The 57117-nt window shown below is 43.0% G+C and carries 53 protein-coding genes and 10 pseudogenes (2 of these 63 running past the window's edge); 27 read left to right on the top strand and 36 right to left on the bottom strand.

The genetic code is table 11. The features are described 5' to 3' along the window. The 3 genes from ONZ52_RS04420 to ONZ52_RS04430 form a co-directional block, all read right to left on the bottom strand. Positions 1-102: the 5' portion of a M23 family metallopeptidase gene (locus tag ONZ52_RS04420; protein WP_265217516.1), read on the bottom strand. 228 nt of this gene lie to the left of the window's left edge; 102 of the gene's 330 nt are visible here — the first part of the coding sequence; it begins with the start codon at positions 100-102; the stop codon falls past the left edge of the window. Continuing rightward, on the bottom strand, positions 32-724 hold the full coding sequence (locus ONZ52_RS04425) for a M23 family metallopeptidase (RefSeq protein WP_265217517.1): 693 nt from the start codon (positions 722-724) through the stop codon (positions 32-34). Before ONZ52_RS04425 ends, ONZ52_RS04420 begins: the two co-directional genes overlap by 71 nt. A gap of 96 nt (positions 725-820) precedes the next feature. Beyond that, positions 821-2035, bottom strand: a complete 1215-nt coding sequence (locus ONZ52_RS04430) for a DEAD/DEAH box helicase (RefSeq protein WP_265217775.1) — start codon at positions 2033-2035, stop codon at positions 821-823. A gap of 208 nt (positions 2036-2243) precedes the next feature. Between ONZ52_RS04430 and ONZ52_RS04435 the strand changes: the two genes are divergently transcribed. The 4 genes and pseudogenes from ONZ52_RS04435 to ONZ52_RS25575 all read left to right on the top strand — a co-directional run. Further along, entirely contained in the window at positions 2244-2939 is a 696-nt protein-coding gene (locus tag ONZ52_RS04435; RefSeq protein WP_265217518.1) for a VC0807 family protein, read from the top strand. 10 nt (positions 2940-2949) lie between these two features. After that, positions 2950-3660: a pseudouridine synthase gene (locus ONZ52_RS04440; RefSeq protein WP_265217519.1), complete on the top strand. Its 711-nt coding sequence runs from the start codon at positions 2950-2952 to the stop codon at positions 3658-3660. A 13-nt stretch (positions 3661-3673) separates the two neighbouring features. Further along, positions 3674-4468: an NAD-dependent epimerase/dehydratase family protein gene (locus tag ONZ52_RS04445; protein WP_265217520.1), complete on the top strand. Its 795-nt coding sequence runs from the start codon at positions 3674-3676 to the stop codon at positions 4466-4468. 156 nt (positions 4469-4624) lie between these two features. After that, positions 4625-4717, top strand: a pseudogene (locus ONZ52_RS25575) (ASCH domain-containing protein); the annotation flags it as partial. 9 nt (positions 4718-4726) lie between these two features. Here ONZ52_RS25575 and ONZ52_RS04450 read toward each other — a convergent pair. After that, complete coding sequence (locus ONZ52_RS04450) at positions 4727-5488, bottom strand: EAL domain-containing protein (protein WP_265217521.1); 762 nt, start codon at positions 5486-5488, stop codon at positions 4727-4729. A 182-nt stretch (positions 5489-5670) separates the two neighbouring features. Here ONZ52_RS04450 and ONZ52_RS04455 point away from each other — a divergent pair, with 182 nt between their 5' ends. Then, positions 5671-7251, top strand: a complete 1581-nt coding sequence (locus tag ONZ52_RS04455; RefSeq protein WP_265217522.1) for an L-lactate permease — start codon at positions 5671-5673, stop codon at positions 7249-7251. Positions 7252-7283: 32 nt separating this feature from the next. Next, a complete protein-coding gene (locus ONZ52_RS04460) occupies positions 7284-7631 on the top strand; it encodes a DsrE family protein (protein ID WP_265217523.1) in 348 nt (115 codons plus the stop codon). Positions 7632-7722: 91 nt separating this feature from the next. Here the strand turns inward: ONZ52_RS04460 and ONZ52_RS04465 are convergent. From ONZ52_RS04465 to ONZ52_RS04485, 5 genes and pseudogenes are all read right to left on the bottom strand, one after another. Further along, positions 7723-9236, bottom strand: a pseudogene (locus tag ONZ52_RS04465) (alanine/glycine:cation symporter family protein). Positions 9237-9503: 267 nt separating this feature from the next. Further along, the gene (locus ONZ52_RS04470; protein ID WP_265217524.1) at positions 9504-11468 is read right to left on the bottom strand and encodes a tripartite tricarboxylate transporter permease; all 1965 of its coding nucleotides are present in this window, start codon (positions 11466-11468) and stop codon (positions 9504-9506) included. A gap of 23 nt (positions 11469-11491) precedes the next feature. Next, a complete protein-coding gene (locus ONZ52_RS04475) occupies positions 11492-12373 on the bottom strand; it encodes a type 2 periplasmic-binding domain-containing protein (RefSeq protein ID WP_265217525.1) in 882 nt (293 codons plus the stop codon). A 10-nt stretch (positions 12374-12383) separates the two neighbouring features. Beyond that, positions 12384-12575: a hypothetical protein gene (locus tag ONZ52_RS04480; RefSeq protein ID WP_265217526.1), complete on the bottom strand. Its 192-nt coding sequence runs from the start codon at positions 12573-12575 to the stop codon at positions 12384-12386. A gap of 60 nt (positions 12576-12635) precedes the next feature. Next, positions 12636-13697: a 4-oxalomesaconate tautomerase gene (locus ONZ52_RS04485; RefSeq protein WP_265217528.1), complete on the bottom strand. Its 1062-nt coding sequence runs from the start codon at positions 13695-13697 to the stop codon at positions 12636-12638. Positions 13698-13815: 118 nt separating this feature from the next. Between ONZ52_RS04485 and ONZ52_RS04490 the strand changes: the two genes are divergently transcribed. Together ONZ52_RS04490 and ONZ52_RS04495 are read left to right on the top strand one after the other, a co-directional pair. Further along, positions 13816-14712 (top strand): LysR family transcriptional regulator, encoded by an 897-nt coding sequence (locus ONZ52_RS04490; protein WP_111606069.1) that lies wholly within the window; start codon positions 13816-13818, stop codon positions 14710-14712. A gap of 122 nt (positions 14713-14834) precedes the next feature. After that, positions 14835-15509, top strand: coding sequence for a class I SAM-dependent methyltransferase (locus tag ONZ52_RS04495; RefSeq protein ID WP_265217529.1), 675 nt, complete (start codon positions 14835-14837; stop codon positions 15507-15509). Here ONZ52_RS04495 and ONZ52_RS04500 read toward each other — a convergent pair. The 13 genes and pseudogenes from ONZ52_RS04500 to ONZ52_RS04565 all read right to left on the bottom strand — a co-directional run bounded on the left by ONZ52_RS04500 (position 15506) and on the right by ONZ52_RS04565 (position 28508). Then, entirely contained in the window at positions 15506-16723 is a 1218-nt protein-coding gene (locus ONZ52_RS04500; protein WP_265217530.1) for an LTA synthase family protein, read from the bottom strand. The genes ONZ52_RS04495 and ONZ52_RS04500 overlap by 4 nt on opposite strands. Continuing rightward, positions 16689-17363 carry an LTA synthase family protein gene (locus ONZ52_RS04505; RefSeq protein WP_265217531.1) on the bottom strand — a complete coding sequence of 225 codons (675 nt, stop codon included), beginning with the start codon at positions 17361-17363 and terminating at the stop codon, positions 16689-16691. Before ONZ52_RS04505 ends, ONZ52_RS04500 begins: the two co-directional genes overlap by 35 nt. Positions 17364-17548: 185 nt before the next feature. Then, positions 17549-18625, bottom strand: coding sequence for a phosphoethanolamine transferase (locus ONZ52_RS04510; RefSeq protein ID WP_265217533.1), 1077 nt, complete (start codon positions 18623-18625; stop codon positions 17549-17551). 6 nt (positions 18626-18631) lie between these two features. Then, a pseudogene (locus ONZ52_RS04520) lies at positions 18632-19202 on the bottom strand (phosphoethanolamine transferase domain-containing protein); the annotation flags it as partial. Between the two features lie 291 nt (positions 19203-19493). After that, on the bottom strand, positions 19494-19664 hold the full coding sequence (locus ONZ52_RS04525; protein ID WP_265217534.1) for a hypothetical protein: 171 nt from the start codon (positions 19662-19664) through the stop codon (positions 19494-19496). A 425-nt stretch (positions 19665-20089) separates the two neighbouring features. After that, positions 20090-21487: a PepSY-associated TM helix domain-containing protein gene (locus ONZ52_RS04530; protein WP_265217535.1), complete on the bottom strand. Its 1398-nt coding sequence runs from the start codon at positions 21485-21487 to the stop codon at positions 20090-20092. Positions 21488-21718: 231 nt separating this feature from the next. After that, positions 21719-22093: a DUF2946 domain-containing protein gene (locus tag ONZ52_RS04535; protein WP_265217536.1), complete on the bottom strand. Its 375-nt coding sequence runs from the start codon at positions 22091-22093 to the stop codon at positions 21719-21721. 78 nt (positions 22094-22171) lie between these two features. Beyond that, a complete protein-coding gene (locus ONZ52_RS04540; RefSeq protein WP_265217537.1) occupies positions 22172-22540 on the bottom strand; it encodes a DUF2750 domain-containing protein in 369 nt (122 codons plus the stop codon). A 100-nt stretch (positions 22541-22640) separates the two neighbouring features. Then, a complete protein-coding gene (locus ONZ52_RS04545) occupies positions 22641-23648 on the bottom strand; it encodes an adenosine deaminase (protein ID WP_265217538.1) in 1008 nt (335 codons plus the stop codon). Between the two features lie 159 nt (positions 23649-23807). Beyond that, positions 23808-24875: a BMP family ABC transporter substrate-binding protein gene (locus ONZ52_RS04550; protein ID WP_265217539.1), complete on the bottom strand. Its 1068-nt coding sequence runs from the start codon at positions 24873-24875 to the stop codon at positions 23808-23810. 67 nt (positions 24876-24942) lie between these two features. Then, positions 24943-25875: an ABC transporter permease gene (locus tag ONZ52_RS04555; protein WP_265217540.1), complete on the bottom strand. Its 933-nt coding sequence runs from the start codon at positions 25873-25875 to the stop codon at positions 24943-24945. Between the two features lie 9 nt (positions 25876-25884). Beyond that, a pseudogene (locus ONZ52_RS04560) lies at positions 25885-26951 on the bottom strand (ABC transporter permease). After that, positions 26948-28508, bottom strand: a pseudogene (locus ONZ52_RS04565) (ABC transporter ATP-binding protein). The pseudogenes ONZ52_RS04560 and ONZ52_RS04565 overlap by 4 nt, the downstream one beginning before the upstream one ends. Positions 28509-28979: 471 nt before the next feature. Here ONZ52_RS04565 and ONZ52_RS04570 point away from each other — a divergent pair. The 5 genes from ONZ52_RS04570 to rlmM (ONZ52_RS04590) all read left to right on the top strand — a co-directional run bounded on the left by ONZ52_RS04570 (position 28980) and on the right by rlmM (ONZ52_RS04590) (position 31915). After that, a complete protein-coding gene (locus tag ONZ52_RS04570) occupies positions 28980-29144 on the top strand; it encodes a hypothetical protein (protein ID WP_265217541.1) in 165 nt (54 codons plus the stop codon). Between the two features lie 56 nt (positions 29145-29200). Continuing rightward, the gene (locus ONZ52_RS04575; protein ID WP_265217542.1) at positions 29201-30040 is read left to right on the top strand and encodes a GGDEF domain-containing protein; all 840 of its coding nucleotides are present in this window, start codon (positions 29201-29203) and stop codon (positions 30038-30040) included. A gap of 104 nt (positions 30041-30144) precedes the next feature. Then, complete coding sequence (locus ONZ52_RS24590; RefSeq protein WP_321160255.1) at positions 30145-30564, top strand: pseudouridine synthase; 420 nt, start codon at positions 30145-30147, stop codon at positions 30562-30564. Positions 30565-30861: 297 nt separating this feature from the next. Continuing rightward, entirely contained in the window at positions 30862-31467 is a 606-nt protein-coding gene (gene rlmM, locus ONZ52_RS04585; protein ID WP_265217543.1) for a 23S rRNA (cytidine(2498)-2'-O)-methyltransferase RlmM, read from the top strand. Beyond that, complete coding sequence (gene rlmM / locus ONZ52_RS04590) at positions 31355-31915, top strand: 23S rRNA (cytidine(2498)-2'-O)-methyltransferase RlmM (RefSeq protein WP_265217777.1); 561 nt, start codon at positions 31355-31357, stop codon at positions 31913-31915. Before rlmM (ONZ52_RS04585) ends, rlmM (ONZ52_RS04590) begins: the two co-directional genes overlap by 113 nt. Before the next feature lie 77 nt (positions 31916-31992). On the opposite strand, the gene ONZ52_RS04595 is transcribed toward rlmM (ONZ52_RS04590), so the two are convergent. Together ONZ52_RS04595 and ONZ52_RS04600 are read right to left on the bottom strand one after the other, a co-directional pair. Beyond that, positions 31993-33660: a L,D-transpeptidase family protein gene (locus ONZ52_RS04595; protein WP_265217544.1), complete on the bottom strand. Its 1668-nt coding sequence runs from the start codon at positions 33658-33660 to the stop codon at positions 31993-31995. Then, a complete protein-coding gene (locus ONZ52_RS04600; RefSeq protein ID WP_265217545.1) occupies positions 33657-33944 on the bottom strand; it encodes a YkgJ family cysteine cluster protein in 288 nt (95 codons plus the stop codon). Before ONZ52_RS04600 ends, ONZ52_RS04595 begins: the two co-directional genes overlap by 4 nt. A 181-nt stretch (positions 33945-34125) precedes the next feature. Here ONZ52_RS04600 and ONZ52_RS04605 point away from each other — a divergent pair, with 181 nt between their 5' ends. Next, the gene (locus ONZ52_RS04605; protein WP_265217546.1) at positions 34126-35364 is read left to right on the top strand and encodes a diguanylate cyclase; all 1239 of its coding nucleotides are present in this window, start codon (positions 34126-34128) and stop codon (positions 35362-35364) included. Positions 35365-35455: 91 nt separating this feature from the next. Here the strand turns inward: ONZ52_RS04605 and gatB are convergent. From gatB to gatC, 3 genes and pseudogenes are all read right to left on the bottom strand, one after another. Beyond that, a pseudogene (gene gatB, locus ONZ52_RS04610) lies at positions 35456-36900 on the bottom strand (Asp-tRNA(Asn)/Glu-tRNA(Gln) amidotransferase subunit GatB). A 2-nt stretch (positions 36901-36902) separates the two neighbouring features. Continuing rightward, a pseudogene (gatA, locus tag ONZ52_RS04615) lies at positions 36903-38365 on the bottom strand (Asp-tRNA(Asn)/Glu-tRNA(Gln) amidotransferase subunit GatA). A gap of 11 nt (positions 38366-38376) precedes the next feature. Beyond that, positions 38377-38664 (bottom strand): Asp-tRNA(Asn)/Glu-tRNA(Gln) amidotransferase subunit GatC, encoded by a 288-nt coding sequence (gene gatC / locus ONZ52_RS04620; protein WP_111606051.1) that lies wholly within the window; start codon positions 38662-38664, stop codon positions 38377-38379. 236 nt (positions 38665-38900) lie between these two features. On the opposite strand from gatC, the pseudogene ONZ52_RS04625 reads away from it, so the two are divergent. The 10 genes and pseudogenes from ONZ52_RS04625 (at position 38901) to ONZ52_RS04670 (ending at position 48024) form a co-directional block, all read left to right on the top strand. Further along, positions 38901-39945 (top strand): annotated as a pseudogene (locus ONZ52_RS04625) (rod shape-determining protein). A 67-nt stretch (positions 39946-40012) separates the two neighbouring features. Further along, positions 40013-40798, top strand: a complete 786-nt coding sequence (mreC, locus tag ONZ52_RS04630; RefSeq protein WP_265217547.1) for a rod shape-determining protein MreC — start codon at positions 40013-40015, stop codon at positions 40796-40798. After that, complete coding sequence (gene mreD, locus ONZ52_RS04635; RefSeq protein WP_265217548.1) at positions 40795-41241, top strand: rod shape-determining protein MreD; 447 nt, start codon at positions 40795-40797, stop codon at positions 41239-41241. Before mreC ends, mreD begins: the two co-directional genes overlap by 4 nt. 48 nt (positions 41242-41289) lie before the next feature. Next, the gene (locus ONZ52_RS04640) at positions 41290-41898 is read left to right on the top strand and encodes a Maf family protein (protein WP_265217549.1); all 609 of its coding nucleotides are present in this window, start codon (positions 41290-41292) and stop codon (positions 41896-41898) included. After that, complete coding sequence (gene rng, locus ONZ52_RS04645; protein WP_265217551.1) at positions 41891-43345, top strand: ribonuclease G; 1455 nt, start codon at positions 41891-41893, stop codon at positions 43343-43345. The genes ONZ52_RS04640 and rng overlap by 8 nt, the downstream gene beginning before the upstream one ends. Before the next feature lie 17 nt (positions 43346-43362). Beyond that, a complete protein-coding gene (locus ONZ52_RS04650; protein WP_265217552.1) occupies positions 43363-45234 on the top strand; it encodes a YhdP family phospholipid transporter in 1872 nt (623 codons plus the stop codon). A gap of 37 nt (positions 45235-45271) precedes the next feature. After that, a complete protein-coding gene (locus tag ONZ52_RS04655; protein ID WP_265217553.1) occupies positions 45272-45604 on the top strand; it encodes a YhdP family protein in 333 nt (110 codons plus the stop codon). After that, positions 45553-46224, top strand: a complete 672-nt coding sequence (locus ONZ52_RS04660) for a YhdP family protein (RefSeq protein WP_265217554.1) — start codon at positions 45553-45555, stop codon at positions 46222-46224. Before ONZ52_RS04655 ends, ONZ52_RS04660 begins: the two co-directional genes overlap by 52 nt. A 16-nt stretch (positions 46225-46240) precedes the next feature. Then, the gene (locus tag ONZ52_RS04665) at positions 46241-47188 is read left to right on the top strand and encodes a YhdP family protein (protein WP_265217555.1); all 948 of its coding nucleotides are present in this window, start codon (positions 46241-46243) and stop codon (positions 47186-47188) included. Continuing rightward, positions 47188-48024 (top strand): carbon-nitrogen hydrolase family protein, encoded by an 837-nt coding sequence (locus ONZ52_RS04670; RefSeq protein ID WP_265217556.1) that lies wholly within the window; start codon positions 47188-47190, stop codon positions 48022-48024. The genes ONZ52_RS04665 and ONZ52_RS04670 overlap by 1 nt, the downstream gene beginning before the upstream one ends. 91 nt (positions 48025-48115) lie before the next feature. Here the strand turns inward: ONZ52_RS04670 and yjgA are convergent, their stop codons facing one another. From yjgA to ONZ52_RS04715, 9 genes and pseudogenes are all read right to left on the bottom strand, one after another. Beyond that, positions 48116-48652, bottom strand: coding sequence for a ribosome biogenesis factor YjgA (gene yjgA / locus ONZ52_RS04675; RefSeq protein WP_265217557.1), 537 nt, complete (start codon positions 48650-48652; stop codon positions 48116-48118). A gap of 6 nt (positions 48653-48658) precedes the next feature. Next, positions 48659-50011 carry a magnesium transporter gene (gene mgtE, locus ONZ52_RS04680; RefSeq protein WP_265217558.1) on the bottom strand — a complete coding sequence of 451 codons (1353 nt, stop codon included), beginning with the start codon at positions 50009-50011 and terminating at the stop codon, positions 48659-48661. Positions 50012-50020: 9 nt separating this feature from the next. Further along, a complete protein-coding gene (locus ONZ52_RS04685; protein ID WP_265217559.1) occupies positions 50021-50290 on the bottom strand; it encodes an HPr family phosphocarrier protein in 270 nt (89 codons plus the stop codon). A gap of 9 nt (positions 50291-50299) precedes the next feature. Beyond that, positions 50300-50749, bottom strand: a complete 450-nt coding sequence (gene ptsN, locus ONZ52_RS04690) for a PTS IIA-like nitrogen regulatory protein PtsN (protein WP_265217560.1) — start codon at positions 50747-50749, stop codon at positions 50300-50302. 17 nt (positions 50750-50766) lie between these two features. Next, positions 50767-52240 (bottom strand): annotated as a pseudogene (locus tag ONZ52_RS04695) (RNA polymerase factor sigma-54). A gap of 75 nt (positions 52241-52315) precedes the next feature. Next, a complete protein-coding gene (gene lptB, locus ONZ52_RS04700) occupies positions 52316-53041 on the bottom strand; it encodes an LPS export ABC transporter ATP-binding protein (RefSeq protein WP_265217561.1) in 726 nt (241 codons plus the stop codon). Then, positions 53042-53551, bottom strand: coding sequence for a lipopolysaccharide transport periplasmic protein LptA (gene lptA / locus ONZ52_RS04705; RefSeq protein ID WP_265217562.1), 510 nt, complete (start codon positions 53549-53551; stop codon positions 53042-53044). It abuts the gene before it with no gap. Beyond that, positions 53535-54020, bottom strand: a complete 486-nt coding sequence (gene lptC / locus ONZ52_RS04710) for an LPS export ABC transporter periplasmic protein LptC (RefSeq protein ID WP_265217563.1) — start codon at positions 54018-54020, stop codon at positions 53535-53537. Before lptC ends, lptA begins: the two co-directional genes overlap by 17 nt. Positions 54021-54111: 91 nt before the next feature. Further along, complete coding sequence (locus ONZ52_RS04715; protein WP_265217565.1) at positions 54112-55092, bottom strand: calcium/sodium antiporter; 981 nt, start codon at positions 55090-55092, stop codon at positions 54112-54114. 256 nt (positions 55093-55348) lie between these two features. Between ONZ52_RS04715 and ONZ52_RS04720 the strand changes: the two genes are divergently transcribed. The 3 genes and pseudogenes from ONZ52_RS04720 to mlaD form a co-directional block, all read left to right on the top strand. After that, entirely contained in the window at positions 55349-56089 is a 741-nt protein-coding gene (locus ONZ52_RS04720) for an ABC transporter ATP-binding protein (protein WP_265217566.1), read from the top strand. Then, positions 56086-56864 (top strand): annotated as a pseudogene (gene mlaE, locus ONZ52_RS04725) (lipid asymmetry maintenance ABC transporter permease subunit MlaE); the annotation flags it as partial. The gene ONZ52_RS04720 and the pseudogene mlaE, both read left to right, overlap by 4 nt. Before the next feature lie 3 nt (positions 56865-56867). Next, positions 56868-57117: the 5' portion of an outer membrane lipid asymmetry maintenance protein MlaD gene (gene mlaD, locus ONZ52_RS04730; protein WP_111606032.1), read on the top strand. It continues 215 nt past the right edge of the window; 250 of the gene's 465 nt are visible here — the first part of the coding sequence; the start codon lies at positions 56868-56870; its stop codon lies beyond the right edge, outside the window.

Here is a 57117-nt window from a genome sequence, read left to right on the forward strand (position 1 = left end):
GTTCCCTGAATAGGCGATTAAATCACCTTTTTTAACAAAATCGCCTCGGCTGACGACGAATTTGCTTAAATGAGAATATGAGACTCGAAAATCCGTAGGCATGAAGTATGCGAATATAATTGCCAGAGCCTTTGCTGCTTGGTCGGACGGATTCAATTGCCCCATCTGCTGGCGCATAAATAGGGGTGCCGACATTGACCGCAAAATCTTGCCCACGATGAAACGCGGCAATGCCTGTGACAGGGTGTTTTCGTTCACCATAACCCGAAGACGTTCTGGCATGTTTGACCGGCGGACCACTTGGAATATGGGTTAACATGGCGACCCGTATTGATGAGTTAATAGTGGCAACATTTAGGCGCGATTCAAACCGTTCCTCGACTAGGTTTTCCATGCCGAGAAGTTTTTCCAGATCATCCAGTCGATCTGAGACGAGTTGCATACGCTCTTCACGTTCAGATAAATCTTGTTCTAAATTTATTTTTAGTGCGGTTAATGATTTAATTTCTTTGCTTAAAGACAAAGATTTATCTTCTAATTCGCGGAGCTTTAATTTAGAAAACTCCGCATCATTCACTAGATAATAAATAATGGCAGCGGTTATGAGTATGCAAAGAAAAATTACTCCACTGATAAATTTAACAGTATGGCGAGTTCTTTTTCCCAAACTAAAGTGCTTACTTCCATGGATTGAAGAAATCGATATTGTTATATGATCTTTCATGCCTTAGTTTTTACCACTGCCATAATGTATTTCTTAGATATACAGCATTTTATCTATCTTTGTAAACTTTTGTATCTAAAAGATATTGATTTTGTGTTAGCGGTTGTGTTTACGCACATAATTTAAGATTGAGACAGGTACAGTTTTTCTCACTGGGAAGCCCGCAATCTCTTTGCGGTCAATGACATGTTTCAATCTACTTTCAATTGCACAGAGGTTTTTGAAATCCCCCATGGCGACAAAAGAGATGGCTTCCCCTTTGGACTCGGCTCGCCCTGTTCGGCCTATGCGATGAATGTATTCTTCTGGTTTAAAAGGCAAATCGTAATTCACGACGCGGCTTAGTTCGCCAATGTCGAGTCCTCGAGCAGCCACACCTGTGGCGACTAAGTATTTAAGTTCACCGGATTTGAATTGCGCTAAAATCTTTTCGCGCATGGCTTGGCTTCTGTCGCCATGTATGGAATCGGCTTTAATGCCACGCTTTGCGAGTTGATCGACAAGTTTGGCTGCACCGTGTTTTTTCTCAATAAAGATCAGCGCTTGGTCCCAGTCGTGTTCCTTGATTAAATGGCTTAGTAGGGCTGATTTTGTGTCTTTATCGACTGTGATGAGCCATTGTTTGATATTGGCTGCTGCTCGGATATTCGGAGAAATGGCTATTTCTGCGGCGAGATCGGTCATTTTGCTATCGGAGAAATCGTAAGCTAGGGCGCGCACATCGTCGGTCATTGTCGCTGAAAACAACAAGTTTTGACGATTTTCAGGTAGTCGCTCGATGATTTTATTTATGTCACCTACAAAACCCATGTCGACCATTCTGTCTGCTTCGTCTAGAACCAGCACTTCCAGCTCGTCAAAATGGACCGCACGTTGGTGAGCTAGATCCAAAAGCCTACCTGGTGTTGCCACTAAAATATCGATGCCTTCAATTAAGCGCTGCTTTTGCGGTTCAGTATCTACGCCGCCATAAGCCACCATGGAGCTAACCTTGAGATGCTTACTGTAGTCCTTGACGCTAGATGCCACCTGTATGGCTAATTCGCGCGTTGGAACCAGAATTAGAACGCGAACACGTTTACCACGTAAGGTAGGTTTTTCATGGTTTTGTTTGAGGTTGCCTAACCGTTCTAATATGGGCAATACAAAAGCGGCCGTTTTACCTGTGCCAGTTTGCGCGGTGGCAATGAGATCCTTCCCAGAAAGAATGACGGGAATGGCTTGTTTTTGGATCGGTGTTGGGGTGGTATACCCCATTTCTTTAGTGGCTTGTACTAGGGGGACGGATAATCCCAGTTTTGCAAATGGCATAGGCGCTCGGACAGATTGTCGTAAGGGGTTGGGTTTGTCAAAAGACAAATGTGCTGCAGTATAGCGTAAAAAACGCCGCGGCGTTGTTTGAATAGGCGAATAATCACTGAACAAAAGGTTTATCTTTGAGGTCTGAGCATCGATCAGGTTTTTTTCTGTATAATGGCCTGATCATTCGTCTTTATATTTAACTTGGAATCGTAAATCTATGAACCGTTCTCCTGAGCATAAACCGCGTCCTATGGTGGACCTTATTGTTAGTGTTATTTTGCCGTCTTTTATTTTGATGAAGTTAAGCGGTGAAGATAAGTTGGGGGTGAGTGGTGGTCTTATGCTTGCTCTTGCTTTTCCACTTGGTTGGGGGGTGTTTGAGCTGGTCAAATACAGGAAATTCAATTTTATTGCTTTGTTAGGGTTGGTTAGTGTGTTGTTGACCGGCAGTATCGGCTTGTTTGAACTGGATAATAAGTGGCTGGCGATTAAAGAAGCGTCTATTCCTGCCATTATTGGTATTGCGGTATTAGTGTCGACTTTTACACCTTATCCTTTGGTGCGAGCTTTGTTATTTAACGCCGCCATAATGGATGTAGAGGCGATCCAAAATAAGTTAGAAGAAAATAACAGTGTTCAGGTCTTTGAGAGAAAGTTGATGAAGGCCACTTATTTTGTGGCAGGGTCTTTTGCTTTCTCTGCGATTATGAATTATGTGCTTGCTAAGTGGATTGTTACCAGCCCAGCGGGAACCGAAGCGTTCAATGAGGAGCTGGGGCAAATGACATTATACAGTTATCCTATGATTGCGATTCCTTCTATGGTGATGATGATGGCGATATTTTATTACCTGTGGCGCAGTATCCATAAAGCCACAGGGTTGAAGCTTGAAGATTTGATGGTTAAGAAATAAGAATTTTAGTATGCGCCTTGATAAGTTTATTTGTAAAAGTACCGAGCTACGCAAGGACGCTGCCACCCAATACATTCATGCTGGGAAAGTGAGCGTTAACGGTGAGGTGGTGACGAATGAGTCGGTTCAAGTGCATGAAAACAATACCGTGTTGTTGAATGGCGACAGGCTGAAGGCTCGCGATTTTCGCTATATTCTTCTGCATAAACCGATTAACACGGTTTGCTCTAATATTGATGAAGCTTATCCATCGTTGTTTAATTATCTACAGGTGGAGCGAGTTTCTGAATTACACATTGCAGGGCGTCTAGATGCGGACACAACAGGCTTGGTGTTGATTACGGACGATGGTCGCTGGTCTTTTGATATTACGCGCCCCTGCAATGGCTGCCGAAAGGTCTACCGTGTTGGTTTATCTAAAGCGTTAAGCCATGAGCAAGCGGAAGAGGTGGCTGAGAGATTTTTAGAAGGCATCAAATTGCAAGGGGAGACGCAGTTAACATTGCCTGCTATGTTAGAGGTGATTGCGCCAAACGAAGTGCGACTGACCATTACAGAAGGCAAATTTCATCAGGTAAAGCGTATGTTTGCGGCTGTACAGAATCGAGTGGCGTGGCTGCATAGAGAGCAAATAGGTGATGTTTGCCTTGATGTAGAGAGTGAGCAGTGGCGTTATTTAACCCAAAAGGAAGTGGCGTCTTTCCACAAATATCCCAATTGATTGAGGTAGGTATATGACATCAAAACGCATATTGTTCACTGGTGGTTCAGGTAAAGCGGGTAAGCATGTTGTTGCTTATTTGCTTGCGCAAGGACATCGAGTGTTGAATGTTGATTTAGTGCCTTTGGATTATCCAGGAGTGGACAACTTAGTGGCTGATATTACGGACTCCGGCCAAATGTTCAACGCGATGACAGCCTATGCAGGATTTGATGAGTTAGAGCTTGGGACCGGAGTGCCAGTGTTTGATGCGGTAGTGCATTTTGCCGCCGTGCCAAGAATCTTAATCAACCCTGATAATGAAACGTTTCGAGTCAATACCATCGGGACTTACAATGTGATTGAAGCCGCGGTCAAGCTGGGTATTAAAAAAGTGGTGATTGCATCATCAGAAACCACTTACGGTATTTGTTTTTCTGATGGCCAAACCGATCCACATTCTTTGCCATTAGAAGAAGATTACGATGTTGATCCAATGGACAGCTATGGCCTGTCTAAAGTCGTAAACGAGAAAACAGCACGAAGTTTTCAACGTCGATCAGGCATTGATATTTATGCGCTTCGTATCGGCAATGTGATTGAACCTCATGAATACGCTGAGCTGTTTCCGAATTATTTTGAACACCCTGAAGTACGTCGTCGCAATGCATTTTGTTATATTGATGCTCGAGATCTGGGTCAAATTGTCGATTTATGTTTGCAAAAAGACGGCTTGGGTTTTCAGATTTTTAACGCCGGAAACGATCATAATGGCGCGATTATTCCTACCCAAGAATTAGCGGAGCGCTTTTTCCGGGTGTGCCTATGACCCGAGAAATGGGGGAGCATGAGGCATTGTTTTCAAACCGTAAAATTCGTGAAGTGCTTGGTTTCAAAGAGCAGCATAATTGGCGACAGTATGTAAAATGTTATTGATTTGAAGGTATTTCTCTAGAGGAAGTGTTTTCGGTGAGAAGCGCACTGGGCGTTTTTTTCCGTGGAGTGCAAAGCTTTAGGTATTGAACCAACAGAGGATATGCTGTTGGTGTTAGAACGATTCGAAGTGGTTTTTCAATAAAGAGTTGGCTTAATCCCAATTGATTTCCGCGAGGGATTCGAAACTGGGTTTAGCGAAGTAATAGCCTTGGAAATGGTGGATGCCCATGTCTCTGAGTGTGTGATATTCCGCCTTTGTTTCGACACCTTCGGCGACAATCATCATGTCGAGATCCTGAAATAAATTCACCAAGTTACGCACAATGATCTGGCGTTTCTTGTCTTGGTCTATATTTTTGATCAGTGCCATGTCGATTTTTGTGATGTCAGTTTTTAGATCAGCTAGCTGGTTTAATCCGTTGAATCCTGAGCCAAAATCATCGGTCGCGGTCAAAAAGCCCTGTTGTTGGTAATGTTGAATAATAGATTCTAAGTGCGTGCTATCGGTTATTTTTTCATTTTCGGTAAATTCGAAAATAATCTTTTCTTTAGGGAATTTGTACTCTTCAGCAGCGTTTAGTGTCGTTCTTATACATAGTTCAGGCTTGTAAACGGCGTTCGGTAAAAAGTTAATGCTTAAAAAGCTCTTTTCATGCACGCCTAATTCTGCCGCTAGTTTGATGGCTTTCACACGACAGCTTTGGTCAAATCGATAACGGTTAGTGTCGTTAACGTTTTTGAAAACGTGGAATGCGCCTTCTTGATTTAAACCACGAACAAGTGCCTCTTGTGCAAAAACCGTTTTGGTTTGGCTATTGATAATTGGCTGAAATGCCATAGTGAAGTCGAAACCTAAGTCGCAAGCTGTAGAACATTCTGTGCAGCCAAGTTTTCGAAAGTCTTTTTGCTTCATGTCACCTGTTCTCTTTTCTTTATGCAGTAATATAAAAGAAAATTAGGCACTGACTTTGGAGTGGCTGATTTTCTGTGGCAATAGATTATGCCAGTCTTAAACAATAGGGCTTTTGACGCTATTTTTCCAGTCTTGTAAAGCGTATTGATTGATATTACACATTTTTAATAGGTTGCATGAAGATGGGTATCTTTATATCGGGGTTGCCGATTGTGTTATTGATTTGGGCAATGACAAAACGTCATGCGGTGCCTTCTCATGTAGCTTTACCAGCAACCGCACTAATGGTTGTATTGATTCAATGGCTATTTTTTCAGGCCGATGTGGTTTTATTGGCGGCAACCGTTTTGGCTGGTTTATTGTCTGTATTGACACCTATTTCTATTGTAGCTGGCGCTATTTTATTAAATCGGGTGTTGCATTTTTCTGGCGCGGAAGCAGTATTGAGTCAATGGTTAAAAAGTATCAGTGCTAATAAAGTCGCTCAATTGATGATCATTGGTTGGGCGTTTGCCTTTATGATTGAAGGAGCATCGGGTTTTGGTACACCGGCGGCGATTGCCGCCCCTATTTTAGTTGGTCTGGGGTTTCCTGCGATTCCTGTGGCCATTTTTACGCTTGCAATGAATTCTGTACCAGTGTCTTTTGGAGCCGTTGGCACACCTATTTGGTTTGGTTTATCTGGTTTGTCTTTGTCTGATGTGCAGCTGATGGACATCGCGATGCAAACAGCGTTGCTGAATAGTGCGGCGGCTTTGGTTATCCCTTTTATTGCTTTGAGATTTCTTCTTGGATGGTCAGAAATTAGACGCAATGCAGGGTTTATTTTACTGAGCGTGCTTTCATGTGTTGTGCCTTATGTTTTTTTTGCTCAATGGAATTATGAATTCCCCGCTCTTATTGGTGGCGCGATAGGATTGGCGCTAAGCGTTTGGTTGGCAAAGAGCGGTATCGGCTTGTCTTTAGCGATAGAAAGAGAACCAGACGATACTAAATTGGCGGCGCGAAAGATTGTTAAAGTATTTGTACCATTTGCTCTGTTGATTGCCATTTTAATTGTTACTCGTGTCCCACAGTGGGGAATAAAGGACTTACTGAATGCAATGTCGCCTTTATGGGCTTGGCAATTTGGTGCAACAAAGTTTGAAATAAGTCAGGCGTTAGTATTGAGCTTCAATAATATTTTTGGCACAGAGGTGAGTTGGCAGTATAAAAGTCTTTATGTGCCTGCCTTGATCCCATTCTTGCTTGTGGTGTTGGTGTGTATTCCTTTGTTTGGTATGTCACGGGCGCTTGTTTTAACATCCGTACGAGACACAGGGCAGCGTTTGTTCTTGCCTACGCTGTCTCTAATGGGCGCTTTGGTCATGGTGAATGTGATGATGCAGGGTGGCAGTCAGGCGCCAATGTTGTTATTAGCCCAAGCTTTTGCTCGGTTATTGGGCGATAGCTGGGGCTACACAGCGGCGTTACTTGGGGCGTTAGGCTCTTTCTTTTCTGGATCGGCAACGGTATCCAACTTAACCTTTGGTGGTATTCAATTAGGTATTGCAGAAGAAGTGGGCCTGCCCATTACGTTAGTGCTTGCGTTGCAGTCGGCCGGTGCCGCTATGGGAAACATGATATGTATTAATAATATTATTGCGGTATCGACGATCCTAGGTGTGAATAACAAAGAGGGTTTTATTATTAAACGCACGATAATCCCTATGTTGGCTTATGCTCTGGTAGCGGCATTGTTTTCTATGATAAGGCTTTATTGACCGTGTATTTTGGAAAGTATTAAGGAGGATTAATGCAATCAGTAAACGTAGTATTTCATATTGATGAAGTGGACAAATGGTCTTTGTTGTTGGCGAACGTGCGTAATCTTGTGAAGGCAGTAGATCCTGTTTCATCGAATATTACGGTGGTGTCAAACTCGAAAGCGGTATTGGTTTTTGGTGATAGTGCTTCATTAAATTATGCGGACTTAATACAAGAATTGGTCGCTAATGGGGTTGAGTTTGTTGTGTGTCAGAATTCACTGAATGGGGCCGGCATCACTGATGATTTGTTGCCTGAGTATGTAACGGTGGTGCCTGTTGGGGTTTTGTCGTTGATCGAGAAGCAGGCGGATGGTTTTGCTTATATTAAGCCTTAGAAGCGTTTATCTGTAAAATAGATTTAATAGCACAAAAAAGGGTCACTTATGTGTGACCCTTTTTATCGTACCCTGAGTTATAGGACGAGCGTTATTTGTTTGCCGCTTTTTCAGCTTGTTGCTTGTCGTAACGTTTTTCCCAGAATTCAGCGCCTTTGATACCCAGTGCTTTCGGGTTAAAAGTATACTCTGTTACACCCGCTGCTTTTTGGTCTTCATAATCACGCAAGGCTTTCATTGTAGGTTTTGCCATAAAGAAAATGGTTAGGATACCAATGATGTTTAGCCACGCCATTAGGCCTACACCAACGTCACCTAGGTTCCAGATGTAACCTGCAGTATTAACCGTACCGTATGCTACCATGAACATGATAAGCAGTTTTACGAAAGTCAATGAAACGTTGATATTCAATGCGCGACGTAAGTATGCGACGTTTGTCTCGGCAATATAGTAATACGCTAAAATCGTCGTAAAAGCGAAGAAGAACAATGCGATACCTACAAACACAGGGCCTGAGCTACCAAATACGCTTGCTAGTGCCATCTGAGTGAAAGCAGGAGATGCTATAATAGTTGAAGGGTCAACGTTTTGTACAATGAATTGACCATCAGGTAATGTTCCTTGCACGTTGTATTGCTGCGTGATCAAAATCATTAGAGCCGTTGCGGTACAAATGAACAGAGTATCAACGTAGACTGAGAAGGCTTGAACAAGACCTTGTTGTGCTGGGTGTTGTACTTCTGCAGCAGCGGCAGCGTGAGGACCGGTACCTTGACCTGCTTCGTTAGAGTAAACTCCACGTTTTACCCCCCAACCGATAGCCGCACCAAAACCTGCTTGTGCAGTGAAAGCGTCAGAGAAAATCAAGCCAAAGATGCCTGGTACTTTGTCTAGATTTAGGAAAACAACGATCAGTGCCATTACGATGTAACCAAGCGCCATGAATGGCACAATGATTTGAGTGAAGTTAGCAATGCGTTTGATGCCACCAAAAATAATGAAGGCTAATACAATCAAGATAACGGCTAAGGCAACTAATTTAGTGGAACCTACTTCACCAAACGAGCTGGAAACAATCACGCCTTCACCGAATATTTGTGTTACTGCATTACCGACTGAGTTGGCTTGAATGCCAGGTAGGAAAATACCGCAGGCAATAATAGAAGATAACGCGAAAAGCACGCCTAACCAGCGCCAGCCTAGGCAACGCTCAAAGTAGTATGCTGGACCACCACGGTATTGACCGTTTTCACTGACTTTATAAAGCTGACCTAATGTTGATTCCGCATAAGCCGTGCTTGCGCCTAAGAAAGCAACGACCCACATCCAGAAAACAGCACCAGGACCACCAAAACCAATAGCGGCCGCAACCCCTGCAATGTTACCAGTACCGACACGTCCGGATAACGATACTGCAAGCGCTTGAAAAGAAGAGATGCCCTTGTCTGAATCGTTGGAATTGAATAAAAGTGAACACATTTCTTTAAAATGACGAACTTGAGCAAAGCGCGTCAGTATTGAATAAAATAAGCCAGCCCCTAGGCATAGGTAAATTAGGCAGGCCTCCAAATGACTCCGTTCAAGAAATCAATGAATGCTTGCATAGATAGTCCTCGATAAGATTAGCTCTGAGAGCTTTTTTAGTTGTTGTATTGATTACTAAGGTGCTGCGTTTGTGGGGATAGTCGCTGATATTATGCGTAATCTTACACTTACTATTTGTAACATTACGCATAAAAAGTGCACCTAAGTGGGGCAAATTTAGCATGAAAAAGAAATGAGATCTATTTGTAAAAGGTCAGGAAGTTATATATTTCATAAAAAAAAGCCCGATGCAAAGAACGATGCATCGGGACTCAAGGCGGGAGTGCCTAAATAAAGGTTTTAATGGTGCTTAAGAGATACGGGTCAAATAGGCCTTCAGGGAAGTCTACGTTCATCACTCTCCCCATCGTCACTAAGAAGACGACCAGACCAAGTGCAATGGCTGTTGATTTAACATATGACGCTTTTGCTAGGAATTTCAAAAATAAGAGTGAAAACACAAAGGTAGTTGAAATAAAGCCAAATAGATAATAACCATAGGCAATCGCAAAAAAGCCTACAATATATACCATATTCATGGTGAGATCTGATGAAACCTTAGTGTGTTTCTCTCTCAAGTATTTGCTAACAACCATTGTGATAGAAAACAAGACGATCGTGATGGCTATAATGGGGAACGCTTTTGTTAGCGTTGAGGCATCCCAAATATTCACTAGTGCATAGGTTGCACAGCCTCCCATCACCGTAATGATTCCTAAATCTGTCCAAGAAACAGTGTTGGCCATACTGTTTTGCTCTTTTTCTTGTATGAGCTGCTCTGGCTTCATCTTTTGTTTTCTTTTCTTCAGAATCGGAGGTAGCACAAAACCGACAATAATGAGTGCGGCTATGGTAATAACACCGGGACGCAAGAACCATTCGTAGCCATAGAATTGGATGCTCTGGAAAAAGTAGTTTTCAGCCCCTGAAGACAAGACAAAGCCGATCAAAAAAGCGGGTCTAGGCCAATTTGCCCCTTTCATCATGACACCGAGAGCAGCCACAATACCCAAGAAAATAAAGTCACCCAGACTGCGTGTCGCTTGATAAGCGGCGAAGAGTATCAAGGTTAAAATAATGGGGGTCAGTATTGAAAACTTGATATAAGTTAGTAGTGATATTGGACGTGTAAAGCAGATGCAGAATAGGGCACCAAGAATGTTGGCCAAAGCTAGTGACCAAATAATGGTGTATGTCAAATCAAGGTGAGTTGATATCATTGACACACCGGGCTGGATACCCAGCAATAGCATGCCACCAAGAAATACAGCAGCTGCACCAGAACCCGGTACACCAAATAGAATAGTTGGGATCATGCTGCCAGAAGCACAAGCATTGTTTGCTGACTCAGGAGCGATGACACCGCGAATATCACCTTTTCCGAATTGAGACGAGTCTTTGCTAGAATTTATGGCAAAGCTATAGGTCATCCAATCCACGACAGAACCGCCCAGTCCAGGAATCGCGCCAATCAAGCTACCAAAAATGGAAGACTTACCAACGAGTGGAAGATTCGCAAACACATCTTTAAAACCTTGTCTTAAGCCGTGACCAAGTTTATTTGGCGAAGAGGCGATAGCGCTATTTTTGACTAGTAAGCTGATTATCTCGGGTAAAGCAAAAATACCTAAACCGACAACGACTAAGGGAATACCATCGTAAAGATAGTCAATATCTAGGGTAAAACGAAACTCTCCTGTTGCCGGTGCTCCACCAATGGCACCGATTAACAGACCAAAGCCACAAGCTGCCAAGCCTTTGTAAACATTGCCACCTGAAAGCGCTGCCACCACACTCAATCCTAACAGCGTAAGCATAAATAGCTCTGCGGAGGAAAAAGCCAACACAACGGGGCGCGCGACGAGTATAAACACACTTAATACAATAGCACCCACTACGCCTCCTATCATTGAAGATAGGAAGGCGGCGGAAAGTGCACGTGCTGCTTGTCCTTTTTTGGCTAGAGGAAAGCCATCCATGACAGTCGCTTGTGACGAACTTGAACCTGGAATTCCCATTAACACGGAGGTAAATGTATCTCCGGTGGGAATGACAGCAACAAGTCCCATCAGCATCCCAAGACCAACAGAAGGTTCCATCCCATACAAAAAAGGTAAGAGTAAAGACATGCCGGCGATGCCACCAAGTCCGGGAATAATGCCGACAACTAATCCTACTAATACTCCAGCAATTAGGTAAGTAAGATGGGTAACCGACAATATTTGATCCAAGGCGCTGAGGAACTCAATCATTAACAATAACTCCTGCTACAAAATTACAGCGTGTAATCAAATTTTGATTTTAACCAAGAGGAAATCCAAGTGTATAACTCAGGAGAAACAGTAATGGCTTCGCTTAGGTATTGGGCCGCGTCAATACCCACAATGTTTTCATAAGGCCCTACTTGGATTTCAGAGTCTTTGATGAAGGCTGGGTCTTTTAGCATGGTTCTAATGGATGTTTGGTAAGTATTGATAACATCACTAGGCGTATCCGCTGGGATGAAAATCACTTTTTGGAAGGCAAAACCTGCCGCTAAGAATTTTTTGTAAGCGGTATATTCAATCCCTTCAGGCTGCTTGCCAAACTTTTTAGCATAGACTTCCTCAAATGTTGGAAGATCTGCGAAGGCTGGGTCTCGTACGATCTTACCTTGATTATTCAGAATGCCTAATGAAAACAAAGGTACGGCTTTTTGATTGTTAACTAGATCAAGGGCAGAACTTAAATAAGCAGAAGAGGTTTGGAAATCAATTTTGGCCTCACCACGCTCGAAAGCAAGACGACCTTCCCCACGACTTTTCATACCAAAAACGGGTTTGATATCAAGCCCTAGCATTTCGAAAGCCAGAAAGACAGGTAGCTCTAAGCCAGTTGGGCTTTGAGAGCCAAATGGCAACGTTACGCCATCTAATTTCTTAATATCGTCAGCTGAAGACACGCCAAGATCTGGTTGGACATAAACAACGCCACCGGTAGGGCTAGCCAATAGAGGAATCCATTTATCGAAGTTATAGCGTACACGCTTATCGCCTAACATGAATGGATACAATGTTGATGCTGATGTTCCCAGGATATCTTCACCATTGCTCTTTGCACGTTGGAAGAATAAGTTGGTCCCTGTAATTGAGCCACCACCCGGTTGGTTTTTAATCACAACTGTTGGGTTACCCGGTAAATTTTTTGTTAGATGCGGCGCAACAAAGCGAGCTCCACACATCCGTACCGCCGCCCACGCCAAATGGAATCGTCCAGTTTATTGTGGAAGGGAGTTCTGTTTCCTGCGCTTTTGCAGGGATAGACAGCAAACAGCCAAGAGATAGGATGGAAACACCTAAGAGCTTAGAAAGTTTTTTCATGATTTTTTCCTTTCTTGTTTTTATGAATATTCAATACGTTTATTATTGTTGTATTGATAGTTAATTAAGATAAACCGTACCTGACAGTATTTTTCTGGCAGTACGAATTACCGATACGCTATTCAATGCGGATAAATTGTCTTCCTTGCGTTGAGCATTAAGCTCAATTTTTCCTGAAGGATGTTCAAGGGTAAAATAAGATTCGGAGTCTTTATTACCGATGAGTTTGGCCGCTACGGTGCCGGGAAGGCAGCAGGCGGTCACGATGGCAATACTTCCTGTTACGGCCAATGATTTATGGCACTTGTGAGGAACAAAATAGCGGGCATTAATAGTGCCTCCATGGTTCGCAGGAGACAGCAAAATTGGCTTAGGAATAACCGAGTTTGCAACGTCGCCCAATCCCATGAGTTCGCCCGCTTTTAAACGGATGGACTCTAAGCGGCTCATAAATTCAGTATCGTTATCTAGCTCGCTTGGTGTCTCATTTCCCGTTTTTCCGAGGTCGCTTGCCTTAATTAAAACCACGGGTGTTGCCGCATCAATGCAGGTTACCTCTGTTGAGTTAATAACATCTACGGCATTTCCAGTCGGTAATAATTTACCGGTTTTAGCGCCTTCTACATTAAGAAAAGTCAATTGAATTGGCGCGCCAGGTGAATTGGTGCCACTGATAATAGTGTTGCCCGTGTATTCTACTTTGCCTTGCGGGGTTTGTACCGTCGAATGGATAATTTTACCCGTATTAAGGTTATGAATGCGGACGGTGGTTGTGCCTTGGCTTGCTGGAAACAATCCAGTTTCTATGGCGTAGGGAGCAACACCTGCCAACATGTTTCCGCAATTGGGTGAAAAATCAACGGTTTTGTCTAGCACGCCAACTTGGGCAAATAGGTAATCAACATCTGCATCGGGGTGGGTAGAGGCGCCAACCATCGCAACTTTACTGGTGAGGCTATTGCCACCACCAATGCCATCGAGTTGGAGTTCATGGCCTGATCCCATGATTTTTAGCAAAACGTCTGCGCAGGCACTACGATCCTGAGGAAGGTCAGAAATTTGCAAGTATGGACCTCTAGAAGTGCCGCCACGCATTATGATGCAAGATATGGTTTGTGACATTCTTATTAAACCTTTGTTGTTGTAAGAGCATGCGGTTAAAGTCTCACAACCGGTATTCGTGCATCAAATGCAAAGATAGTGCATAATTGATGTGTAAAACGAATCAGTGGGGTGAATGATGCATCAAATAGAATTCAAAGATTTGGTTATTTTTATACGCATTGCAGAAACGGGAAACTTTCATGATGCGGCAGAATTGACCTTTTTATCGCAGCCTGCTTTAAGCCGCCGTATGCAAAAATTAGAGACAATTCTTGGCGCTCAATTATTTGAAAGAACCACTCGGAAAACTTGGCTAACCTCCGTAGGACGTGAGTTTTTGCCAAAAGCTCGACGTATGGTGGAAGATTTTGAGCTATCTGTTTTGGGGATAAAAGACATGGCTTCACAGCAAAAAGGCAAGGTTACTATTGCCTGTATTCCCACCGCCGCCTTTTACTTTTTGCCAAGTGTTATCAATGTTTTTAATGAGCGTTATCCTGGTATTCGTATTCAAATTTTAGATGAGAGTGCGAATCATGGTTTAGAGTCTGTTATTCGCGGAGATGCAGATTTTGGTATCAACATGGCTATTGCTCAACACCCAGAAGTGTCTTTTACCCCACTTTTGGACGATCCCTTTGTGGTGTGTCTGCGCAAAGATCATCCATTATGCGAGTTGGAAGAAGTGTCTTGGATAGACATGGAACCTTACAAATTAATCAGTGTTGGGCGTGCCAGTGGTAACCGAATTTTGTTAGATAAATCTTTAGCAAGGGACCAAGTGCAGTTAAACAGTTTTTATGAAGTGCAACACCTTTCGACATCACTCGGTTTGGTCGAAATGGGATTGGGGATATCGATTGTTCCTAAGCTCGCCATGCCACTGAGCAGTGCCTCCGTGTTGACTTCTAGGCCGCTTAAAGGGCAAAAAATCGACCGCTCGATTGGCCTTGTCAAACGCAGTTCAACATCGGTATCACCTGCCGCAGATTTGTTTATTAACATTCTGTTGGAGCATTGGTCTGTTGATTAATGCGGGCAAATAAGGGATGTAAGCGGTTAATCAAACTAAGCGTAGGCAATCATGCATCAGCAAGCTAGTATGATGCCTCAGCTTAATAGCGTTTGCTATTTTCGAGCACTGCTAGGACGTTTATGTCTCACTTTCGTGTCCGTTATCAAACGTTTGAATTTGATAAGACCGATATTCATGTACGCACGTTGCGTGATAATCAAGAATTTTCAGATGATGACGATGTCGCCTTGAATTTGGGTATTTCATCCGCTGTGTGGCCTTTATTTGGTGTGATTTGGCCTTCTGGTGAGGTCTTGGCGCACCTTATGTTTGAATATCAGGTGGAAGGGTTAAAAATATTGGAAGTGGGCTGCGGTATTGGTCTGGCAAGCTTGGTGTTAAACCATCGTTTGGCTAACATTACCGCCACGGACTATCACCCAGAAGCAGGTGGCTTTCTTAATACGAACGCTTTGTTAAATGGCGATAGAGTGATTCCTTTCATTAGGGCGAGTTGGCAAGACACGAGTATTTATCTAGGAAAATACGACTGTATTATCGGCAGCGACATATTGTATGAGCGTTTTCACGTCGATCTTTTGGCGGCTTTTATTGAAAAGCACGCCGCAGACAGTTGTTCTGTATTGCTGGTGGACCCAGGTCGTGGTCATCATGCACCGTTCAGTAAGAAAATGGTTGCCATGGGCTATTCCCATCATCAGCGAAAGCCGATTACAACGGGTTATTTGTCAACGCCTTTTAAAGGACAAGTTCTGACCTATCAAAAAGGGTTGCAGAAATCTAAAGCGGTTTAATGATTCCTGCGCATGTCGTATTTTTTCTCATTGTAAAGCCAAGTGCCCAGTAATGGATGCGCGATAGCTTGGTTGATTAAGTCTTCGCTGATACTGTTGCTTGGGGTAAGGGTTGAGTTTACATAAGTAAAGGTAGCGGGTGATTTTTTGGGCTGTAAAATAACGACTTTACCGTCTTTTAAAAACGCTTGGTTTTCATTGAATTGCATTATCGCTCGCCCGATATAATCATCACCGACTTTTGTTAAGTCTTGCCCAATCATTGGGTGTTCGGAATCAACACCAATTAATGATAAAAGTGTGGGTGCCAAGTCTATTTGGCTGGTCAATCGGCTATCACTTTTAGGTGTTATCCCATCGCCTAGGATTAAAGCGGGTATGTGAAAGCTTGGAATAGGCACTAAGTCTGATCTAGTTGTGCGAGCATCATGGTCTGCAACCACTAAAAATACGGTATCTTTCCAATAACCTTCTTGTTTCGCCAGTCTAAAAAAGTGGCCTATAGCGTGATCGGCGTATTTTACCGCGTTCTCTCGGGTCGCTTTTGGTGAGTTGTAGAGCCTCAATTTTGTTGTCAGGAAATTCGTACGGATCATGGTTTGATGAGCTGAAAACCAGGCTAAAAAAGGCTTCCCCATTTTGGATTTTTCAACAAAGTCTTGATTGGCCTTCGTGAAAAGATCTTCATCGCTCACACCCCATGAACCAACAAATTCAGGGCTAACAAAGTCTTTTTCTTCGATGATGGAGTTGAAGCCGTTACCCAAGAAAAAGGTTTTCATGTTGTCAAAATGCGCCCCACCACCATAGATGAAGTTTGTGTCATAACCTTGCTTGCCGAGCAGTTTGGCAATAGTGAAAAAGTTGGTTTGTGAATTGGGGAGTTTGACCGTGCTACGTGCTGGAGTAGGAACAAAGCCTGTGATCACTGCTTCTATACCGCGTACAGAGCGAGTTCCTGTGGCGTATAAATTGTTGAATGACCATGCTTCAGGTACTAATTTATCGTACTCAGGCGTTAAAGGAAGTCCACCTAAACTGCCAACAAATTGTGCCCCTAAGCTTTCCTCAAGAATAATGACAAGATTTTTCGGGCGATCAAAATGTAGCGTTGCTTGTTGTGTGTGCAAAGTTGGTAATTCTGCTGAGGTAAACTGGCTTTTCTCAATCCCCATTGCTTTATGTATTTCGGCGGTCACTCTGTCTTGATCCATCTTCGGATAGAGCCTCAAATGAGCTTACTTCATCGGCCATTTGACTCACCGCATACATAAGTGAATAAGTCGAATTCAGCGTTAAGCTGTTTACTAGAGGGTCATTAGTAAATGCCGTATAGCTTGGATTGATTGGTCTGTGTTGCAAGCTAGACCGAGCGCCAAGAAAGGCAAGACAGAAAATGATAACGACTAATATTGGACGCTCGAACCATTTAGGTTGTGGGGTGTTGGTTATGCTTTGTTTACGGAAAAACTGGTAGGCCACAATGACAGTGATAGTGGAAATTACTGATGTCAAAAGTAAAGTGAGCTTATGGCCTTCGATAAGCATAGAAAATACTTCTTTCGGATAGAGTAAGTATTCTACAAAAAGTCGATTTGGTCTTAAGCTGTATTCTTCAATAAAAGGAGGTGTAGAGGCTTCCATAAAAATCAGCAAAACAAAGGTGCATGTTAGCCAGATTCGAGTGAGGAAATCCCAAATACGATTGATATAGGGAATGCCTGAAATAAGTAAACTGATGACTGCAGGTATGCCGATTATGTATGAGATGGAAGCGATATCAATGCGTAAGCCGAAACCAAGCAACGTGATCCAATCGGCAGCACTGTCGATTCGTTCATATTTCCAGGTCATTAGCAACAAACGACTAAGTGATAAACAGAGAAGGGCGAGAGCTAAAAAACATAAATACGGTTTGAGAGGAGACAGAACACGTAACCTCATTTTTTTTCTTTTGGCATATCTTATCTCTATAAATTGTTATATATGCACTAATTTATAGTATATAAAGTAAAAAAAGGTAAAAATGATGTATGCTTTTATTCTTTATACCTGATTGTTCGGCATTTTTTGTAAAGGTCCAACTCTGGCTTATAGGCTGATGTTGTCACATCCATTATGCCAAGTAGGGAGTGAAAGATGTAATCTTGCGATATGCTACTGTTCTGAGCTTCATTTTTTAGGCAAGCTTGGTCTATATTTTTGGTTTTTACGAAGTCGTCAGACATCCATAGCATGAGCGGAACTCTGCGCTGGTAAATTGGGGCAAATGAGTAGGGAAGGCCGTGCAAAAATACGCCATTTTCGCCTAGTGACTCACCGTGATCTGAAAGATATAAAAGCCCAGTATTATACTGGTCACTAACGCCTTTAAGTTTCTCAATAAGTTTGCTGATGACAAAATCGGTATAATGAATGGTATTATCATAAGAATTTATAATGCTTTCTGAAGAGCAATTTTCAACATCATTTCTTTGACAATCTGGAGCGAACTTTTTTTGATTGTCTGGATAGCGTTTAAAGTAGTTTGGTCCATGGCTTCCCATCAAATGTATGAAGATAACTCTGTTGCCTTTCATGCTTTTAATGTCGGAGTCTAAGTTTTCCAATAGAGCCATATCGTAGCAGCTGTTGCCATTGCAGAATTCATTTATTTCTTCACGGTTTAACGTTGTTTTAGTTATATTGTCAGCGACACCTTTATCGCCGCTATCATTTTCTTTCCAGAGTAATGAAACACCTGCTCTTTTAAGAATATCGATAGCATTATCTTGATGCTTAGCAATAGATTCCTTGTATTCCTCTCTTGATAGAGCGGAAAAAATACAAGGTACAGATACGGCAGTTGCTGTACCACAAGAGGCGACATCTTTAAATGAGATAACATTTTGTTTGCTTGTGTACTCATTGGTTGGTCTTGGGTAGCCGTTCAACTGATAGTTTTGTGAGCGTGCTGTTTCGCCCAGAACAAAGAAAAATAGCGTTGGTTTTTTGGATGAGTTGCTAGAGATTTGCTTTGCATCTTCACCGATTTTTTTGTAAATAACAGGGCTGGAAAAGTAGGTGTTTCTTATGTATTTGTAAGAACTTGAAAGGTAGTAGGTTGGAACTATCATTTCTTTTAATTCACTGTTTTTCCTACCAATATAGCTTAAATCTTTAAAGTAAAAAAAGATGATAGATAAAATGATAAAGACAGATACTAAGATGGAAAGAAATTTTTTTCACGCTAATTTCAGGACTAATTTTTACTATTACTATCATTAAAGAAGGGATAATGCCTGTGATAACCACCCAAAATACGGAATAAAAACTTATATAAGATGTAGCTTCACCAGTATCGGTTTCAAATGCATTTTGAATCATTCCGTAATCGACGGAGATACCATAATTATATATTACATAACTTACGATACTTGATGTTAATAATAAGACAATAAAAATTGGCTTGGTGATATAAGGCCAACTAATGAGACTGAATAAGATGTATGTGATAAAAAAAATGAAAATTGGCATGCATAAAAAGAGACCAATATCCATAGAGTTTGATCGTTCTAAAGCATCATAAAGATGTATATAGAATGGGATGTTTATAACTAATGCATAGTATAGAGCAGTTAATATCGTTAATTTAAAATACGTGATTTCAATCTTGATTGATAATGATTCTAATTTAAATTCCATTTTTTCCATTTCGCTTTTACTAGTTCAACAATCACCTCAATCTTAGTTTCTAATTTAATTATAGCAAATTTTATTTTGTGAATTTAAAAATATTTAAGGTGTGTTTTTGTTATTTTTGTTAATTTTTTTATATTTTTTTCATATATTGAGTGCGTTTTTATGGGTGAATGGGATATCATCTAGTTCCAGACGAATAGAAGGGTTGTTTCTCTACTATCTTATTCCGAAATGTCTAAAATAGGATAGTAGAAGGGAAGGGCAAAAGAGTGTTTTTATACAGTGAAGAGTGAAAATTTGCGCTTAGTCTTTTTTCTCTAGGGTGATTTCTAATGTTTTACTGCTACCCGCGAACCACTTTTGCACGTACAGCGTCCCCATGATTGGGGCTTTTCCTTCTTCAGGTACTTCTTGATAGCGTACGCTGTTTTTAGTTTCTTTCTCATACTCGAATTTTACGGTGGTTTTAGACATATTAGTATCCTATGTTAATGAATGTATGTTGACGTTTGAAATATCAGACCTTCCCTGACCTTAAGCAAAAGAGATTTTGTTTCGCCCATGGTCTATTTGGCATTTACGGTCAAATTGATAATGTATTTATGAAGTTTATCTAATGTATCATTTTAAAAATGAGAGAGAAATCTTAAGTTTGGAAAGTATTTTCTAGGTCATGTTGCCATCGTTGGTGATTGTGACTAAGGCTTGCTCCACCTTTTATAAGCAGTTGGATGTCTTTAAAAATCGTTCAGATGATAAAATTAACCCAATATTCTACTGATAACATGCCAATAGGCCAGAGAAAAAACCATTTAGGGTGTCTGTCCGCTTGATTTAAAGCATCGATAATGCTCATCAAGTTCGCAAGGAGTTTGATGAGCATAAGAGTACTGAAAGCCTTACTGTTGATATTTCCAGCGAAGAGCGTCGATGATTAAAAAGACAAGCAAACTAATGCCCATTACGGGCATGCTAACACCTAAAATAATGGCAATCAGCAGCGTGATGGTTTTTTGCGTGCCGGAGAGTTTCTTCCATGCTTGTCGCAGTGGCTTGGCTGAAGAGCCTGCCTGTGGGCGACGTAGCCACCACATTTTATAGCCCCAAATAATCATAAGGCACAAAGAGAGTCCAAAAAATGCCAAAATGATCTGGTTGGTAATGCCAAACAGAATGCCCATGTGTGCATCAATCCCCCAGCGAATTAACTTTGCAACCACAGGGAAGGTGGCAAAGTCAGCACGACTGGTGACGGTCATGGTGCTGGCATCTACCGCGACACTGTCAACTTGGGTTGGCCAAGAGCGGTCTATTTCACTCACCCGCCAAGCTTTATCTTTGGTTGAGGAGGGCCTTATTTCGAGCTTATTCGCGTCGATTCCAGCGTCTCTTGCTACTTTCAAAACCCCATCAAACAGAGCATCAACATCTTCAAATTTTTCTGCTGCTGGTTTCTTTGCCGGCATATTATGGTGACTTGAATGATTTAGGTGATCGGCATGTTCGTCAGACATCATCATATTGTGATCTATGGTTGTGAGGTCTTGTGAGACTGACGGTGTGACCCAGCCAATGCTATTGCGCAATGTGCTGATATTGTCTCCAGCCCATTTAGACCAAGTTAATCCAGTAATGGAGACAAAGACTAAACCGGCAAAAAGCAACAAACCTAGTTGATAATGGCGTCTACGTTTCCGAAGATGCGCTGTTTTGTTGGCCAATTCGGCCTTATTTTTCTTACCGCCTTTGTACCATAAAAATACGCCACCAAGTGCAGCGATCCATAGCCAAGAAGCGGCTAATTCACTGTAATAGCGTCCAACTTCGCCTAAAAGCAGTTGACGATGCATAAAATCTATTGTGGTTCTAAGTGGTAAAACGCCGCTGGTTCCATAGACAGGCAGATTACCTTTGACCTCGAGTGTGATTGGATCGATAAACACCGCTCTAGCACCGGAATGTTGTGCTGTTTCATCTAAAAACATGATACGCGTCGTATCGCCAAGTTCTGGTGCAGGGCGAACAGCAAACAACGTCAAATCACTTTGCAGAGACGATTTTGCGGCCGCGATTTGTAAGGAAAGCGGTTGGCTTTCTCCTATATTTTGTGTGGTTAATACATCTTTATAGAGGGCGTTTTCTATTTGCGGGGTAATCACATAAATCGTCCCTGTAAGGGCGGCGACAAAGATAAAGGGGCCGACGAACAGACCAATATAGAAGTGCAATCGTGTAATTAATAGCAACATTGCGTTTGAAGAAGACTCGGACGTCTTGCTATTGGTTTTTATTGACATTATTTATTTCTCGTTTGGTGGAAAAGGGAAAAACAACGCCTCTGAGCGAAACGCTCACTTTTCCATTATTATTAAAGACATGCATAATTTTGCTGGTTCTATGGCGAACCTGAATTGGCAGTGTCATTTTTTCGATATAGTGTTGAGAGTTAGACCGAAATGGTTGGTGGTGCTCTGGGGAGAATGGAAGTGAAGGGCACATTATATTTGTGCGAAATAGGCGTCGTTACCCTATTTAGGTAACGTTCTTGTATTAGCGGGATGAGGCTCAAAGGTTTTGGCATCTATCCAGTTTAAATGAAATAGTAGGGAACAGTAACCACAAGCCTCTAGAAGGTTTGCGCTTTCACCATGATTGTGATGTCCATGATGACTGATGTGGGCAGAGACAGTTGCTACTTGCTTGTCTTTGCTTTGCTCTAAAAGCATTTGGGCATGGTCGTGCCCTGAGGCGTGCATGTTCATTGACACGCCCCCCATCGGCATCATGCTTGATTGGGGTGCAATAGCATTGCTTATTTGAGAGAAAAGCGGACCAAAATAAATAAGAAAAACAGCAAATAAGCTAACACACATGGCAAAGTGTGTTAGCTTATTTCGACGCATTTTTAATTTTCTGTCTTCGCATGGAAGACTTTTTAATTGAAAATTCACGGCGTGTTTATCTTAGATTAAAGCGTAAAGTTAACGGATTAAATCGGCTGCATGTTCTTCCGCGGAAGCAACAATGCATTCACCCGCAAAATTTGGTGCAATACCTACTGAAAAACCATCGCCTTGCATGCCTGGCAGCCATTTTTCGGCCCAATCCACGGCATTGATTTCTAGACTATTGAACCCAGTATAATCTTTTTCGCCCCAAGCCACTGCTAAGGCTTCCGTTGGCCAAATGGGTAATACTTTATCGCTGCCAAGATCAATGATCAAGCAGCCTTCAGTGTCAGCGAGTGTCCATACAGACGAGCCTTTTTTTACGAGTTTTATAACATGCTCATAGCGTTCACTGCTGGGCAAACGATAAAAAGTATCATCAAGAGGGATTGGGTTTGACATGGGATGGTCTCAATTCAGTCGTAAAAAACGAAATATTACCACATTGACGAAAAGGAGTGATCCATTCAATCTATCTTTAGTCAATGTGGCGGATAAAATGTTAGGCGAACAGTGTACGTAACTGCGCTAGGTGTTTTTCTTTTAAATTGTTCTCCATCCAACTCCCTGTTATACCATTTTGCGCCAATTGGAATAATTCCTCTTTGCTAATGCCTGTATGAGTAATTAATGACGCGTAGTTATCGGCCATATAGCCACCAAAATACGCAGGGTCGTCTGAGTTGACTGTGGCGTTCAGACCACGTTTTAACATGGTTTTAATTGGGTGGTCTTTCATGTCATTAACAACACAAAGCTTTAAATTGGATAAAGGGCATACCGTTAATGTTAGGCCGCGCTTTTTGATTTCTTCAATAAGTTGGTCGTCTTCCAGTGCTCTATTGCCATGATCAATTCTATCGACATCGATTTGATCGATTGCTTGCCATACGTACTCTGGCGGACCTTCTTCTCCCGCATGGGCGGTGACTTTTAGGCCAAGGTTTTTGCAGGCTTCAAAAACACGCAAGAATTTCTCTGGTGGGTGACCCACTTCAGAACTGTCTAAGCCTACACCGTCAATTAAATGTAGGAAGGGTTTGGCGAGTTCAAGGGTTTCAAAAGCACTTTCTTCGCTTAAATGTCTGAGAAAAGACATGATGAGTTTAAATGTCATGCCCCATTTTGTTTCTGCGTCTTTGAGGGCGCTATAAATGCCGTTGATTTGCGTATCAAAAGGGACGCCACGAGAAAGGTGTCCTTGAGGGTCAAAAAAGATTTCCACATGCACGACGTTTTCGCTGTGGACCTTGCTAAGGTATGCCATGGTTAGGTCGTAAAAATCCGCTTCATGAAGCAGTACTGACATGCCTTGGTAATACAAATCTAAAAAATCTTGCAAGTTAGTGAATTGATAGGCCGCTTTTAATGCTTCAACGGTATGGTATTTCAGTTCAACCTGGTTTCGTTGTGCAATGGCAAACATCTGCTCTGGCTCAAAGGTTCCTTCTATGTGTAAGTGAAGTTCCGTTTTAGGCATTTTCTTTGATAGTTCGATCAGTGTTTCCATAGGTTTCCCTTTCGTTGCTGTGCCTTGAATTCTTAAATATAGCGATAAAAGCGAAGATGAAAAAGAATGGCTGGCAGTGTTGTGTGAGTGTGGCTTAAAAAAACAGGGGAATATACAGCCAGCAGAGCTGGCCGTATATAAAAAATTACTACAAACGTATTAACGTGGGATTTCGTCGGTAATGCCTTCCACGTACCAGTTAACCTGAGCAAGTTCTACATCGGTTAATGAGTGGTCAGCTGGTACGGCGATATTGCCTTTGTTGTCTTTGATTGGTCCAGTGAAGGGTTTGAATGCACCGGATTTGATGGCATCGTGAGTGGCATCAATTTTGGCTCGTACTTCAGTTGGTAGATTTGGGTTAATAGAAGCTAATGTTAGCATATCATCATGGAATCCACCCCAGAAATCCTGAGATTTCCAAGTGCCATCCATAACGGCCTGAACTTCTTTGATGTAGTAAGGTGTCCAGTTGTCACGAACAGAGAAAATGTGCGCATTAGGCGCAAATTTACTTTGGTCCGAAGCTTGTCCAATAGCGCGTAGACCACGTTTCTCTGCAGCAATGAGCGGAGCTGGGCTGTCTGTGTGTTGCAGCATGACGTCAACACCTTGGTCCATCAGTGCATTTGCGGCATCGGTTTCCTTACCTGGGTCATACCAAGTGTTCGCCCAGACAATTTTCATTTTTACATCAGGGTTAACGCTCTTTGCTCCCATGTAAGCCGCATTGATGTCACGGATAACTTCTGGGATTGGGAAAGAACCAATATAGCCAATGGTATTGGTTTTGGTCATCATTCCTGCCGCTACACCAGAGATATAACGACCTTCATAGGTACGCAATACATAAGTACCTAAGTTTTTGTCTAGTTTATAGCCTGTTGCGTGTTCAAATTTCACATTTGGAAAGCGTTTTGCAACTTTCACTGTTGGGTTCATAAAGCCAAAAGAGGTTGTGAAAATAAGATCATTTCCCGCTTTTGCTAACTGAGTAATAACACGTTCTGCATCGGCACCTTCTGGCACGTTTTCAACAAAAGTGGTTTTGATTTTATCACCAAAATACTCTTCTAAGCCTTTACGGCCCATGTCATGCTCGTAGCTCCAACCTAAATCGCCAACTGGGCCAACATAGATGAAACCAACTTTTAATGGCTCTTCTGCTTGAACTGCAGCTGCCCCCGCTAAAAGCCCCAAACTAACCAGCAAACTTTTCAGTTTCATTTTTCGCTCCTTTTATGCCCTAAGGCTTTATTGTCTTCAATAGTGAAGTAATCGTTAATTGTGTTGGTTAAGCCATGTTTCTTGGGTCAAAGGGTTTGCCCAATGAACGAGGCGCTAGCAATTTTTCTTTGAAATGGTCGGCACTAATAATCACCATGACAACGACGGTCGCCACATAAGGCAACATGGCCAGTAAGTTGGGAGAAATAGACCATCCCATGCCTTGTAATACCAGATGCATAATGCTCGCCAAACCAAATAGATAGGCTCCTAGCATGATTCGTCCAATTCGCCATGAGGCAAAAACAACCAGTGCCAGGGCAATCCATCCTCGCCCAGCGGTCATGTTCTCTACCCACATAGGGGTATAAACAAGCGACATGTAAGCCCCTGAAATCCCCGCCATGGCGCCGCCAAACATGATGGCTAAATAGCGTACTTTAAGTACCGGTATGCCAATCGCGTTTGCCGCGTTAGGATTCTCCCCTACGGCTTTGAGCGTTAAGCCAATGCGGGTTTTATTGACCACGTAAAACAACACTGCGGTCATGCCAAAAGAAAAATACACTAAAATATCATGGTTAAAAAGAATGCGTCCTATGTAAGGTATGTCGGACAATAATGGGATGGCGATGGGGGGGAAACCTTGAATGGTTTGACCGACAAAGCCAGCCCCCACAAAAGCACTTAGGCCCGTACCAAAAATCGTTAAGGCCAGTCCAGTGGCGACTTGATTAGCACCAAGCTGCAAGACTAATACGGCGAAAATCAGGCTCATGGTGCTGCCCATTATTATCGCGGCAAGAACACCAAATCCCATGTTTCCAGTAGAGTAGGCGGCCAAAAAGCCAACTACAGCGCCCATTAACATCATGCCTTCTTGACCAAGGTTTAATATTCCTGATTTCTCGCAAATGACTTCGCCAAGGGCAATAAAGAGCAGTGGCGTGCCTGTTTTAACAGCGGCAAATAAGATTTGTACGATAAGATCTGAATCCAAGATGTGCTCCTAGTTTGTCGCTTGATTTGAAAAGCTGAGACGGTTATTGATGAAAAAGTCACAGGCCAAGAGGAAGAAAAGTAACACCCCTTGAAACATACTGACCACGGCAACAGGAATGCCCATTTCGATTTGAGCCAGATCGCCACCCATGTAAATAACGGCCATAAAAACAGCGGCAATGATAGCCCCCAGCGGGTGGAGCCTACCCAAATACGCGACAATAATGGCGGAATAACCGTAGCCTGGGGACACATTCGGTACCAGCTGTCCGATGGGGCCTATGGTTTCGCTGACCCCTGCTAGGCCAGCCAATGAAGCCGCAAATAGCATGACGAACCAGCTTAATTTTTTACTATTAAAACCGGCGTATCTTGCCGCGGGTTCATCGGCACCAAAGACGCGTATTTGAAAGCCTAGGTGAGTTTTACTCAAGATAAACCATCCGATGATGCCAGACAGAATGGCAAAAACAATACCAAGGTGGATGCGGCTATTTTCAAACAGCGTGGGCAGTAAAGTGGCATCGGTAAACATGGCGGATTCTGGAAAGCCAAACCCCTGGGGATCTCTTAATGGTCCATGCACCGCCCAAATTAATAAATACAGCGCGATGTAGTTGAACATAATGGTGGTTAATATGAGATTTGAATTAAAGCGCAGCTTTAAAAAGGTAGGAACGGCGGCCCAAATCATTCCGGAAGCAATGCCTGCCAGTAGGGTAATGGGCAAAGCCAATGCCGAATCCGAGTCGATGAAGTAAATGGCCATGGCGGAACCGCCTAATGCCCCCGCCAATAATTGTCCTTCTGCACCAATATTCCACATGTTTGCGCGATAACATAGGGATAATCCTACTGCACAAAGCAGAAGAGGCTCATTTTTACGAACATTTCGCCAATGTTATAACTGTCTGCTAATGGCGCGATCAGTAGCACGTGTAATGCTTGTGAGGGAGATTTACCAATAGCAGAAAATAGAATGCCGCCAAAAATCAAGGTTAACAAAATAGCCAGTAGCGGAGAGGCTACTTTCATTAATGAGCTTGGCTCAGTGCGAGCTTGAATGCGGATCATGCCTTAGCCTCTTGTTCTTGTGCACACACCGATGTGTTATTGATAAAAGTTCCTGCCATCCATTGACCTATTTGGTCTATGTTGGTGTGTTCTGTTTTCACTAAGGGGGATAAATGTCCGTTGCAAACGGCGGCCATTCTGTCAGCCAATAAAAACAGCTCGTCTATGTCTTCTGAGATGAGCAAAATGGCGGCCCCTTGATCTCGAAGCTCGAGTAATGCTTGATGAATGGCGAGCGCGGCGCCCACATCAACTCCCCACGTTGGGTGGGCACAAATCAATACTTTTGGGTTTTGACCAATTTCGCGACCCATAATAAATTTTTGTAGATTGCCGCCACTTAAGCTTTTCGCTTCAGAAAACTCACCATGGCATTTCACTTTGTATTTGGTGATAAGCGTCTGAGTGTAATTTTTGATGCTTTGCCACTGTACAAGTCCGTTTTTAATAAAGCCGTCGCTGTGTGTTAAAAGGGTGTTCTCTGTTAGGCTCATATCTGGCACTGCTCCCCGACCTAAACGTTCTTCAGGGACGTAAGCCATGCCCAGTTTTCGCCTTTCGCCGGCATGCAAATGACCAATGTCGAGGTTATTCAGTGAAATAGCCTGTTTGACATTGCGAGCGTCCTCGCCACTAATTATGGCCATGAGTTCGTCTTGTCCGTTACCCGCTACTCCAGCAATGCCTAATATTTCACCAGCTTTTAACGTAAGATTGATGTCTTTTAGCGTTGTGCCGAAAGGGTGTTTGGATGGCAGAGACAAATTGGTGATGCTGAATACAATGTTTGTCCCTTCTCTTTTGACGTATCCCGCTTCTTGTTCGGCCAGCTCGCCCACCATCATTTTGGCAATGGTGGCAGGCGTTTCTTCATTAGGGATACAGGTATCCACTACTTTTCCGCCACGGAGAATAGTGGCTTTATGGCAAATTTCAGTGACTTCATGCAATTTATGGCTGATAAATAGAATGCTACAGCCTTCTTTTGAAAGGGTGCGTAAGACGTCGAACAGTCCAGATACTTCCTGTGGTGTTAGTACTGAAGTCGGTTCATCTAATATCAGTAGTTTCACCGACTGTACAAGACAACGCATAATTTCCACTCTTTGTCTTTCGCCAATAGAAAGAGAATGTATATAGCGACTTGGATCAACGTTTAAACCATATTCTGCTGATAGTTTTTTGATCCTATCCGCCAAATCGCCAATGTTATTCAATTGAGCTTTGCTTAGACAGAGCTTCAATGTTTTGGCTGACGGTCAGCGTTTCAAACAGCGAAAAATGCTGAAATACCATGCCAATGCCTAGGTCTCTAGCGATAGAAGGGGATTTGATGCTGACTTCTCTACCATCCCAAATAATGTCGCCTTTATCTGGTGCGACCACACCATAAATGGTTTTCACCAGGGTGCTTTTTCCTGCGCCGTTTTCTCCAAGTAAAGCATGGATTTCTCCTGGCATCAGAGTCAGGCTTATATTGTCGTTGGCAAGGCAGCCTGGGTATTGCTTGGTAATGTTCGCAAGCTCAAGGCGTGATACCGAGTTGTGTGTTTTCAATGTTTCGGCACCTTATTATTCATGGTTACATAGATGAAAGAATGCACTTTTTTGGATGTTGTCTGCTCTATTGTGGTGCGCATCATGTTTATTTTTTACTTATTTGACCGATTAGTTAATGTTTGCTGTCTGAAACAGATATACTGGCTTTATGCTAATCAATATTCATGCCAATGGGGCTGGCAAATATTGTGGCGTAGAATACGAAAGTTTCAGGTGTTTGTCTTAGACTGTTTTATAAGAATGCTAATTATTTAGAGTGATGTTTATTTGCTCAAATGAATAGGAAAAAGAAAGGCTATTCTGTAGAATACGAGTTTTAGTCTTTTGACAGTTGAAACCTTTTGTAAGTCTAGTTGTTTTTTGCGAACACAAAGTTGCAAATACTCTGGTTGAGTCTAATTGCTCATAATACGGAATGTAAGTGCGGGGTATAGTGTTTTCTTCAATAAAAAAATCATAGAAAAGCTTTTGAATCTCGGTTTTGAAGATGAGTTTGGTAACGATCTTAATCAAAAGCATGTGGTGAATTTTTCTTACATGATGTTCTGCATTAGCTCAGTGCTTATGCTGGTTGTCTTTACATCACGATGCTTGCCTGCTGTTGCGATTTTTGTTTTGCTGGATTGCTCTTAGGCTTAATTGGTTTGCGTTATAACTACAGAGGGTATTTCTATCGCGCGCAAGTAATAATGCCGATTATTAAGATTGTACAGATTGGCATTCTTAGTCTGTTTTACTTTGGCACAGATAGCGGTCTTCATTGGCTTTTTGTGAATGTTATTGCTTATTCTTTTGTGGTTTTTCGCTCTGATCAGCGCTCAATCAAATATTGGATTGTCTGTGTATCTACTCTTTTGTTTTTAGTTTGTGAACTATTAGACACAAGGGGTATTTATCTTACTAGTATTGATCAAAATATAGTGATTGTATTGGTGTTTATTGCCGTATCTTTTAATTTTGCCATGGTGATCCATCTGGTCATGAACAGGCTTAAGTCGGTGAATCGACACTTGCGTATTTTAGCCGAAAAAGATGAGTTAACGGGGCTGTCTAATCGAAGGAAGGTATTGGCCGATGCAGTCAATATTTTTGCAGACTCGGTAATCAATAGAGAATCCTGTGTGTTTGCAATTGTGGATTTAGACCACTTTAAAAAAATTAACGATACTTTTGGTCATGAGGCAGGTGATCTGGTGCTGTCCAAGGTATCTACACTGATGGCGTCAGTGATTCGCCCCCAAGATAAGATTGGTCGTTATGGCGGTGAAGAATTTATTGTCATATTGCCCAACACTACCTTGAGTGCGGCTGAGCGGATCATGGAGAATATGAGGCAGTCAGTCGAAGATATGTTGATCGAGACTGAGCATGGCATTGTTATCCCAGTCACTATCAGCATTGGTTTGGCGCCAATAGAGTCCAGCGTTTCTCGTTATGAAGAGATATTAGCTCAAGCTGATAAAGGCCTATACGAAGCTAAGCGTAGTGGTCGAAATAGGCTTTCTGCGCTTTCTAATTATCAAAACTAAAATATAATCGCTTCTTTTTGTTGACATATGAGTTGTCCACTTTCTCTGTGGATAAACTTGTTGGCTAATCTATTTTTCCTTTATTTATTCGTGATGAGGCCGTTTTGCTCGAAGTATTGTTTCGTAGTGATGACTACTGGGTCATTGAAAAGCCTGCGGGTATGAGTTTTCATGCAGAATCTGAAGCTGTTGGGGTTATGCAGTTTTTGGCCAGCTCCTTCCCTGAGTGCTCTTTTTATCCTGTGCACCGTTTAGACAAAATGACATCTGGATTATTGATTGTTGCTTGTAATGCTAAAGCTGCCGCCACGTTTGGTAAAATGTTTGAAAATCATGAGATGGAAAAACGTTACTTGGCGTTGTCTGCAAAAAAGCCAAAGAAAAAACAAGGTACTATTGTGGGTGGTATGGTGCCCAGTAGAAGAGGGCAATGGAAATTAACTAACTCTAGGGAGAATTTGGCGATTACGCAGTTTTTTCTCTTTCTTTTCAAGGGAATAGAGTATTTCTTGTCAGGCCTTTGACTGGCAAAACCCATCAGATTCGCGTGGCGCTAAAGAGTCTCGGATCACCTATTCTAGGAGATCTTAGGTATGGTGGAGAAGAAGCGGATAGGGGGTATTTACATGCTTATTCTTTGCAGTTTGATTGGCAGGGAGAGGAAGTGCGTTATGTTAGCTTGCCTAAATTTGGGTCATATTTTTCACCTGAATTATCTGCTTTTGTTACGGCCCAATTGGCTGAGTCTGTTGTAAAATGGCCCTCTAGAAAGTCATTAATATAACTCGGTAGGAATGATGCCTACTTGAGAAGGAATTGTAATGAAAAATGTTTTGGTTTATTGCCGTCAAGGTTTCGAAAAAGATTGTGCGGCAGAGTTGTCTGAGATTGCAAGTAGCAAAGGGTTTTACGGCTATGCGAAGGTTGTTCCGGATGCTGGTTATGTTGTGTATAACTTTGATCAGACGGATGCAGGAGAGCTATTAATTCAGCAGCTGGATTTTAATCGTCTCATATTTGCACGCCAGATTGTTGCGGTTAATGATGTTATTGCATTGGAGCAGGGTGGTCGAGTTGAGTCTTTGCTTGAAGCGGCTCGTGAGTTGCCATTGGCTGAAGATATTTGGATAGAAACCGCCGATACTAATGATGCGAAAGCGTTATCGAATTTGATTAAAAAACTCGAAAAACCCCTACGGGAAGGCTGGAAAAAATCGGGCGTTTTGCGTAACAAAGCGATTGGTGTGCGTCACCATGTGTTTATGCTTGATGGAGAATCCGCATACTTGGGCGTGTCTTATGCTGCGTGCCGTAGTGAGTTTCCCATGGGCATTCGTCGCTTGCGCTTTCCCGCAGCGGATTCCAAGTCGCTCAACTCTAAAGCTAGAAGAAGCTTTTTTACAATTTGTCCCAGAACGCACTCTTGAGGCAGATTTAACGGAAGGAATGACGGCGGTTGATTTAGGGGCTGCCCCTGGAGGCTGGACGTATCAGTTTGTTAAAAAAGGCATTCATGTAATTGCCATTGATAATGGTCCTATGCAAAAAGAACTCATGTCTACTGGCTTGGTGCAGCATGAGAAGGCTGATGGGTTTAAGTTTGAACCCCCTTACACGGTTGATTGGTTAGTGTGTGATATGGTTGAGCGTCCTATGAAGGTGGCTGAACTGATGGCCAAGTGGTTGGCCAATGGCTGGACAAGGCGTGCGATTTTTAATTTAAAACTGCCAATGAAAAAGCGATATCAAGAAGTCTCGCTGTGTTTACAAACCATTGAGGCGATGTTGAAAAAAGCGGGGGTGGGTTACCATTATCAGGTAAAACACCTTTATCACGATCGTGAAGAAGTGACCGTTTGTATTATGGTTAGATAGTGACGCGTAAACACGCGTGCAATTTTAAGTCTTAATAAACCCCATAACCTCACAGTAGGTTCATGGGGTTTATTGCATTAGATGGAGTCTCTAGGGTCGATCGGAGAGTATCCCATGGCTTCTTCCATTAGGTTGTCTCTTGCGTAGATGTCATTACGAAATTCCAGCATGCCATTTGCGTTTGGCACAACGGTAAAATACACCAAATAAACCGGAATGTAGTTAGGTAAACTGATAACCGTGTTGCTGCCTGTTTTTAGTGCGTTGTTCATTTCATTAAACTGTTTGTTGCCTTTGGTGATTGCTTCAGCAAACGCCATAGGCTTTTCTAGTCGAACGCATCCTGAACTAAAAGCCCGCTCCGCTTCACGGAATAGATGTTTCGCTGGTGTATCGTGCAAGTATATTTCATTTTTATTGGGAAACATGAATTTAAACTGGCCTAGCGCGTTCCCCTCGTCAGGTTCTTGTTCAAAGCGAAAAGCAAGTTTGTCTTCACTAATCTCTTTCCAGTTTATTTTGGTGGAGTCCAGCTCTTTTGCACCGATACTCCAGCTTGAATACACTTTATAGCGATGTTTTATAAGATAATTTGGGTCCGCCTGAAGTTTAGGTAGTAGATTTTCTCTGGCAATGCGATGGGGAACACGCCACGTCGGGTTGGTGACCATATAAGTCATTAACCCCTTGAACACGGGGGTTTTACGGTCAGGCTTGCCAATGACGGCTTTCATGGAAGTGAGTTCACCGTTTAAGTGCATGTCTACCGTGTAGTTGGTTAAGTCAACCCAGATGCGATTTGCTTCTAATTCGCTTGGTAGCCAGCGCCATCTTTCTAGATTGTAGGCAATTTGCTTTGCTCTAGATTTTAATGGGATGTTAAGCATTTCAATGGTTTTTGATCCAGCGGCACCGTCCGCAGTAATATGGTGGCGTTGTTGAAAACGTATCAATGCTTCTTTTAAGGATGAGTCAAATTGCTCTTCATTTACCTTGCGTGTAGAGAAGCGTATATCGCCGAGTTGAACTAAGCGTGCCCTTAGCTGTGCAACTCGGGGTCCTGTGTCGCCAGCTGATAAAGGCACTCCCGCACTCACTAATATATCTTTTTCTTTGGCGGCCAGCTCTTGGTAATACACGAGCCATTTTTGTAGTACTTGGTATTGCGGGCTGCGTGGAGCAAATAATGGCAGGGCATTTACCATGTCGGTTGCAGAGTCGAGATATAAGAGCTCTTTCCAATTATTGTTGGGGGCGTCTAGCTGCCAATTTGGATCGATAAGTTGAGGCTCATAGCGGCCATTACTTAGGTCATGAGCGTAGCTTGTTAATGCAATCGTCGCGATAACGTCCATTTCCGCCAGTTGTTGGGAACTGGGTTGTTTTAGTGCTAAATATTCTTTAATGATATCTGAGTGATAATGAATAGGGTTTAACCCATGGGTATGGGATTGCTCAAGTACGTCGACAAGCTTATAGATAGACATATTGATTTTTTCATCTTTAATCCACACTGGTTCATAATCGCGTGATTGGTAAGCATCAAGAACGGTTTCATTTGGCAGTGCTTGGCCGGCAACGGGGGTGAAGGCGTTAAGTGTGAGTGAGACTTGGTTTTTAATGCTGTCTTCTATTTGTGACTCGCTTGGAGGGACAAGAACAAATGACTTATTTGAGCCAGTAGAGCAAGCGCTCAATAGTAGGCTGGCGCAAATAATAGGGAGGAGTTGTTTTGCTAATGTCATTTGTCTTTCCTTTTAAATAAATGGCTGTGTATTGGTTTTGTGTCGTCTTCCAAATTCGACAAAATATGGAGTGCCTCTGTTCTGTTGTTGCCACAAGTGTATTCTTCTGCTTGAAAATCTGAACATACTTTGGGTCTTAGTGGATCGCCAAAAATGGCACATCGATAGTCGTCCAAAAGTTGCACGCAAGTTTCCCCAGCCGCTTTCCCGTTTGGCATGCCGGGAATTGGAGAGGAGATCGAGGGTGCCGTGCAGCAAGCGCCACAACTTGGTCGACATTGCATAGTTGATACTCTTATTGTAGCGTTGATTTTAGTCGCAATTCTTCGTGTTTGCTTTGCATAATATTTACAAAACAACACTTTGATTAACTATTTTAGAGTATCGCAATCTTGGGTCATAGAGGATAATAAAAAATACACTTGGGCGCGTACAGATATTGTTTTTTAAGGTAGAGTTTTGCAGATGATGGCAGAAAAGAAAATACTAGTAGTCGAAGATAGCCTTATGGTGTCAAAAGTATTGCATCATTTGTTGTCCCAAAACCCTCTTTTTACGCCAGTGTTATGCGCTTGCTATAAAGAAGCGCAGGAAAACTTTACGGGGGTAGAGGACACGTATTTTGCTGCCATCGTTGATCTTAATTTGCCAGATGCCCAAAACGGTGAGATTGTTGATCTTATTTTAGCGAGCAAAGTGCCTTGCATTGTGTTGACAGGCACTTTTGATGATAGCTTGCGGTTGCGGTTACTAAATAAAGGGGTGTTGGATTACGTCACCAAGGATAGTCGTTATTCTTTTGGGCACGTTATCAAGGTAGTGGAGCGACTCAGTAAAAATCAGGGTACTAAGGTCTTGGTAGCAGACGATTCTGCGACTAGCCGTCGTTTTATTAATAGCCTTCTTCAGCAATATCGTTTTAATGTTATTGAGGTTGAAAATGGTCAAGAGGCACTTGCCAAATTAGAAGGAGATCCGAGTATTCGGATGTTGATTACCGATCATAATATGCCATTGGTGAATGGTTATGATTTGGTTCGCATGCTGAGGTACAACTCTCGTTTTCAAGATTTAGTTATTATTGGTTTATCTGCTGAAGGCGATAACACATTGTCAGCTAAATTTATCAAAGCTGGAGCCAATGATTTTCTCAAAAAGCCTTTTTTTCATGAAGAGTTTCATTGTCGTATTGTGCGTAGTTTAGAAGCGCAAGAAATGCTGGAAACCATACGTAATCTAGCGAATGTCGATCCATTAACAAAACTTAAAAACCGGCGTTATTTGTTTGAGCAGGGAGAGCAGCTTATTCGGAACGCCTCAAGCCCTGTTTCGTTGGTTATGATGGATATAGACCACTTTAAAGCGGTTAATGATACATACGGGCATATCGTTGGTGATGACTTGTTAAAGTTTATGGGTCTTGAAATCGCGAGTGCTTTTCCTGATATGCTGGCCTGCCGTTTCGGTGGTGAAGAGTTTTGTTTGATGACCGAAATTGATGCCGGCGAGTTAATGGCTAGATTGAATCGTTTTTTAGAGAGTCTTAGATCTAAGGAGTTTACGGAAGCGAAAATCGCTCTGACTTGTAGTGTTGGGGTTTGTGTACGAGGCTCTGGTTTTTTGGAGGAGTATGTTCGGGTGGCTGACGCGAATCTCTATGAGGCTAAAAGGCAAGGTCGAGACAGGATTGTTTCTGATTTATAGCGGTGATGCTTTGTGAATCGATTAAAAGACAACCCCCATTTATTGAATGATGCAATTACTGGGGGTTGTTGTGTGACAAACGTCTTAGTGGTTAGCCTTTCAGCATTTTTGCTAGGATTGGGTTAACTAAGCCGGGATTTGCTTTGCCTTGTGATGCCTTCATAACTTGTCCAACAAAGAAGCCAATCATCTTTTTCTGCTTGTCTTCGTCAGCGGCTCGATATTGCTCAACTTGAGCAGCATTGGCGTCTAAAATAGTTTGGATCATAGCTTCAATTGCGCCTGTGTCGGTAACTTGTTTCAGGCCTTTTTTGTCGATGATCTCATCGGCAGAGCCTTCGCCATCCCACATGGCTTGCAGTACGTCTTTGGCTGTTTTGCCGTTGATTGTGTTGTCTTTTACACGAACCAACAGTTCGCCAAATGCCTTTGAATCTACGGGGGCGTTTTCAATGTCAATCTGTTCTTGGTTAAGTAGCTTGCTTAGTTCGCCCATTACCCAGTTGGCGGTTAGTTTTGGATCATTAACCGCTTGGTTGGCATTTTCAAAGTAGCTAGCCATGGCTCTAGAAGAGGATAGAACGTTGGCGTCGTACTCGCTGAGTGCGTACTCGCTTTGAAAGCGTGCTGCTTTCTGATTTGGTAGCTCGGGTAGGCTAGCTTTGATGTTGTCAACGTATTCTTGTGTTAATACCACAGGCAGTAAATCTGGGCATGGGAAGTAGCGATAGTCGTTAGCGTCTTCTTTGGAGCGCATACTGCGCGTTTCATTTTTTTCCGGATCGTATAGGCGAGTTTCCTGAATGATGCGACCGCCGTCTTCTAGGATATCGGCTTGGCGTTCAATTTCAGTGTAAATGGCTTTTTCGATAAAGCGGAACGAGTTAACGTTTTTGATTTCGGTGCGAGTGCCATATTCTTTTTGGCCTTTAGGGCGTAAAGAAAGGTTGATGTCACAACGCATAGAACCTTCTGCCATGTTGCCGTCACAAATACCAAGATAGGTGACGATAGAGTGAATCATCTTGACATAAGCAACGGCTTCTTTTGCTGAGCGAATGTCTGGTTCGGATACGATTTCGAGCAAAGGCGTGCTGGAGCGATTTAGATCGATACCTGTCATGCCCTGAAAGTCTTCGTGCAAGGATTTGCCAGCATCTTCTTCTAAATGGGCGCGAGTAATGCCGATGCGTGATGTGGTGCCATCATCTAGCACAACGTCAAGATAGCCTTTTCCAACAATGGGATGATCCATTTGGCTGGTTTGGTAGCCCTTTGGTAGATCTGGGTAGAAATAGTTTTACGAGCAAAAACAGATTTCATACCAATTTCTGCGTTGATGGCGTGGCCAAACATAACTGCCATGCGTAGCGCTTCTTTATTGAACACCGGCAACGCACCTGGCATACCTAGGTCAACAAGGGTTGTTTGTGTGTTTGGCTCCGCGCCAAATCCTACTGCTGCACCAGAGAATAATTTTGATTTTGTAGAGAGCTGAGTATGAATCTCAAGGCCTATAACGACTTCCCAATTCATTGTTATGCTCCTTTTGCCATGTTGGGTGTTTGTAAGTGCCAGTCAGTGTGTTGTTGATACTGATGCGCTACGTTGAGTAGCTTGGCTTCGGCAAAGTAGTTGCCCATGATTTGCAGGCCAACCGGCATGCCATCAGCAAAGCCAGCAGGAACAGACATGGCTGGAATACCAGCAAGATTCACCGACAATGTGTAGATATCTTCTAAATACATGGCAACAGGGTCATTGGTTTTGCTGCCGAGTCCAAATGCAGTAGTGGGTGCGACAGGTCCCATGATCACATCGACTTCTTCAAGGGCTTTAACAAAGTCTTCTTTAATAAGGCGACGAATTTTTTGCGCTTTAAGGTAGTAAGCGTCGTAGTAGCCTTCAGATAGGGCGTAAGTACCAATCATGATGCGTTTCTGAACTTCTGTGCCAAAGCCTTCCGCTCTTGAACGCATATACATATCTAATAAGTCTTTGGGATTGTCGCAGCGATGACCAAATCGTACGCCGTCAAAACGAGATAGGTTGGAAGACGCTTCAGAGGGTGCGATCACGTAGTAAGACGGGATGCTCAACTGTAGATTTGGCAGTGAAATCTCTTTCACTGTAGCGCCGAGTTTTTCAAACTCTTTGACTGCTGACATAATGACATCGGCTACCTTTGGGTCTAAGCCATCGCCAAAGTACTCTTTTGGTAAGCCAATTTTTAAGCCGGTTAATGGTGCATTTAGGTTTGCTAAATAATCGTCGGCTGGTTTATCTGCCGATGTCGAATCTTTTTCGTCGAATCCTGCCATAGCTTGCATTAAGTGTGCGCAATCTTCGGCACTTTTTGCCATTGGGCCACCCTGGTCTAGGCTTGAAGCATAGGCAATCATGCCAAAGCGCGAGACTCTACCATAGGTCGGTTTAAGGCCCGTGATGCCGCAGAATGAAGCGGGTTGTCGGATTGAACCGCCAGTGTCAGTTCCTGTCGCAGCAACCGCTAAACCAGCAGCAACCGCGGCAGCGGAGCCGCCTGATGAACCACCAGGAACCATGTTTAAATTCCAAGGGTTTTTTAACCGCACCGTAAAAACTGTTTTCGTTGGAAGAGTCCCATAGCGAACTCGTCCATATTGGTCTTGCCAAGCATAACTGCGCCAGCTTGTTGGATGCGACTGGTGACTGTTGATTCGTATGGCGGTACAAAGTTATGCAGCATTTTAGAGCCGCACGTCGTTAATGTGCCTTCGGTGCAGAATAGATCTTTATGGGCAACAGGAATGCCTGTAAGGCTTGTGCCTTTTCCGCTTTGAAGTAGGGCATCAGCAGTCGCTGCTTGTTCTAGGGCGCGTTCTTCGCTGACGGTGATGAAGCTGTTTAGTTGTGGATCAAGCTTGGCTATGCGCGCTAAGAAAAGACGGGTCAATTCAACGCTAGAAATGTCTTTGTTGCGTAATTTTTTTGCTAATGTCGCGATGCTTTGTTCGAACATGCTTATCTCTCTTAATCGATCACTTTTGGTACGAGGAAAAGGCCTGCTTCGGCTTGCGGCGCGTTCGCTAGGAATGCGTCACGACGATTTTCCTCGGTGACTACGTCTTCTCTTAATCTTTGAGTCATTTCAAGCGGGTTGGAAAGCGGTTCAACACCATCGGTATTAACAGATTGCATTTGCTCGACAAGCGATAAAACGCTAGACAGAGAATGTTGGTATTGATCGGCGTCTGCCTCAGTAAGGGCGAGGCGAGCCAAGTGTGCAATCTTTTGCACGTCTTGTTTGTCTATGGACATGTTCCACCTGATATTTTGATTATCGTAAATGGCTTTTATTGTATCCCTTAGTTGTAAGGCTATAAAGCTAACAGTGTGAAAAATCTAGCTTATTTTTCATTTATCAAAAAAATTTTAGGAAACAACGAAATACTGGGGAACTTTTTCAACATTTACGCGGAATCAACTTGCCCAATGGTCCCGTGATTGTTACATTTTGACGCTGTTCGTTTCGTATTATCAGGGTGTAAGAATTCATGTTTAAGAAAATCAGGGGAATGTTTTCAAGTGATTTGTCTATTGACTTAGGAACGGCAAATACCCTTATTTACGTTCGTGATCGCGGGATTGTGCTTGATGAGCCATCTGTTGTCGCTATTCGTCACAACGGAAACCAGAAAACAGTGGCGTCTGTTGGTACAGATGCTAAGCGTATGTTGGGTCGTACCCCAGTGCAATATTACGGCTATTCGACCCATGAAAGACGGCGTTATTGCTGACTTTCATGTCACTGAAAAAATGCTACAGTACTTTATTGCGAAAGTTCATGAGAACAGCTGGCTAAAACCGAGTCCGCGCGTTTTGGTTTGTGTGCCATGTAAGTCGACTCAAGTTGAGCGTCGTGCGATCAAAGAATCAGCATTGGGTGCAGGTGCTCGTGAAGTGTATATTATCGAAGAGCCAATGGCGGCGGCTATTGGTGCCGGCCTTCCTGTTGCTGAAGCGTCTGGTTCTATGGTCATTGATATCGGTGGCGGTACCACAGAAATCGCGATCATATCTTTAAACGGTATCGTGACGTCGGAATCTATTCGTGTTGGTGGTGACCGTTTTGATGAAGCGATTGTGACTTACGTTCGTCGTCAATACGGTAGTTTAATCGGTGATGCAACGGCTGAAAGAATTAAGACAGAGATTGGTATGGCTTACCATACTGGTGAAGAGTTGCAGATCGATGTGCGTGGTCGTAATTTAGCTGAGGGTATTCCTCGTTCATTTGTACTCAGTAGCACAGAGATTCTAGAGGCATTACAAGAGCCACTGGCACAAATTGTTCAGGCTATTAAAGGTGTTCTTGAGCAATCTCCACCAGAATTGGCTGCTGATATCGGCGAAACGGGATTAGTACTTACCGGTGGTGGCGCTTTGTTGCGTGAGATAGATCGCTTAATCAGTGAAGAAACAGGTTTGCCTGTTATTATTGCTGATGATCCACTGACTTGCGTTGCTCGTGGTGGTGGTATGGCTTTAGAGTTAATGGATAAGCATGCGTCTGAATTGTTTACTGTTGATAACGAGTAAAAGTTAGGAGCGTCCCATTAACAATTCGCTTCTTTTTAGCGGTAAGGTATCCAGTGCACGTTTTCTTGTGTTGGTATTTTTGTCTGCTGCAATGATTGTCGCCGATGTTCGTTATTCTGTTTTTTCGCAAGTAAGGCCATATTTGACCTTGCTTGTAACACCGATTCAGGTGGTGGTTAATACGCCGCAAAAAATGTTTAATTGGGCGGGTGAGCACCTTGCCAGCCGCGAAGGATTGGTTAAGGAAAATCAGTCTTTGCAAGCTGAAATATTGTTATTGCGTAGTCGTCAGCAACGTCTTGATTCGCTTCAGGCCGAAAACGTTCGATTGCGAGAATTATTGGACGCCTCTCAACGTGTTGATGAAAAAATCGTCATGGCAGAAGTGATTGGTTTTGATCAGAATGCTTACAGCCATCGCTTGATGATTGATAAAGGCTTTTCTTCTGGCGCTTATGTGGGACAGCCTGTTTTAGATGCTACTGGCGTGCTTGGGCAGGTCGTTGAAACGGCGGCATACAGTAGTCGAGTATTGCTGATTGCTGATGCGAGCCATTTTGTTCCTGTGCAATTATCTCGAACTGGTTTTAGGGGGATTTTGCGGGGAACAGGGGATTTGAAGCGTATGGAGTTAATGAGTGTTCCTCGATCCGTGGATATCAAAAAGGGCGACATTTTGACAACGTCGGGTTTGGATAAGCGTTTTCCTAGTGGCTACCCAGTTGGTGTGGTACGAAGTGTAAAATACACCCAAGGAAAAGCTTATGCGGATGTTGATGTGGTTCCTTTGGCTCAGTTAGGTCGTAGTCGCCACGTAATGCTGATTGAAAAACCCGAGGCTGAGCGAGAATGAAGCCAATTTTTGTTTTTTGTATCACGCTATTAACCGCTTTAATGCTTGAAGCTGTGCCTTTTCCTGAGCAATTTGTTTGGTTCCGTCCAGAGTGGGCTTTGCTGGTCATACTGTATTGGGTGATCGCTTTGCCATTTCGAGTGGGAGTCGGTTTAGCTTGGTTCTTAGGGTTGATGGTGGATTTATTGCAAGGTGGCATAATAGGTCAACATTCCCTAACTTATGTCATCATTGCTTATACCTGTGCTGTTTTTTACAAGCGTTTAAGAATGTATCACCGCTGGCAGCAAGGTTTTTTTATCTGTATGTTGGTCAGTATTAATCAGTTACTGGATTTCTGGATTGATCATTATCTTGGGTATGCAGAAGCCCACCTTGATGATTTTTATGCCAGCGGTTATTACTGGTTTGTTGTGGCCTTGGTCATTTATTATTTTGCGTAGCGTGCGACGCATTTATGCTATCCGTTAGGCTGTTTTTAGGAAGAGTTTATGCTTGTTTTGGCTTCCGCTTCGCCGAGAAGGAAAGAGCTGCTTAGTCTCTTGGTGAAGGAATTTGAGGTTCTGCCTGCCGATATTGATGAGACACCACATCATCAAGAAGCAGCAAAAGATTATGTCGTTCGTATGGCGGTTGAGAAAGCCAAGGCAGCCATTAATAAATATAAAGTGCAACCGGATGCTGATTCCTCTGCTATTATTATGTCATCCGATACGAGTGTTGTGATTGATGGGGACATTTTAGGTAAACCGGCTTCTCTTGACGACTCACATTCTATGCTTAGACGGCTTTCTGGTCGTTCCCACCAAGTAATTACTTCTCTTTGTCTTAGTGATCTTAGATTCGACCATGTCATAACAAAGTGCATTGTAAATGATGTATCGTTTCGTGACATTTCCGATGTTGAAATAGAACAGTATTGGAAAACAGGTGAGCCACATGACAAAGCGGGGTCTTATGCCATTCAGGGATTAGGTGCTGTTTTTGTTCGTTCAATGTCTGGTTCATATTCGGCGATTGTGGGTTTGCCTTTGTATGAGGCGGCACTGATGTTGGCTCAATTTGGAATTCATCCATTAGAGGGATTATCCCATGAGTGAAGATGTACTCATAAATGTGACTCCGATGGAGATACGTGTTGCCTTGGTTGAGAACGGTGTGTTGCAAGAGGTTTACATTGAGCGCTCTAGTCGTAAAGGCATTGTAGGTAATATTTATCAAGGAAAAGTGGTTCGAGTGCTTCCGGGTATGCAGGCAGCTTTTGTCGACATAGGTTTAGAACGTGCGGCTTTTATTCATGTTTCAGAAGTAGCAGATCGCGATGCTGTTAACCCAAGTGATCAAATTGGTGATTACTTGCGTGAAGGGCAATCATTAGTGGTGCAGGTAACGAAAGATCCGATTAGTACAAAAGGGGCGCGTTTGACAACGCATCTTTCTATTCCTTCTCGTTATCTCGTTTACATGCCAGACCAATCTCATGTGGGTGTAAGCCAAAGAATCGAAAATGAAGCTGAGCGTGAGCGTCTTAAGTCACTGGTTTCTGAAGCCTTGACCGATGCTGATGAAAACAGCGGCTATATATTACGAACAGCGGCTGAAAGAGCAGGTGAAGAGGAGATATTGGCTGATATTAAATTTCTCACTCGACTATGGCAGTCTGTGAAACGTCGTATGCAGCATGCAAAAGCTCCTTCTATTATTTATGAAGATCTCCCTTTGCATTTGCGTACTATGCGTGATTTGGTGGGGTTGTCGACAGAGAAAATTCGCATCGATTCCAAAGAAAACTATGCCAAATTGCGTTCCTTTGCTGAAGACTTTATTCCTGAGTTGCGAGATCGTATAGAGTATTACCCGGGTGAGCGTCCGATTTTTGATCTGTATAGTGTTGAAGATGAAATTCAAAAAGCGCTAGATAGAAAGGTGCAATTGAAGTCGGGTGGGTATTTATTGGTTGAACAAACTGAATCAATGACAACCATTGATGTAAATACAGGCGCTTTTGTGGGCAGTCGGAATCTTGAGGAGACTATCTACAAGACGAATCTTGAGGCAGCAACCGCTATTGGTCGACAACTGAGATTGAGAAATCTTGGTGGCATTATTATTATCGATTTCATTGATATGGAAGATGAAGAGCACAAACGTCAAGTGCTTAGAATGCTTGAAAAAATATTGGATGCAGATCACGCTAAAACCAAAATTACCGGTGTTTCTGAGTTGGGTTTGGTGGAAATGACAAGGAAGAGAACACGAGAAAGTCTTGGGCAAACGCTTTGTGAGCCTTGTCGTTCTTGTCGTGGTAGTGGTTTGGTAAAAACACCAGAAACAGTGTGTTATGAAGTGTTTCGAGAGATTTTAAGGGCGGATCGTGCTTATAATTCTCAAACTTATACGGTCTTGGCGGCCAGTCCTGTTGTCGAACGTTTTCTTGATGAAGAAAGTGCGGCGGTCGCAGAGTTAGAGGCGTTTATTGGCAAGACAATTCGCTTTCAAGTGGACTCTATTTATACACAAGATCAATATGATGTGGTTCTGCGTTAGCAGTAAAAGGTCTTAATATGCGTTGGCTATTGCGTAAACTGATCTTGGTGTTTTTTTGGGGTGGGGTGGCTTTTATAGCCCTGCTTGCGGTATTTGCTGTTAGCGTTGAGAGATTGCTTCCCTATTTAGATCATTATCGGCCTCAAATAGAGCGTAACCTTCAGCAAATCACAGGGTACCCCGTTTCTTTAGAGCAAATAGATGGGCGTTTAGAGGGGATTGATCCGACCGTTTCTGTGAGTGGCTTTGATTTGTTTGTCAATGGGCAGCCTGCCATTACGATAGATGAAATGCGTGTTCGCTTGGACATTGTCCAGACCATTTTGAGTTTGAGTCCTCAGTTTACCTATATTCGATTTGTGCGTCCCTCTATTCTGTTGCAAGAAAGTGAGGGGCAGTGGCGCTTAAATGGTGCGATGCCATCTCGTGACATGCAAAATGATGTTGGGGTTGAGCGAGTGTTAGATTATCTTGCCGCGCAGCGTAATTTTTCTGTTTTCGATGCAAAACTCCATATTACTAGTGAGCAGCTGGGTGAGCATTCTGTCAAAATTCCTCATGTGTATCTTTTTAAACAAGCTTTTAAATCGTTATTGAGCGCTAATTTTTATCTGGATGACAATTTATCACCATTTCAGATGAGTGCGCGTATCGATGAGACTCGTAGTTTGTTGGGTAATTACCGAGTAAAGGCCTTTCTCCGAGCACCTCAAGTTACATTGCCGTTGCAAAACATGTTACCAGCGGAGGCGTATTCATTGTCGTCTGTTGAGCTTGGGGGCGATGTTTGGCTAGATGTGCTGATTGGTAAAGAGCTTGAGGTCCGCGCGGAGTCTGTTCAGCTTAACGTCGCATTTGATGATGGTCAGCAATACAAAATCACCCCTTCTCTTCGCCTTCATTACTCTTTAACGCAGCCTAGCCTTCGTGTGGATGCGCATAATATGTTGGTTGTAGATCAAGATGGGCGATCTTACCCTTCAACCGATATGGCTTTCGATTGGTCTTCTGTGACTGATCGGTCAAACCTAGCGTTTAACCAGGTCGATATTGCTTTGGCGCAACAGATTTCTAGGTATTTTTTGCCTGAAAAATCGGATGCTGCTCAAATATTAGCGGGGTTGAATCCTACTGGATTGGCTCAGAATGGTTCTGTTCGTTTGTGGCGTGAAAACGATGATTTGGCTTTTCAATTTTTAAGTAATTTGCGTTCAGCCTCTGTGCAAAGTTATAACGGTATCCCTAAAGCAAGCAATATTAATGCTGTTTTTAGTTTGTCTGAGGATAGTGGTTATATTGATTTTCGTGGACGTAACAGTGATATCGCTTTTGATACGCTGTATGAGGAGTCTTGGTCTGCTGATTTTTTATCGGGTTATGTCAGTTGGCAAAAAGTTTCAGATGCTTTTTTGATAAGTGGTCGAGACTTACTGGTTCAGCGTAATAATGCGGATATTCAAGGAGGGTTTAGATTAGAGATTCGTGAAGCAGAGCCTGATTGGATAGCGTTGGATTTGCATGGTCGCAATTTGTCTGTTGCCGATCGTTTAACTTATCTTCCGCCAACGGCGCTTAGTCCAGATGTGATGACTTGGATAAAAGAAGCATTTACAGATACTGGTAAAGTAGAGACTGTAGATGTTTTGGTGCAAAGTGAGTTGTCGGATGGGGCTGTGCCTCATGTTCGAGTTCAGTTGGCGGTAAGTGATGCTAGCGTAACATTTGATCCTAATTGGCCGACAGCAAACAAAGTGAATGGCTTTTTTGAGTTTGATGGGGCGGGTGTAAGCGTCGAAGTCGCATCGGGTTATATGCTGGATTTGCCGATTAGTAATTTGTTATTGACGGTTCCTATCTCAAAGGGACTCTGCAGATTGGTTAAACCTTAAAGGTGAGGTCAGTGACAGCGCTCCATTGATTTTAGCGATGCTGAAGGCTACTCCTCTGGCTGATTCTGTATTACAGCCTTTTTCGAATTGGCAGTTAGAGGGGAATGTGGCGGGACGTTTCGATATTGCTGTTCCATTCAAAGAGGGAGTTGATCCTAAGGTGCAATTGAGTTTGGATTTTAAGGACAATCCTTTGCTTATTAGCGATATTGATCTTTCCACACGGGTTAAATTAGGGCGTTTGAATTACAGTTCCGATCTTGGTGTAACGGGTTCTGAATTTGATGTAGAAGCGTTAGGGGGAGGTCGCATCTTTCCTTGTCATCTGAAGCAACGCCAAGTGGTGGACTCGCAGTTAATGGTGATATAGCAGGCAATGTGGATATTAAAAAAGTCGCTGCTTGGCATAAATTGCCTGTTGCCTTGAGTAACAAAGTATCAGGCAACGCCGCCTACTCTGGTGCGCTATCTGTCAATAAATCTCAAGATGGGCAGGTTGATTTAACCATTAACAGTAATTTACAGGGTATAAAAATAGATTTGCCTGAACCGATTGGTAAAAAAATTGGGGAGGCTGAGTCTTTGCAACTTAAGGTGATGCAGCACGAAAAAGATTTGGTTGTTGATGTTGATTACTCTACCTTAGTAGAAGCAAGGCTGTTGTTGCAAAACGGTAATGAATTCGTTGGTGGGGAGGTGCTGTTAAATGCAAATCAAAATCAGGCTTTGAGCTCGCAGATCCCAAAAGGCCTAGTGTTGTCTGGTGGTGTTGACCGCTTTTATGTTAAAGATTGGCAGTCTTTGTTTAGTGATTTGTCAGCAGAATCAGCACCGTCTGTCGAGACGGTTGATATCCCTGAGATTCCTAAGTGGTTGAGTAGGGTTGATTTGATTGTGGACGATGTCATTGTTGACGACAATAACACATGGCATAACTTCAAGATTGCCTATGATGTTGCGACAAATAGGTCACTTTTTGTGAGCCTCTGACGAGATGAATTTTTCTTTGCTGGATGATAATGGGACACCTAATTTGCATTTTGGTTTTTTAAGTTGGAATACGGCAACTTCTGATTCTAATGCTTCGGTAGCGAAGGGAGCACCTATATCGGCAAAGCAAATTCCTAATATGATGCTGTCGATTGATCAGTTGTATTTGAATGAAAGCCCTTATGGTGATTGGCAGTTGGCTATTTCTCGCAATGGAGATGTTGTACGTATTGATCCTATCTCCTCACAATTGCAGACAGGTGACTTCAAAGGTAGTCTGATATGGCAAGACAAAGGTAAAGATTCTCGTGTTGAATTAGTCATTGCGGCGAATGGTGCCGATTTGGCTGAATTGACAAGAAAATTTTCCAACGAGGCTATTGTGTCTTCGAAAAAATACAGTATTGATGTTGGTTTGAATTGGGATGGTCATCCTTTCTACTTTGATCGTAAGTCGGTTTCTGGGCGTATTGCTTTTTCGGCTGAGAATGGAAATTTCAGTAAAGTAGATGAGTTGCCAGCGTTTCTTAAAGCGTTAGGTATCTTTAATATTGGAGCGTTAAGTCGACGTCTGCTGTTAGATTTTTCCGATGTGTATGAACCTGGTTTGACTTATGACCAGTTTAAAGGAACACTTTCCTTAGAAAGAGGGCTTCTTAAAACCACTTCACCGATCTCGATTGTCTCACCTACGGCAGAATTATCTATAGAGGGAGAGGCTGATATTGTTAATGAAACCTTGAACGAAAGGCTTACGGCTACTTTTCCGATATCCGGAACCTTGCCTTTGGCTGGTTTATTATGGGGGACACCACAATTAGCGGGTTTGTTATTTATAACGGACAAACTCATAGGTGACCAACTTTCAAAGGTGACCAGTGTGCAATATAAGGTAGAAGGCTCTTTTAATGATCCGGTGATGACTCCGATTCGTTATCGCCCCCTAGAGAAAAAAGCAAAATAATGACTACTACCTTAACTGTTGCTGCTATTCAGCTAACCAGTACCAATTGTTGGCAAGACAACTTGAATCAGGTGAAGCAGCTAGTGGCGGCAGCAGTAAATGATGGTGCTCGTCTTGTTGTGCTGCCTGAAAATGTTTTCTTGTTTAATGGTAAAGGAATGCGGGATTTAGCCGAATCACCTGATCAAGCAGCATTATTTGAAGAGATGCGTGGCCTGGCAATAAAGCATGCTATTTATCTTGTTGTTGGTTCCCATCCATCCTTACTAAGGCCAAATGGTGACAAAGTGAGTGATCGACGAGTCCGGCAAACCTGTTGGGTGATTCGTCCAGACGGTTGCTTACTGGAACGTTATGACAAGATTCATTTATTTGATGTGACAGTCAATGATAAGGCGGCGTCCTATAAAGAATCCGATGTCATTGGCCTCGGAGAGCTTGCTTTAAAAGTGGTTGAAGTGGATGGTTTCAAAGTGGGTTTGAGTATCTGCTACGATTTGCGCTTTCCTGAGCTTTATCGGGCGCTGGTTACATTGGGTGCGGAGATATTGCTGGTTCCAGCGGCATTTACTTATGTTACTGGCAAGGCGCATTGGAGTATTTTATTGGCTGCGAGGGCCATAGAGAATCAGTGTTATGTTCTGGGTGTAGGGCAGTGTGGTTGGCATAATGAGACGCGACAAACTTATGGAAACAGTGCACTGTATTCCCCTTGGGGGGAGTGTTTAGCCAATTTGGGTGAAGCGCCGAGTTATTTTGTTTTTGCTGTAGACAAACAGCAGATTAGCGAAAGTAGACAAAAAATGCCTTGTTTCTCTCATCGAAGGCTGATCTAAGTTAAAATAACTGGCTAAAGTAAAAAGCCCCATTTTCCAAGCCTTCATTGTAGGCCTGGATATTGGGGCTTTTTACTATCTTTGTGCGACCTTACTCTTTTAGACCAAGGCGTTTTTCTTCTGTTTCTCGCAAGAAGCGGAAAAGTTTTTTGCGGTTTGAGGTGTTGCCTTCTTGCGAAACTTCTTTTTGAGACTGGCGGATTAACTGTCTTAGTAATTGGATGTCTTCAATTTGAGGGTTTTCCTCTAAATACTCTGACAATGCTTCTTTGCTGTTTTCCCCAATAAGTAGATCTCTACGAATTTCAAGCTGATGAAACAGCTTATTGTAAGCAGCAGAAGTGGAGTCGAACATTGCTACACGGTGCGCAATGGCTTCGTGGTCTTCCGTGCGCATAATTTTACCAATGTACTGTAAGTGTCTTCTCATGGCCTCATGTTGCTTTATTCTGCCTGCTTCGACAAAGGCTTCGCGTAATGTGTCAGACATTTCCACTTTTTTAAGCTGATTTTTGCTAAGGCCTAATAATTTTTTTCCAAGATCTTGCAGGGCTTCCATTTCACGCTTGATCTGGGTTTTGCTCTTAGGAATGTCGTCGTCGTTTTCAAATTGATCAAAGTCTGTCATGGGAACCTATATTAGAAAAATAGTAGCAAGACCAAGGAAGGATAAAAATCCCACCACATCGGTCACGGTAGTCAAAATTACGCTGCCAGCTAGGGCTGGATCTATGCCTATTCTTTTTAACAAAATCGGCAGAAGTGTACCAGTGGCTGCTGCAAATAGCAGGTTTATTACGATAGCGCCCGCTATGATATAGGCAATCTTGATGTTGTCAAACCAAAGCGCAGTCAGGATGGCAATAACGGTAGACCACAGTAAGCCGTTGAGTAGGCCTACGATCAGTTCTCTATTCAGTAGCCAGCGCGTATTTGTTGCGCCAATTTGGTTTAGGGCAATCCCGCGAATCACCAAGGTAAGTACCTGGGAGCCTGCAATACCGCCCATGCTAGCGACTATTGGCATTAGAATGGCTAGCGCAACGACTTGGTCAAGCGTGGCTTGAAACAGCCCAATGACGTAAGAAGCAATAAACGCAGTGATGAGATTGATGCCTAGCCAGACTGCTCGCCGTTTTGTGGTTTTCATAATCGGTGAGAAGGTGTCTTCATCGTCATCAAGGCCTGCCATGCTTAGCATAGAGTGCTCAGCTTCATCCCGAATGACATCCACAACATCATCGATGGTGATGCGCCCCAAAAGTTTTTTGGTATTGCTATCAATAACAGGGGCTGAGACTAGGTCCATTTTTTCAAACAGTTGTGCTACTTCACTGGCGGGCGTTTCAGCTACGATGACAGTAAACTCTGTTTCCATAATGTCACGTATTGTGGCATTGAGGTCAGAGACCAATAGTTTGGTCAAAGGTAAGGTGCCAAGCAATCGATCAGATCGACTGACAACCAGTAAGCTGTCAGTCATGTCCGGTAGGGAGGCGTGTCTGCGTAAGTATCGAAAAGCGATATCCACGGTTATATTGGGACGGATAGTGATTGTGTCCGTATTCATTAAGCCACCGGCAGAGTCTTCCGAATAGCTTAATAATCCTTCGACTCTCGTCCTGTCTTGTATTGACATGGACGCGAGAACTTCTTTTACAATTTTTTCTGGTAAGTGTTGCAGTAAGTCTGCAAGGTCATCACTTTCAAAATGCTCGGATACTGCGATAAGTCGCTCTGTATCCATGTTTTTCATGAACTGTATGCCAATATCTTCGCTTAGATACTGTAATACTTCGCCTTCGTTTTTTGCTTCGACTAATTCCCACAAAAGCTTACGTTCTTTTGGTGGGGAGGACTCTAATAGCCTTGCCACATCTTGTGCGGGTAATGCGCCATTAAGCAAATAACGAATCTGCATGGTCTCACCCGATTCGAGAGATTCGGTTACTGTTTGCAGATGATTAAGCGTATTTTGTTCTGACATAGAAGAGTGTTACTCGTCTTCACCAAAGCGGTTATTAATCAGTTCAACAATGGCTTTAACGGCGTCGCTTTCATCTTCACCATTGGCTTTTATACGAATTTCTGTTCCTTTCCCTGCAGCTAGCATCATCATGGCCATAATGCTTTTTCCGTCAACATTTCGGCCATCTTTTTCTATGGTGATATCACACGAGAAACGAGTAGTCGTTTCAATCAGCTTGCCTGCAGCACGAGCATGCAGGCCAAGCTTATTGATAATGGTAATGGACTCTTCCTGCATGTACTTTTCCTATATTAATGAATCGAAGATAGTGAATAGGTCTTGATTAGTTTTTGCTGTGCGTAGTTTGTCTAATGATTCTGGTGACTGAGCTAACTCTGCGATTTGAGCTAAAGTCGCAAGGTGTTGATCGCACTCGTGAGGTGGAACAATAAGGGCAAATATAAGATCCACCGCTCTCTTATCTATAGAATCAAAGTCGATAGGTGTGTCTAGAGACATAACGACGATGGCGGTATGGTTTGCTGACTCTAGTCGACAATGAGGGATGGCAATGCCATTGCCTATTCCTGTGCTACCGAGTTTTTCACGGCCCAGCAGCGCGTCATATACCGCTTCGTTATCGCAGTGTAAGCGATTTGAAGCGACTTCAGCGATACTTTCAAGGACGCGCTTTTTACTAACAATATCTTGTTTTGCGAGAACGAGTTCCGCTTTTAATAATGATTTCAAGGACATGATAAAATGTTTTCCGTTTAGATCAGTCGTTTGCGTTCATTGGAGGGAGGGATATTCATCGCCTCACGGTATTTGGCAACAGTCCGTCTTGCGACTTGGATGCCTTGTTCGGCCAAAATAGCCGCTAGTTTATTGTCACTCAGTGGTTTTTTGGCTGGTTCGTCTGCCACTAGCTTTTTAATCATAGCTCGTATGGCTGTAGAAGAACATTCCCCGCCCGCGGCTGTGTTTACGTGGCTTGAGAAAAAATACTTGAGCTCAAAAATGCCTTTAGGGGTATGCATATATTTCTGCGTTGTCACCCTTGATATTGTGGATTCGTGCATGCCTACTTCTTCAGCAACATCATGAAGAACCATAGGTTTCATGGCTTCCTCACCGAGCTCAAAAAAATCGATTTGTCGACTGACAATACAGCTTGCTACTTTAAGAAGCGTCTCATTTCGGCTTTGCAGGCTTTTCATAAACCACTTAGCTTCTTGAAGCGACGTTTTAATGTAAGTTGCGTCTTCTGCTGTCGCAGCGGTGCTTGCCATAGCCGAGTAGGTTTCGTTGATTTTTATTGGTGGTAGCGCTTCATTATTCAACTCTACCTGCCAAACGTCATGACGCTTTTTCACCGATACGTCAGGAATAACATAATCAGTGTCATCCGCATCTATGACAGAGCCGGGGCGAGGGTTGAGTTGCTGTATAAGATCGATAACCTCTTTTAGGGCTTCATCTTTTAACTTAGTCTTACGGCTTAGTTGTGCAAAGTCTCGATTGCCTAACAAGGGTAAATAGTGATCAATAATGTTGTGGGTGCTTTTATAAAGTGGGTGGTTACTAAATGCCTCAAGTTGCACTAATAAACAATCACGCAAGTCAATTGAGCAAACACCAACAGGGTCAAAGCGCTGCAATCTATGCTGCACAGCAATGACTTCTTCTATGTCTAGATCTTCTAGTTCAGCGGCCAGTGATTCGCATATTTCATCTGGAGATATGCTTAAATAACCATCAGGCTGCACGCATTCAATGATGGCATAGGCAATCTCTATGTCTCTATCAGACATATGAGTCAGGTTTAATTGCCATATTAAATGATCTTGGATGCTTTCTGCAGGCGCATTGCGACTTTCGAAGTCGCCATCACCTTCATAGTTATTATGGTCGCTAACAGCAGCGGAACTCTGGTAGGTGTCATCCCAATTACTGTCGATTGACAGTTCTTCAGGGATGCTTTCAGTCCATTCTGACTCTACGCGAGCTTCTTCACTATTGTGATCTACTGTTTGGTCGGTTGCACTTTTTGCTTCAATGCTGGCCGGAATGTCGATGTGCATTTGCTCATCATCGTCGAGCCTCAAGAAGTGGATTAGACTCAAGAAATTCGTGTATTTCTTGTTTTAAATCCAACGTAGAAAGCTGCAGCAAGCGAATGGCCTGTTGCAGTTGCGGTGTCATGGTCAGCTGTTGACCGAGCTTTAATTGTAAAGACTGCTTCATAGAGCAACTCTTTCAGTTTGAGTGAATTGGAACGAGTTATGCATACTACTCCCTTTCTACAGCAATGATAAGGGGTTACAGGCGGAAGTCGTCGCCTAAATAAACCTTTTTTACCTGCTCATTATTGATAACAGTGTTGGCATCGCCTGACGCGATGATATAACCATTACCAACAATATACGCTTTATCACAAATATCTAAGGTCTCTCTGACGTTGTGATCGGTGATTAATACACCAATTCCGCTTTCTTGAAGGTGTTTAATGATCAGTTTAATGTCGCCAACTGAAATGGGATCGACGCCTGCGAACGGTTCATCAAGGAGGATGAATTTGGGGTTCATGGCAAGCGCTCTGGCTATCTCAACTCGGCGTCTTTCTCCACCAGATAGTGCCATGCCAAGATTGGTGCGTATATGATTGATATGGAATTCTTCTAATAGTTCCTCAAGTCTTTCCCATTGTTGGGCTTTGTTTAGCTCTTTGCGAGTTTCTAAAATAGCCAGAATGTTGTCTTCCACAGACATTTTTCTGAAAATTGAGGCTTCTTGTGGAAGGTAGCCAATGCCTTTTTGTGCACGTGTGTGCATAGCATCGTGAGTGATATCTTGACCATCGATAAAAATACCACCTGCATCATTGGCTACCATGCCAACAATCATATAAAAGCAAGTGGTCTTTCCCGCACCATTTGGCCCTAGTAGGCCTACTGCTTCACCAGATTCGACGGCAATAGACACATCCTTTACTACTTGCCGTTTTTTATAGCTTTTTGCTAAGTGTTTTGCTTCTAGTAATGCCATCTATTTCTTCGCCTCAGGTGCTTGTGGTTGCAAAGTCATATTGACGCGCCCAGAATCTTTTTTCTCAGCACTGAACGTGCCGTCATTGATCATGTACAGAATGTAATCCGCCGTAATAGAGTTTTGCATGCGGCTTAGGTAACCATCACCGATGATCTCTAGTTTTGATTCACTGGTCAAATAATGGATTTTAGCGCCTTTGCTGATGACGATATTACCACTCCAGTCAATTTGTTGGCTGAATTTGGCCGGCTTGCCTATTGCTTCTAAACTACTGAACTTTCTTGTATTTACGTTGGTCGAGACTTTGAGATATTGCGCTTGAATTTCAATAGTGCCTTGTTTAACAAACACGTTACCTTTGTAAATAGCTTCACCAGTAGTTTGGTTAAAAGAAGCCTCGTCAGCTTGGATTTCTAGGGGTTTATTTACGTCGTCAGGCAATGCGTAAGCGTGTTGGGCTATCATGACTGAGGTGATCAATAAGCCAATATTAGCGATTTGTTTCATATTTTCCTCTTACCGATCCTGTCATAACGACTTCTTCTGAATTGATGTAAGTAGTAATTTTGCCAGCAGAAGTGTCGCCTTGAGAAGAGATCAGGGTTGCATTCCCATAACTGGTTAATGATTGATCTTTGTCTAGGTAATGCACATTGTCTGCGCTAAGCTTTATGTCTTCAGATTGAAGATATTTTTTGGTAGCTCGAGCATTATCTGTTAATAGAATATCATTACTTCCATCTTCAATAACCCCTTTATCTGCTTTTGCGCTCCAAGAGCCTGACGCAGATTGACGTTCAACGCTGGGTTTTTCTAATAGCGTCCTGGACTTTGCTATGTAATGAAGCGTTTGTTCGGCATCTAAGGTTTCAATTAGATTGCCCTTATTGTCAAACTCTCTCACTTTCACTTCCGTAATGAAATAATCAGGCGAGCTTCTCAGAGAGTCTGTTTCAACCAGGTTTTGTGTCGGCATCGTCCCATACCAGAAGGTGAGAGCGAACAAAATGAGCGCAGCTCCACTTAAAAAGAGATTTCGTGCCGAAATGAATTTTGTCAAAAAAACATTACACCGAGCCGTTTGTGCTAATGATAAACAAATACACACCATATGACGCGACAAGGGGTAACCCTATCCAACGTGGAATACTGTTGTTTTTGCTTTTTTTGAAGACAAAGATAGCGATGGCAAGGGCGGCGGTTAGACCAAGAACCCAAGGGTAGTCTCGGCTAATAACGCTGGCGTCTACGAGTCCTGGTGCAATGAGCGCAGGCAATGGCAATACTGTGGCCAAGTTGAAAATATTTGAGCCAATAATATTACCAATGGCGATATCGTGATGGCCTTTTCTAACACTGCTTACAGAGGCTGCCAGTTCAGGTAGGCTCGTGCCTACAGCAACGATGGTGAGACCAATGACTAGTTCACTAACACCAAGAGCGGTCGCAATTCCTATTGCTCCCCACACCAGTAACTTAGAGCTACCAATGAGCACGGCTAGCCCGACTAGTGCGATAAGGAGAGATTTTCCCACAGGTGCGCCATCGTCTTCAGGTAATTCGCCTGCCAGTTCACTTTCAAGATCTTTATTACCCTTTAACAAAATAGTTAATATAACAACAAAGGCGGCCAGCAAAATGATACCGTCCCATAAATCGAGAGTTTGATCATAAAGCAAAGCCCCTGTAAGCAGTGTAATTGCTAGTACAAGGGGAACTTCTTTCTTAGCGAGGCCTTTTGCTATAGGGACGGCAGAGAACAAAAGAGTGATGCCAAAGACCAATGCAATGTTGGCGATGTTTGACCCTAGTACGTTACCGACTGCGATTTCTGGAGCGTTATCTAATGCTGCTATGGCTGAGACGACCATTTCTGGTGCCGATGTGCCAAATGCAACAAGTGTGATCCCTATGACCATGGGGTTGACATTCAATTTTTCGGCCACTAACGCAGAGTGTTCGATGAATTTATCCGAACTCATGATTAATAAAACGAGTCCTGCGATGAGGGCAACAGAGAATAGCAGCATGGTATTGAAATTACTCATAGATTTTAGGAGTTACCATTTAATGAGGTTTGACGTTCGAATTCAAGACTTGATCTAACAAACAAGGTGCATTTGATGGCGCCATGATTTTATTTATTGGAGTGCAGTGATAGTATCAGACGATATTTTACAGTGATAAAGGTGTGTCAGTGGTAGATGCTTATATAAGGGTCAATGATCTGAGTTTTTTAGGGGAGATCGTGCAATTTATGAAAACGTCTCCCTTACGATACCTAAAGGAAAAATCACAGCTGTCATGGGAGTCAGTGGAACGGGAAAAACCACCTTGTTGCGTTTGATTGCGGCACAGTTGGCACCAAATACAGGCACTATTTTTGTAGATGGTCAAAATATACACGCTTTGTCTCGTTCTGAGCTTTACAAAGTGCGTAAAAAAATGGGGATGTTATTTCAGAGTGGTGCATTGTTTACCGACATGTCTGTGGCTGAAAATGTGGCTTTTCCCATGGAGGAGCATACGAAGCTGAGCGTGAAAGAGATTGCGGCTATTGTTTCCGATAAGCTGCACAGCGTTGGTCTTCGGGGCGCTGCGAAAATGATGCCGGCAGAATTGTCGGGAGGTATGGCTAGACGTGTTGCATTGGCCAGAGCGATTGCATTAGATCCAGAGCTGGTTATGTATGATGAGCCATTTACAGGACAAGATCCAATATCCAAAGGGGTCTTGGTGAAGTTAATTCGCCAGCTTAATGATTCCGCGAAGATTACCTCTGTTTTGGTTTCACATGACGTAAAAGAGTCACTTTCCATTGCTGACCATGTGTGTATTTTGGCTGGTGGGCGTGTGATTGCCGAAGGTTCCGCTGATGAAATTCGTGCTTCTGAAGATCCTCAAGTGCGTCAGTTTCTAAATGGTGAGCCGGATGGGCCTGTGCCATTTCATTATCCAGAAGATAATAATGTTGACGATATTGGTGAGAACGACAGCCTTATATCTGTTGCTAGTAAGTCTAATAAAGATGGAGCGGTACAGTGAAAGCGATTATTTCTTTGGGGGCGTGGCTTTTTAATTGGCTTGAAGCTGTCGGACGCGCTGGCATTTTTTGGTGCAAAGTGTTTGTCGTTTACCTGTTCGGTTTGGCGAGTCCGTTAATCTGCTTGTGAAACAACTTTATTCAGTTGGTGTGTTGTCCCTCGTGATTATTCTTGTTTCGGGGGCGTTTATTGGTATGGTGCTGTCACTGCAAGGTTACAGTATTTTAGCCAAATTTGGCTCTGAAGAGGCGGTGGGGCAGTTGTTGGCCTTGTCACTATTACGAGAGCTTTCACCTGTTGTGACAGCGCTTTTGTTTGCTGGTCGGGCTGGCTCCTCTTTGACCGCTGAGATTGGCTTAATGAAAGCCACTGAACAGTTATCCAGTTATGAAATGATGGGAGTTGACCCGCTTCGGCGAGTGATTGCGCCACGATTTATTGCTGGTGTTATTTGTTTGCCATTGTTGAGTTTGATTTTTTCTGCTTCTGGGATTCTGGGTGGGCAGTTGGTTTCAGTTGGTTGGTTAGGTGTTTATGATGGCGCGTTTTGGTCATCAATGCAGCAATCCGTGCATTTTGACACTGATATCATGAATGGTGTGATTAAGGCGGTGTGTTTTGCTGTCGTTGTGACTTGGATCGCAGTTTATCAGGGGTATGAATGTGTGCCTACTTCTGAGGGGATTGGTAAAGCGACCACTCGTACTGTGGTTCTAAGTTCATTGGCTATTTTGGCGTTAGATTTTGTATTGACCGCTGCTATGTTTGGAGATTTTAGGATGAGAAGTAAGCGAGCTGAGTTATTGGTTGGGTGTTTTATTGTGCTGGGTGTTGCTGCCCTTGTCTATTTGGCAGTGCAAGTGAGTGGTTTGGCTTTTTCCAGTAAGAAAGACACTTATCAAGTGGTTGCGAGATTTGATGACATTGCTGGCTTAACAAGTCGAGCGAAAGTATCTATATCCGGTGTAACGGTGGGCAGTGTTGAGTCCATTACGTTTGATAAAGATTTGTATATGGCGTTGGTGACGA

It is taken from the genome of Marinomonas rhodophyticola, assembly GCF_026113935.1.
GTDB lineage: Bacteria > Pseudomonadota > Gammaproteobacteria > Pseudomonadales > Marinomonadaceae > Marinomonas > Marinomonas rhodophyticola.

Coding starts and splice junctions, on each gene's coding strand:
- ONZ52_RS04425 (WP_265217517.1), bottom strand. CDS start 724: ATGAAAGATCATATAACAATATCGATTTCTTCAATCCATGGAAGTAAG.
- ONZ52_RS04430 (WP_265217775.1), bottom strand. CDS start 2,035: ATGCCATTTGCAAAACTGGGATTATCCGTCCCCCTAGTACAAGCCACT.
- ONZ52_RS04435 (WP_265217518.1), top strand. CDS start 2,244: ATGAACCGTTCTCCTGAGCATAAACCGCGTCCTATGGTGGACCTTATT.
- ONZ52_RS04440 (WP_265217519.1), top strand. CDS start 2,950: ATGCGCCTTGATAAGTTTATTTGTAAAAGTACCGAGCTACGCAAGGAC.
- ONZ52_RS04445 (WP_265217520.1), top strand. CDS start 3,674: ATGACATCAAAACGCATATTGTTCACTGGTGGTTCAGGTAAAGCGGGT.
- ONZ52_RS04450 (WP_265217521.1), bottom strand. CDS start 5,488: ATGAAGCAAAAAGACTTTCGAAAACTTGGCTGCACAGAATGTTCTACA.
- ONZ52_RS04455 (WP_265217522.1), top strand. CDS start 5,671: ATGGGTATCTTTATATCGGGGTTGCCGATTGTGTTATTGATTTGGGCA.
- ONZ52_RS04460 (WP_265217523.1), top strand. CDS start 7,284: ATGCAATCAGTAAACGTAGTATTTCATATTGATGAAGTGGACAAATGG.
- ONZ52_RS04470 (WP_265217524.1), bottom strand. CDS start 11,468: ATGATTGAGTTCCTCAGCGCCTTGGATCAAATATTGTCGGTTACCCAT.
- ONZ52_RS04480 (WP_265217526.1), bottom strand. CDS start 12,575: ATGAAAAAACTTTCTAAGCTCTTAGGTGTTTCCATCCTATCTCTTGGC.
- ONZ52_RS04485 (WP_265217528.1), bottom strand. CDS start 13,697: ATGTCACAAACCATATCTTGCATCATAATGCGTGGCGGCACTTCTAGA.
- ONZ52_RS04490 (WP_111606069.1), top strand. CDS start 13,816: ATGCATCAAATAGAATTCAAAGATTTGGTTATTTTTATACGCATTGCA.
- ONZ52_RS04495 (WP_265217529.1), top strand. CDS start 14,835: ATGTCTCACTTTCGTGTCCGTTATCAAACGTTTGAATTTGATAAGACC.
- ONZ52_RS04500 (WP_265217530.1), bottom strand. CDS start 16,723: ATGGATCAAGACAGAGTGACCGCCGAAATACATAAAGCAATGGGGATT.
- ONZ52_RS04505 (WP_265217531.1), bottom strand. CDS start 17,363: ATGACCTGGAAATATGAACGAATCGACAGTGCTGCCGATTGGATCACG.
- ONZ52_RS04510 (WP_265217533.1), bottom strand. CDS start 18,625: ATGATAGTTCCAACCTACTACCTTTCAAGTTCTTACAAATACATAAGA.
- ONZ52_RS04525 (WP_265217534.1), bottom strand. CDS start 19,664: ATGTCTAAAACCACCGTAAAATTCGAGTATGAGAAAGAAACTAAAAAC.
- ONZ52_RS04530 (WP_265217535.1), bottom strand. CDS start 21,487: ATGTCAATAAAAACCAATAGCAAGACGTCCGAGTCTTCTTCAAACGCA.
- ONZ52_RS04535 (WP_265217536.1), bottom strand. CDS start 22,093: ATGCGTCGAAATAAGCTAACACACTTTGCCATGTGTGTTAGCTTATTT.
- ONZ52_RS04540 (WP_265217537.1), bottom strand. CDS start 22,540: ATGTCAAACCCAATCCCTCTTGATGATACTTTTTATCGTTTGCCCAGC.
- ONZ52_RS04545 (WP_265217538.1), bottom strand. CDS start 23,648: ATGGAAACACTGATCGAACTATCAAAGAAAATGCCTAAAACGGAACTT.
- ONZ52_RS04550 (WP_265217539.1), bottom strand. CDS start 24,875: ATGAAACTGAAAAGTTTGCTGGTTAGTTTGGGGCTTTTAGCGGGGGCA.
- ONZ52_RS04575 (WP_265217542.1), top strand. CDS start 29,201: ATGCCGATTATTAAGATTGTACAGATTGGCATTCTTAGTCTGTTTTAC.
- rlmM (WP_265217543.1), top strand. CDS start 30,862: ATGAAAAATGTTTTGGTTTATTGCCGTCAAGGTTTCGAAAAAGATTGT.
- ONZ52_RS04595 (WP_265217544.1), bottom strand. CDS start 33,660: ATGACATTAGCAAAACAACTCCTCCCTATTATTTGCGCCAGCCTACTA.
- ONZ52_RS04600 (WP_265217545.1), bottom strand. CDS start 33,944: ATGCAATGTCGACCAAGTTGTGGCGCTTGCTGCACGGCACCCTCGATC.
- ONZ52_RS04605 (WP_265217546.1), top strand. CDS start 34,126: ATGATGGCAGAAAAGAAAATACTAGTAGTCGAAGATAGCCTTATGGTG.
- gatC (WP_111606051.1), bottom strand. CDS start 38,664: ATGTCCATAGACAAACAAGACGTGCAAAAGATTGCACACTTGGCTCGC.
- mreD (WP_265217548.1), top strand. CDS start 40,795: ATGAAGCCAATTTTTGTTTTTTGTATCACGCTATTAACCGCTTTAATG.
- ONZ52_RS04640 (WP_265217549.1), top strand. CDS start 41,290: ATGCTTGTTTTGGCTTCCGCTTCGCCGAGAAGGAAAGAGCTGCTTAGT.
- rng (WP_265217551.1), top strand. CDS start 41,891: ATGAGTGAAGATGTACTCATAAATGTGACTCCGATGGAGATACGTGTT.
- ONZ52_RS04650 (WP_265217552.1), top strand. CDS start 43,363: ATGCGTTGGCTATTGCGTAAACTGATCTTGGTGTTTTTTTGGGGTGGG.
- ONZ52_RS04655 (WP_265217553.1), top strand. CDS start 45,272: ATGCTGAAGGCTACTCCTCTGGCTGATTCTGTATTACAGCCTTTTTCG.
- ONZ52_RS04670 (WP_265217556.1), top strand. CDS start 47,188: ATGACTACTACCTTAACTGTTGCTGCTATTCAGCTAACCAGTACCAAT.
- yjgA (WP_265217557.1), bottom strand. CDS start 48,652: ATGACAGACTTTGATCAATTTGAAAACGACGACGACATTCCTAAGAGC.
- mgtE (WP_265217558.1), bottom strand. CDS start 50,011: ATGTCAGAACAAAATACGCTTAATCATCTGCAAACAGTAACCGAATCT.
- ONZ52_RS04685 (WP_265217559.1), bottom strand. CDS start 50,290: ATGCAGGAAGAGTCCATTACCATTATCAATAAGCTTGGCCTGCATGCT.
- ptsN (WP_265217560.1), bottom strand. CDS start 50,749: ATGTCCTTGAAATCATTATTAAAAGCGGAACTCGTTCTCGCAAAACAA.
- lptB (WP_265217561.1), bottom strand. CDS start 53,041: ATGGCATTACTAGAAGCAAAACACTTAGCAAAAAGCTATAAAAAACGG.
- lptA (WP_265217562.1), bottom strand. CDS start 53,551: ATGAAACAAATCGCTAATATTGGCTTATTGATCACCTCAGTCATGATA.
- lptC (WP_265217563.1), bottom strand. CDS start 54,020: ATGCCGACACAAAACCTGGTTGAAACAGACTCTCTGAGAAGCTCGCCT.
- ONZ52_RS04715 (WP_265217565.1), bottom strand. CDS start 55,092: ATGAGTAATTTCAATACCATGCTGCTATTCTCTGTTGCCCTCATCGCA.
- ONZ52_RS04720 (WP_265217566.1), top strand. CDS start 55,349: ATGGGAGTCAGTGGAACGGGAAAAACCACCTTGTTGCGTTTGATTGCG.